54 protein-coding genes are annotated in these 55,155 nt (G+C 64.2%); 24 read left to right on the forward strand and 30 right to left on the reverse strand.

What is annotated here, in order from left to right; genetic code table 11:
* Positions 1 to 243: 243 nt before the first annotated feature.
* The gene (gmhB, locus tag ABD847_RS02600; RefSeq protein WP_345009754.1) at positions 244 to 804 is read right to left on the reverse strand and encodes a D-glycero-beta-D-manno-heptose 1,7-bisphosphate 7-phosphatase; all 561 of its coding nucleotides are present in this window, start codon (positions 802 to 804) and stop codon (positions 244 to 246) included.
* Positions 805 to 922: 118 nt separating this feature from the next.
* On the opposite strand from gmhB, the gene ABD847_RS02605 reads away from it, so the two are divergent.
* From ABD847_RS02605 to ABD847_RS02615, 3 genes are read left to right on the forward strand one after another with little or no spacing between them, the layout of a single operon-like run.
* Complete coding sequence (locus ABD847_RS02605; RefSeq protein ID WP_345009756.1) at positions 923 to 3,088, forward strand: tRNA(Met) cytidine acetyltransferase TmcA; 2,166 nt, start codon at positions 923 to 925, stop codon at positions 3,086 to 3,088.
* Positions 3,089 to 3,144: 56 nt separating this feature from the next.
* Positions 3,145 to 3,864: a response regulator gene (locus ABD847_RS02610; protein ID WP_345009757.1), complete on the forward strand. Its 720-nt coding sequence runs from the start codon at positions 3,145 to 3,147 to the stop codon at positions 3,862 to 3,864.
* A complete protein-coding gene (locus tag ABD847_RS02615) occupies positions 3,857 to 5,227 on the forward strand; it encodes an ATP-binding protein (protein ID WP_345009760.1) in 1,371 nt (456 codons plus the stop codon). Before ABD847_RS02610 ends, ABD847_RS02615 begins: the two co-directional genes overlap by 8 nt.
* Positions 5,228 to 5,507: 280 nt before the next feature.
* Here ABD847_RS02615 and ABD847_RS02620 read toward each other — a convergent pair whose 3' ends face one another.
* Complete coding sequence (locus tag ABD847_RS02620; RefSeq protein WP_345009762.1) at positions 5,508 to 7,196, reverse strand: alpha-amylase family glycosyl hydrolase; 1,689 nt, start codon at positions 7,194 to 7,196, stop codon at positions 5,508 to 5,510.
* A 218-nt stretch (positions 7,197 to 7,414) separates the two neighbouring features.
* On the opposite strand from ABD847_RS02620, the gene ABD847_RS02625 reads away from it, so the two are divergent.
* Positions 7,415 to 8,683, forward strand: coding sequence for an O-acetylhomoserine aminocarboxypropyltransferase/cysteine synthase family protein (locus tag ABD847_RS02625; RefSeq protein ID WP_345009764.1), 1,269 nt, complete (start codon positions 7,415 to 7,417; stop codon positions 8,681 to 8,683).
* Between the two features lie 53 nt (positions 8,684 to 8,736).
* Here the strand turns inward: ABD847_RS02625 and ABD847_RS02630 are convergent, their stop codons facing one another.
* On the reverse strand, positions 8,737 to 9,765 hold the full coding sequence (locus ABD847_RS02630; protein WP_345009766.1) for a glycosyltransferase family 9 protein: 1,029 nt from the start codon (positions 9,763 to 9,765) through the stop codon (positions 8,737 to 8,739).
* Positions 9,766 to 9,873: 108 nt separating this feature from the next.
* Between ABD847_RS02630 and coaD the strand changes: the two genes are divergently transcribed.
* A complete protein-coding gene (coaD, locus tag ABD847_RS02635; protein ID WP_345009767.1) occupies positions 9,874 to 10,368 on the forward strand; it encodes a pantetheine-phosphate adenylyltransferase in 495 nt (164 codons plus the stop codon).
* Here coaD and mutM read toward each other — a convergent pair.
* The 5 genes from mutM to radC all read right to left on the reverse strand — a co-directional run bounded on the left by mutM (position 10,365) and on the right by radC (position 12,960).
* A complete protein-coding gene (gene mutM, locus ABD847_RS02640) occupies positions 10,365 to 11,177 on the reverse strand; it encodes a bifunctional DNA-formamidopyrimidine glycosylase/DNA-(apurinic or apyrimidinic site) lyase (protein WP_345009769.1) in 813 nt (270 codons plus the stop codon). The two genes, coaD and mutM, sit on opposite strands and share 4 nt — an antisense overlap.
* Positions 11,177 to 11,638: a hypothetical protein gene (locus ABD847_RS02645; RefSeq protein WP_345009771.1), complete on the reverse strand. Its 462-nt coding sequence runs from the start codon at positions 11,636 to 11,638 to the stop codon at positions 11,177 to 11,179. The genes mutM and ABD847_RS02645 overlap by 1 nt, the downstream gene beginning before the upstream one ends.
* 90 nt (positions 11,639 to 11,728) lie before the next feature.
* Positions 11,729 to 11,899 carry a 50S ribosomal protein L33 gene (rpmG, locus tag ABD847_RS02650; RefSeq protein WP_345009773.1) on the reverse strand — a complete coding sequence of 57 codons (171 nt, stop codon included), beginning with the start codon at positions 11,897 to 11,899 and terminating at the stop codon, positions 11,729 to 11,731.
* A gap of 11 nt (positions 11,900 to 11,910) precedes the next feature.
* Positions 11,911 to 12,147: a 50S ribosomal protein L28 gene (rpmB, locus tag ABD847_RS02655; protein ID WP_345009774.1), complete on the reverse strand. Its 237-nt coding sequence runs from the start codon at positions 12,145 to 12,147 to the stop codon at positions 11,911 to 11,913.
* A gap of 138 nt (positions 12,148 to 12,285) precedes the next feature.
* Positions 12,286 to 12,960, reverse strand: coding sequence for a RadC family protein (gene radC, locus ABD847_RS02660; RefSeq protein ID WP_345009775.1), 675 nt, complete (start codon positions 12,958 to 12,960; stop codon positions 12,286 to 12,288).
* Positions 12,961 to 13,146: 186 nt separating this feature from the next.
* Between radC and coaBC the strand changes: the two genes are divergently transcribed.
* The 4 genes from coaBC to ABD847_RS02680 are packed head-to-tail and all read left to right on the forward strand — an operon-like array spanning position 13,147 to position 16,271.
* Positions 13,147 to 14,352, forward strand: coding sequence for a bifunctional phosphopantothenoylcysteine decarboxylase/phosphopantothenate--cysteine ligase CoaBC (gene coaBC, locus ABD847_RS02665; protein ID WP_345009778.1), 1,206 nt, complete (start codon positions 13,147 to 13,149; stop codon positions 14,350 to 14,352).
* The gene (gene dut / locus ABD847_RS02670) at positions 14,339 to 14,794 is read left to right on the forward strand and encodes a dUTP diphosphatase (RefSeq protein WP_345009780.1); all 456 of its coding nucleotides are present in this window, start codon (positions 14,339 to 14,341) and stop codon (positions 14,792 to 14,794) included. The genes coaBC and dut overlap by 14 nt, the downstream gene beginning before the upstream one ends.
* A gap of 28 nt (positions 14,795 to 14,822) precedes the next feature.
* Positions 14,823 to 15,419, forward strand: a complete 597-nt coding sequence (slmA, locus tag ABD847_RS02675; protein WP_345009782.1) for a nucleoid occlusion factor SlmA — start codon at positions 14,823 to 14,825, stop codon at positions 15,417 to 15,419.
* A gap of 24 nt (positions 15,420 to 15,443) precedes the next feature.
* Positions 15,444 to 16,271, forward strand: a complete 828-nt coding sequence (locus ABD847_RS02680; RefSeq protein WP_345009784.1) for a mechanosensitive ion channel domain-containing protein — start codon at positions 15,444 to 15,446, stop codon at positions 16,269 to 16,271.
* Positions 16,272 to 16,362: 91 nt separating this feature from the next.
* Here ABD847_RS02680 and ABD847_RS02685 read toward each other — a convergent pair whose 3' ends face one another.
* Positions 16,363 to 16,497, reverse strand: coding sequence for a hypothetical protein (locus ABD847_RS02685; protein ID WP_345009787.1), 135 nt, complete (start codon positions 16,495 to 16,497; stop codon positions 16,363 to 16,365).
* Here ABD847_RS02685 and nadN point away from each other — a divergent pair.
* On the forward strand, positions 16,487 to 18,376 hold the full coding sequence (nadN, locus tag ABD847_RS02690; protein WP_345009789.1) for an NAD nucleotidase: 1,890 nt from the start codon (positions 16,487 to 16,489) through the stop codon (positions 18,374 to 18,376). The genes ABD847_RS02685 and nadN overlap by 11 nt on opposite strands.
* 53 nt (positions 18,377 to 18,429) lie before the next feature.
* On the opposite strand, the gene ABD847_RS02695 is transcribed toward nadN, so the two are convergent.
* The 8 genes from ABD847_RS02695 to rph form a co-directional block, all read right to left on the reverse strand.
* Entirely contained in the window at positions 18,430 to 19,095 is a 666-nt protein-coding gene (locus ABD847_RS02695; protein ID WP_345009791.1) for a hypothetical protein, read from the reverse strand.
* 19 nt (positions 19,096 to 19,114) lie between these two features.
* A complete protein-coding gene (locus tag ABD847_RS02700; RefSeq protein WP_345009793.1) occupies positions 19,115 to 20,119 on the reverse strand; it encodes a 5'/3'-nucleotidase SurE in 1,005 nt (334 codons plus the stop codon).
* Between the two features lie 101 nt (positions 20,120 to 20,220).
* Positions 20,221 to 21,423 carry a hypothetical protein gene (locus ABD847_RS02705; protein WP_345009795.1) on the reverse strand — a complete coding sequence of 401 codons (1,203 nt, stop codon included), beginning with the start codon at positions 21,421 to 21,423 and terminating at the stop codon, positions 20,221 to 20,223.
* Positions 21,420 to 22,256 (reverse strand): hypothetical protein, encoded by an 837-nt coding sequence (locus ABD847_RS02710; RefSeq protein WP_345009797.1) that lies wholly within the window; start codon positions 22,254 to 22,256, stop codon positions 21,420 to 21,422. The genes ABD847_RS02705 and ABD847_RS02710 overlap by 4 nt, the downstream gene beginning before the upstream one ends.
* Before the next feature lie 146 nt (positions 22,257 to 22,402).
* Positions 22,403 to 24,178: a hypothetical protein gene (locus ABD847_RS02715; protein WP_345009799.1), complete on the reverse strand. Its 1,776-nt coding sequence runs from the start codon at positions 24,176 to 24,178 to the stop codon at positions 22,403 to 22,405.
* 90 nt (positions 24,179 to 24,268) lie between these two features.
* Positions 24,269 to 25,018, reverse strand: coding sequence for a sugar nucleotide-binding protein (locus ABD847_RS02720; RefSeq protein WP_345009801.1), 750 nt, complete (start codon positions 25,016 to 25,018; stop codon positions 24,269 to 24,271).
* A 9-nt stretch (positions 25,019 to 25,027) separates the two neighbouring features.
* The gene (gene pyrE, locus ABD847_RS02725; protein WP_345009802.1) at positions 25,028 to 25,675 is read right to left on the reverse strand and encodes an orotate phosphoribosyltransferase; all 648 of its coding nucleotides are present in this window, start codon (positions 25,673 to 25,675) and stop codon (positions 25,028 to 25,030) included.
* Between the two features lie 72 nt (positions 25,676 to 25,747).
* The gene (gene rph / locus ABD847_RS02730) at positions 25,748 to 26,470 is read right to left on the reverse strand and encodes a ribonuclease PH (protein WP_345009803.1); all 723 of its coding nucleotides are present in this window, start codon (positions 26,468 to 26,470) and stop codon (positions 25,748 to 25,750) included.
* A gap of 137 nt (positions 26,471 to 26,607) precedes the next feature.
* Here rph and ABD847_RS02735 point away from each other — a divergent pair, with 137 nt between their 5' ends.
* Positions 26,608 to 27,468, forward strand: coding sequence for a YicC/YloC family endoribonuclease (locus tag ABD847_RS02735; protein WP_345009805.1), 861 nt, complete (start codon positions 26,608 to 26,610; stop codon positions 27,466 to 27,468).
* An 80-nt stretch (positions 27,469 to 27,548) separates the two neighbouring features.
* Here ABD847_RS02735 and ABD847_RS02740 read toward each other — a convergent pair whose 3' ends face one another.
* Entirely contained in the window at positions 27,549 to 28,316 is a 768-nt protein-coding gene (locus ABD847_RS02740) for a glycosyltransferase family 2 protein (protein ID WP_345009807.1), read from the reverse strand.
* Positions 28,313 to 29,371, reverse strand: coding sequence for a glycosyltransferase family 9 protein (locus ABD847_RS02745; RefSeq protein WP_345009810.1), 1,059 nt, complete (start codon positions 29,369 to 29,371; stop codon positions 28,313 to 28,315). Before ABD847_RS02745 ends, ABD847_RS02740 begins: the two co-directional genes overlap by 4 nt.
* Before the next feature lie 92 nt (positions 29,372 to 29,463).
* Between ABD847_RS02745 and ABD847_RS02750 the strand changes: the two genes are divergently transcribed.
* Positions 29,464 to 30,183 carry a 3-deoxy-D-manno-octulosonic acid kinase gene (locus ABD847_RS02750; protein ID WP_345009812.1) on the forward strand — a complete coding sequence of 240 codons (720 nt, stop codon included), beginning with the start codon at positions 29,464 to 29,466 and terminating at the stop codon, positions 30,181 to 30,183.
* Here the strand turns inward: ABD847_RS02750 and waaA are convergent.
* The 6 genes from waaA to rfaD all read right to left on the reverse strand — a co-directional run bounded on the left by waaA (position 30,162) and on the right by rfaD (position 37,071).
* A complete protein-coding gene (gene waaA / locus ABD847_RS02755; RefSeq protein WP_345009814.1) occupies positions 30,162 to 31,448 on the reverse strand; it encodes a lipid IV(A) 3-deoxy-D-manno-octulosonic acid transferase in 1,287 nt (428 codons plus the stop codon). The two genes, ABD847_RS02750 and waaA, sit on opposite strands and share 22 nt — an antisense overlap.
* Positions 31,445 to 32,773 carry a 3-deoxy-D-manno-octulosonic acid transferase gene (locus tag ABD847_RS02760; RefSeq protein ID WP_345009816.1) on the reverse strand — a complete coding sequence of 443 codons (1,329 nt, stop codon included), beginning with the start codon at positions 32,771 to 32,773 and terminating at the stop codon, positions 31,445 to 31,447. The genes waaA and ABD847_RS02760 overlap by 4 nt, the downstream gene beginning before the upstream one ends.
* Complete coding sequence (gene waaF, locus ABD847_RS02765) at positions 32,770 to 33,822, reverse strand: lipopolysaccharide heptosyltransferase II (protein WP_345009818.1); 1,053 nt, start codon at positions 33,820 to 33,822, stop codon at positions 32,770 to 32,772. Before waaF ends, ABD847_RS02760 begins: the two co-directional genes overlap by 4 nt.
* A complete protein-coding gene (locus ABD847_RS02770) occupies positions 33,819 to 34,934 on the reverse strand; it encodes a glycosyltransferase family 9 protein (protein WP_345009820.1) in 1,116 nt (371 codons plus the stop codon). Before ABD847_RS02770 ends, waaF begins: the two co-directional genes overlap by 4 nt.
* Positions 34,934 to 36,004, reverse strand: a complete 1,071-nt coding sequence (locus tag ABD847_RS02775) for a polysaccharide pyruvyl transferase family protein (protein ID WP_345009822.1) — start codon at positions 36,002 to 36,004, stop codon at positions 34,934 to 34,936. Before ABD847_RS02775 ends, ABD847_RS02770 begins: the two co-directional genes overlap by 1 nt.
* Positions 36,005 to 36,111: 107 nt before the next feature.
* Positions 36,112 to 37,071, reverse strand: a complete 960-nt coding sequence (gene rfaD, locus ABD847_RS02780; RefSeq protein ID WP_345009824.1) for an ADP-glyceromanno-heptose 6-epimerase — start codon at positions 37,069 to 37,071, stop codon at positions 36,112 to 36,114.
* A gap of 170 nt (positions 37,072 to 37,241) precedes the next feature.
* Here rfaD and ABD847_RS02785 point away from each other — a divergent pair, with 170 nt between their 5' ends.
* Positions 37,242 to 37,889, forward strand: coding sequence for a TetR/AcrR family transcriptional regulator (locus ABD847_RS02785; RefSeq protein WP_345009826.1), 648 nt, complete (start codon positions 37,242 to 37,244; stop codon positions 37,887 to 37,889).
* On the opposite strand, the gene ABD847_RS02790 is transcribed toward ABD847_RS02785, so the two are convergent.
* A complete protein-coding gene (locus ABD847_RS02790) occupies positions 37,886 to 38,893 on the reverse strand; it encodes a substrate-binding domain-containing protein (RefSeq protein ID WP_345009828.1) in 1,008 nt (335 codons plus the stop codon). The genes ABD847_RS02785 and ABD847_RS02790 overlap by 4 nt on opposite strands.
* Before the next feature lie 449 nt (positions 38,894 to 39,342).
* On the opposite strand from ABD847_RS02790, the gene ABD847_RS02795 reads away from it, so the two are divergent.
* The 7 genes from ABD847_RS02795 to glpG all read left to right on the forward strand — a co-directional run bounded on the left by ABD847_RS02795 (position 39,343) and on the right by glpG (position 45,466).
* Positions 39,343 to 40,461: a branched-chain amino acid ABC transporter substrate-binding protein gene (locus tag ABD847_RS02795; protein WP_345009830.1), complete on the forward strand. Its 1,119-nt coding sequence runs from the start codon at positions 39,343 to 39,345 to the stop codon at positions 40,459 to 40,461.
* 108 nt (positions 40,462 to 40,569) lie between these two features.
* On the forward strand, positions 40,570 to 41,493 hold the full coding sequence (gene livH, locus ABD847_RS02800; RefSeq protein ID WP_345009832.1) for a high-affinity branched-chain amino acid ABC transporter permease LivH: 924 nt from the start codon (positions 40,570 to 40,572) through the stop codon (positions 41,491 to 41,493).
* On the forward strand, positions 41,490 to 42,746 hold the full coding sequence (locus tag ABD847_RS02805) for a high-affinity branched-chain amino acid ABC transporter permease LivM (RefSeq protein ID WP_425568363.1): 1,257 nt from the start codon (positions 41,490 to 41,492) through the stop codon (positions 42,744 to 42,746). The genes livH and ABD847_RS02805 overlap by 4 nt, the downstream gene beginning before the upstream one ends.
* A complete protein-coding gene (livG, locus tag ABD847_RS02810) occupies positions 42,743 to 43,507 on the forward strand; it encodes a high-affinity branched-chain amino acid ABC transporter ATP-binding protein LivG (protein ID WP_345009834.1) in 765 nt (254 codons plus the stop codon). The genes ABD847_RS02805 and livG overlap by 4 nt, the downstream gene beginning before the upstream one ends.
* A 10-nt stretch (positions 43,508 to 43,517) precedes the next feature.
* Positions 43,518 to 44,219 carry an ABC transporter ATP-binding protein gene (locus ABD847_RS02815; protein ID WP_345009836.1) on the forward strand — a complete coding sequence of 234 codons (702 nt, stop codon included), beginning with the start codon at positions 43,518 to 43,520 and terminating at the stop codon, positions 44,217 to 44,219.
* 93 nt (positions 44,220 to 44,312) lie between these two features.
* Entirely contained in the window at positions 44,313 to 44,630 is a 318-nt protein-coding gene (gene glpE / locus ABD847_RS02820; RefSeq protein ID WP_345009838.1) for a thiosulfate sulfurtransferase GlpE, read from the forward strand.
* On the forward strand, positions 44,627 to 45,466 hold the full coding sequence (glpG, locus tag ABD847_RS02825; RefSeq protein WP_345009840.1) for a rhomboid family intramembrane serine protease GlpG: 840 nt from the start codon (positions 44,627 to 44,629) through the stop codon (positions 45,464 to 45,466). The genes glpE and glpG overlap by 4 nt, the downstream gene beginning before the upstream one ends.
* 63 nt (positions 45,467 to 45,529) lie before the next feature.
* Here the strand turns inward: glpG and ABD847_RS02830 are convergent, their stop codons facing one another.
* Positions 45,530 to 46,066 carry a phosphatase PAP2 family protein gene (locus ABD847_RS02830; RefSeq protein WP_345009842.1) on the reverse strand — a complete coding sequence of 179 codons (537 nt, stop codon included), beginning with the start codon at positions 46,064 to 46,066 and terminating at the stop codon, positions 45,530 to 45,532.
* A gap of 253 nt (positions 46,067 to 46,319) precedes the next feature.
* On the opposite strand from ABD847_RS02830, the gene ABD847_RS02835 reads away from it, so the two are divergent.
* The gene (locus ABD847_RS02835; RefSeq protein ID WP_345009844.1) at positions 46,320 to 47,972 is read left to right on the forward strand and encodes a putative transporter; all 1,653 of its coding nucleotides are present in this window, start codon (positions 46,320 to 46,322) and stop codon (positions 47,970 to 47,972) included.
* Between the two features lie 62 nt (positions 47,973 to 48,034).
* Here ABD847_RS02835 and ABD847_RS02840 read toward each other — a convergent pair whose 3' ends face one another.
* From ABD847_RS02840 to ABD847_RS02850, 3 genes are all read right to left on the reverse strand, one after another.
* Entirely contained in the window at positions 48,035 to 48,847 is an 813-nt protein-coding gene (locus ABD847_RS02840; protein WP_345009846.1) for a formate/nitrite transporter family protein, read from the reverse strand.
* Positions 48,848 to 49,214: 367 nt separating this feature from the next.
* Positions 49,215 to 51,197 carry a methyl-accepting chemotaxis protein gene (locus ABD847_RS02845; RefSeq protein WP_345009849.1) on the reverse strand — a complete coding sequence of 661 codons (1,983 nt, stop codon included), beginning with the start codon at positions 51,195 to 51,197 and terminating at the stop codon, positions 49,215 to 49,217.
* Positions 51,198 to 51,289: 92 nt separating this feature from the next.
* Entirely contained in the window at positions 51,290 to 51,613 is a 324-nt protein-coding gene (locus ABD847_RS02850; RefSeq protein ID WP_345009851.1) for a DUF134 domain-containing protein, read from the reverse strand.
* 287 nt (positions 51,614 to 51,900) lie between these two features.
* On the opposite strand from ABD847_RS02850, the gene gmk reads away from it, so the two are divergent.
* From gmk to spoT, 3 genes are all read left to right on the forward strand, one after another.
* Complete coding sequence (gene gmk, locus ABD847_RS02855; RefSeq protein ID WP_345009853.1) at positions 51,901 to 52,533, forward strand: guanylate kinase; 633 nt, start codon at positions 51,901 to 51,903, stop codon at positions 52,531 to 52,533.
* Positions 52,534 to 52,581: 48 nt separating this feature from the next.
* The gene (gene rpoZ, locus ABD847_RS02860) at positions 52,582 to 52,866 is read left to right on the forward strand and encodes a DNA-directed RNA polymerase subunit omega (protein WP_345009856.1); all 285 of its coding nucleotides are present in this window, start codon (positions 52,582 to 52,584) and stop codon (positions 52,864 to 52,866) included.
* 139 nt (positions 52,867 to 53,005) lie between these two features.
* Positions 53,006 to 55,141 carry a bifunctional GTP diphosphokinase/guanosine-3',5'-bis pyrophosphate 3'-pyrophosphohydrolase gene (spoT, locus tag ABD847_RS02865; RefSeq protein ID WP_345009858.1) on the forward strand — a complete coding sequence of 712 codons (2,136 nt, stop codon included), beginning with the start codon at positions 53,006 to 53,008 and terminating at the stop codon, positions 55,139 to 55,141.
* Positions 55,142 to 55,155 lie beyond the last annotated feature (14 nt).

Genomic DNA, 55,155 nt, shown 5'->3' on the forward strand with positions numbered 1-55,155 from the left:
TCGACCCGGTTTCGCCGGCGTCGTGGGATGCGCATCTTACTCGCTTCCCGCTTTGAGTCAAGCGCTATTTTCGCACCGCTTTCCTCCGCTGCCGGGCTGCGCCCTGACAACGAGGGCGCATTATAGGGACGCCGCGCCGGCTGGCAAGGGATTTTTGGCGATTTTTAGGAAAAAACACTTATAAATCAGTGGGCACAGCCTAACCACCGCTTATTCACAGAGATATCCACAGATTCGAGGTTATTAGTCGCCAAGAGCCGGAATCGCCTTGGCAAAAGCCAGCAAATCCTCGTACACCGCCTCCGCCCGCCCTAAGGCTGACTCGTCCAGTGACTGCCCACTCTTCACCAGGGTAGGATGCCCGACACCTGCCGCCATGGCCGCCTGTATATCTGAGAGCTTATCCCCCACCAAGTAGGAGGCCGCCATGTCCAGCTTAAGATGTTTGGCGGCGTCCAACAGCATGCCGGGTGCGGGCTTGCGGCAATCACATTGCTGCCGGTAGGCTTCTACACTGGCCTCGGGATGGTGCGGGCAATAATAGATACCATCCAGATCCACCTCCCGATCCGCCAGTGACCAATCCATCCACTCGGTGAGCTGCATGAATTGATCCTCGGTGAAGTAGCCACGAGCTATGCCGGACTGGTTGGTCACCACCACCAGGCAGTAGCCTTTCTTCTTCAACAGTTGCAATGCTTCAATGGCACCATCGATAAAATGAAAGTCATCCACCTGGCTGACATAGCCGGTGTCCTGATTGATGACGCCATCCCGATCGAGAAAAATCGCTACTTTTGCCACTGTTATTTCCTATCGCCGTTGAGTTTGCCGCATTATAGGCAAGCCCGATGTGGATGGCTTGTGCTTTACTCCGGCATCGTGGCGGATATCCCGGCTGAGTTCATTGCGTAGGTATGTCATGTCCCTCTCCTCCTCCCCTCGCGCCTGGCTTGAGCGCCTTGCCACCAGCGGCGAACGTCGTCTGTTGTTGCTCACCGGCTCGCACGCCTGGTGTCAGGATCGCCTGACCGAGCTGCTGCCATCGAACACGCTCTGGTTGGGTTCCGGCCCGGCGGCCTTTGCGCCGCAAGCCATGGACAAGCCGGCACACTGGCTGGGACAGGAATATTCCCATGTGGTACTCAATGGCTTTGACGGTTTACACCCGGATGCCCTGGGTGCCGTAGCCGGTGTCGTCCGCGCCGGCGGACTGCTCTGTCTGATGATGCCGCCATTGGCCGATTGGCCAAGCTTTGCCGATCCGGATCTGCGCCGCTTTGTGTCTACGCCCACTGAGACGGTGCGCTGCCAGGGATTTTTTCTGGCCAGGCTGGCAAGGTTGCTGCAGGCTGGATCTGGACTCTGGCGCTGGGATCAAGCCAGCGGCTGGCATACCGATGAGCCCTGGCCTCTGCACCTGGCCCCCTGGTCATGCCACGCGACACTGCAGCCAACCGACGATCAACAGGCCGCCCTGATGGCCCTGCGGCACTGTGCCGCCGGCCATCCCCATAGACCCCTGCTGATTGCGGCGGACCGTGGGCGCGGCAAATCCACCGTACTGGGCCTGGCTGCCGCACAGCTACTGCAACGGCCTGGATATCGTGTCCTGCTAACCGCGCCATCACGCAAGGCGACTGAACAGGTGTTCGTGCAATTGCGCCGTCTGTTGCCCGAGGCGCTCGAGCAGGGCGAGCGAATTGAGTTGGGTAGCAGCCAGCTCACCTTCTATAGTCCCGATGCCCTGCTGGAACAGCAGCCAGAGGCCGATCTGCTGCTGATCGACGAGGCGGCGGCCATTCCCACCCCGCTGCTGCAGGATTTGCTGCGTCATTATTCCCGCGTGGTCTTTGCAACCACGCTACATGGCTACGAAGGCTCGGGGCAAGGCTTTGCCCTGCGCATGCAACCTTATTTGGATAGGTATCATCCCGGTTGGCAGCGCTGTCACCTCAGCCAACCGGTGCGCTGGCATACCGACGACCCCCTCGAGCCACTGCTCAACCGCTTGCTGCTGCTGGGCCATAGCGAGCCCCCACCGGTTCCCAGTGACGATCCCATTGTCTGGCAACACCTATCCCAAACCCAGCTGGCCAACGATGAAGCCCTGTTACGCCAGCTGTTTGGCCTGCTGATCCAGGCCCACTATCAGACCACCCCCAGCGATCTGCGCACCCTGCTGGACAGCCCGGATCTTACCATCCACGGCCTGCGCCAAGGTGCGCAGTGGCTCGGTGTTGCCCTGTTATGCGCGGAGGGGCCTATCGAGCCCGAGTTGGCCCAGACCATTCGCCGCGGCGAGCGCCGTCCACGCGGCCAACTGCTGCCCCAAACCCTGCTGGCCCATGCGGGCATCCAGGAGGCGGCGGATTTTCGCTATGCCCGCATCATGCGCATCGCCATCCACCCCACTTGCCAGCGCCAGGGATTGGGCCAGCAGTTGCTGACCGCCCTCACCGACGACTGCCGGCAACAAGGTTACGATCTGCTGGGCGCCGCTTTCGCCGCCACCCCGGAGCTGCTGCACTTCTGGCGGCGTGCAGGCTGGCAGCCGGTACGCCTCGGCCTATCCCGAGATGCCGCCAGCGGCAGCCACTCCGCCGTGCTGTTGCAGCCCTTGTCCGCCGCGGCCAGCCAGGTGCTGCCTGACTGGCGTCAGCGCTTCCAGCAGCAGCTACCCCAGTGGCTGGGAGGACCCTTGCGGGATCTGCCGCCACAGCTGGTGCTGGCATTACTTGACCAAGCGAATGACAGGCGCCCGCTGCAGCCCTGGGAGTGGCAGGATGTGATCGACTGCGCCCATGGCCATCGCTCGTTGGACCATGCCCTGCCCAGCCTGCAGCGCTGGCTCGATTGCCGGCGTGAGGATTGGCAACGCCTGCCTCAGCAGGAGCAGCTCCTGTTGGTGGGTCGATTTTGGCAATACCAGAGCTGGTCAGCCCTGGGGCGCCTAAGCCAGCTTCCCGGACAGAAAGCCCTGCAACAGGCCATACGCAGCAGTCTGCGCAAGGCCGGAGTACCGGAGCGCCTCACCGAGGATTTTTTGTCACAAAGCGTGCCAGTCAGACCGGCTGACACAGTTTGACACACCTTGGCCACCGCGCTTTTTTATACTCAGGCCATCCGTTCAGTGAGGAACCTATGGAACCAAGCTTGCCCCATATCCTGGTGGTGGATGATCATGCCGACATCCGCGATCTGTTGAAGCGATTTCTTGAAACCCACGGTTTCCGGGTGACCTGTGCCCGGGATGGCAAGGAGATGAAGCGCCAGCTGGAGAGTGGCAGCTACCAACTGATGGTGCTGGATCTGATGTTGCCCGGTGAAGATGGCCTCTCGCTGTGCCGCGGCGTGCGCGCCACCTCCAACCTGCCCATCGTCATGCTGACTGCCATGGGTGAGGAGATGGACAAGATCATCGGCCTGGAGATGGGCGCCGACGACTATCTGGCCAAGCCCTTCAACCCCCGTGAGCTGCTGGCGCGGATCCGGGCCGTGCTGCGCCGCACCCAGGGCCAGGAGATGGCCGAGCCCCAGGCGACCCAGCAACTGCATTTTGCCCACTGGACCCTGGATCAGGCCCGTCGGGAACTGGTGGATGAGAACGGCGTGACCATCAGCCTCTCCACCGCCGAATTTGACCTGCTCAAGGTGTTCGTCGAGCGCCCCCAACGGGTGCTGAGCCGGGATCAGCTGCTGGATCTGGCCCGCGGTCGGGAGGCCCAGGCCTTCGACCGGGCCATTGATACCCTGGTGAGCCGGCTGCGCCGCAAGCTGGAGCGGGATCCCAAGAATCCGGAACTGATCAAGACCATTTGGGGCGGCGGCTACCTGTTTGCCGCCGAGGTGCAGCATGATTAGTCGCTGGCTGCCGCGCCACATCAGCACCCAGCTGCTGCTCATCACCCTATGCGGCCTGGTGCTGGTGCAGCTGCTGAGCCTGCAGGTCTATCGCCTGGAGCGCAGCGATACCCTGAGCCTGGTGAGCAGCCGACATGCCATGCTGCAGCTGGCCGCCGTGGTGAACCTGCTGAACACGGCGCCCCCCGGACAGAGCGAGCAAATCCTGCGCGCCAGTCGCAGCGAAACCCTGATGCTGCGCCTCAAGACGACGGCCTGGACACCGCCCCAGCGGGATCCTCTGTTCGAAGCCAGACTCACCCGTCTGCTGGATGTCCCCACCGACATCCGCATCAGTGCCGAGCTGCTGGATCCCTCCCAACTGCCACCGCCACCGGACGGACATGCCCCCTGGATGGAGCGCGGGCGCGGTCGCATGATGGCGCTGCGGGACGCCCGCCTGTACGGCAGCATCCAGCTGGCCAATGGCCAGTGGCTGCTGTTCAGCACCTTCCAGGATAAGGAACCGCCCGCCTGGTCGCCCCGTCACCTGCTCAGCCTCATGTTGGTGGGAGGGCTGATAGGACTGCTGCTCATCTGGCTCATCCGCCGCATCACCCGTCCCCTAAAGCAACTGGCCCGTCAAGCCGAGCAGTTTGGTCGAGGTGAGCGCCTGCCCCCGTTGACCGAATCTGGCCCAGACGAGGTCAGGGAGACCCTGGCCGCCTTCAACCGGATGCAATCCCGGCTCGATCGCTTCGTCCAGGATCGCACTCAGATGCTGGCCGCCATCTCCCACGATCTGCGCACCCCTCTCACCAGCCTGCAGCTGCGCTGCGAATTCTTGCCCGAAGGGGAAGACAGGCAGCGCATGCTGCAGACCCTGGGACAGATGGAGCAGATGATCCGGGCCACCCTGCACTTTGCCCAGGAGGATCAGCAGCAGACGCCCCGTCGGGACGTGGATCTGGTCAGCCTGCTGCACAGTCTGTGTGACGATTATGAGGATGCCGGCCAGGCGGTCAGCTGTCAGACGGAAGGCAAGCTGGTGTATACCTGCCATCCGGAGAGCCTGCGGCGAGCGGTGCAAAACCTGGTGGACAACGCCCTCAAGTATGCCGGCAGCGCCGAAGTGCGTCTGGCCAGCAGCGATCGCAGTATACAAATCCGGGTACAAGACGATGGTCCCGGCATCCCGGAGGATCAGCTGGAACAGGTGTTCAAGCCATTCGTGCGGGGCGATACGGCTCGCAACACCGAAGACGGCAGTATGGGATTGGGGCTGTCCATCGCCCGCACCCTGGTGCATCAGCACGGCGGCGAGTTGCAATTGCGCAATCGCGCCGAGGGCGGTCTGGAGGCCTGTCTGCATCTCCCGCGCTGATCCGTCTGCGAACAAAAAAAAAGCGCGGCCGCATGGCCGCGCTTTTGATCTTATTTGGCGTTGTTCAAGCTGTCCTGCCTCATGACCACAGCGGGAAAGGGCCATGGCGCAGGGGGCCCGGCATCATAGTCGGGGTCAGCAAAACCAGACCGTGACAGGCTTCCCAAAAACACTGGCTAAACAATCAATTACATGAGTATAAAGCCAAAAAGGAGAGCCGCCTCACAGGGGTAAAAACAAAGGCCCGCCAAAAAGCGGGCCTTTAGCCAAGGCGTTGGACTTAGTTGATCTGGTAGAAGACGCCGCTGTAGGCCGGTACCGTGATGGTGTAGTTACCATCGCTGGTGCTGATGCTGTCGCTGCTGTCCAGCAGGTTATCCAGGGTGCCGCTCGCATCCAGTACCGAGGCGCTCAGGGTCACCACCGCATCCTTGGCTTGGGTATTCAGCAGATACAGGATCTGGTCACCGCCATTGCCCTTGCGGGCAACAAAGACATTGTCATCGTCCGAGATGCGGGTCAGGGTGCCCTGGGCCAAGGCCGGGTGAGCGTCCCGCAGATCCATCAAGGACTTCAGGTAGGCCTTCAGATCGCTTTGATTGGAAGAGAGGGTGTCACCGGTGACACCAGGCACCTTGCCATCGGTGCGGGCCACGTGGTCATCACACAGCCCTTGGCTGGCGCAGTTGGTGGTCACCTGGGCGGCAAAACCATCCAGCTGATCGCCGATCTCTTCGCCGTAATAGAAGGTCATGGGGCCGGAGGTGGCGGCCATGAAGCTGAAGGTAGCCTTGTGGCGCAGCCAGTATTCGTCGCCACTGCCGCGACCGGTGCGTTGCAGTAGATCGCCAAGTCGCGGAATGTCATGGTTACCGATAAACAGGTTCGGCATGGCAAAGTCCGGATAGGCAGAACCATCGTTCCAGCTGGCGTACAATGCGGAAGCATTGCCATTGCTGCTGGCACTGGTCTCAGAGCCGATTGCCTGCATCAGACCATAGTGCAGCGGGAAATCAAACGCCGACTGCAAGCCTGGGTTGGAGGCGGTACCATACACCTTGCTGACAAAGTTGTTTTGATTGCCGTCCCATACCTCGCCCACCATGTAACCCAGGGTGCCCCAGGTCTCACCGTTGGCCTTGCGATCCGCAGCAGCCGTCTCCACAGTGTCACGAATCTCTTCCCAGGCACTGATAGGCACCTGATAGGCCTGATCCAGACGCCAACCGTCGATACCAAACTCGGTCACATAATAACCGGCTACCGCTTTGAAGAAGGCCAAGGTATCCGGATCGGAATAATCAAAACAGATGGTGGTGTCGCTCTCGACACAGGTATCGTGGGCATTAGCCACCGAGGTGGCTGTCACAGGTGCCGCCAGGCCACTCAGGCTGGCCGGCACATTGTCCATGGTCACACCGATGCCACTGGCATGGCCAAAAACCCCGTCCAGGAACACATACAGGCCCTTGGTGTGGGCCGCATCCACCAGCTCCTTGAGCTTGGCGTTGTCACCGAACATGGGATCCACGGTGAAATAGTCACAAGCGTAGTAGCCGGAGGCCTCCAGCTTGGCATCGTTGCTCTGCCCCTTGCAGGAGTTGAAGATCGGGGTCAGCCAGATGGCATTGACACCCGTGCTCTTGATGTAGTCCAGGCTGTCGATGATGCCCTGCAGGTCACCCTTGTGCTCGGACGGACCATAGCCGGTGTTGTAGTTGATGCTGTCGTCGCCGTTGACATAGGCCTCCACCATGATCTGATACATGCGCAGATCACAGGCGGCCACGTCAGCCCCCTGGTTACAGGTCATACGGCTGTCGGCGGTATGGGCACTGCTGCTGATAGTCACGGTATAGGTGCTGTCATCAACGGGGGGTTTCTCGTCACCGCCACCACCACCACAGGCGGTCAGCGCCAACGCCATTGCCACAGAAATCGCCGAACGGCGCCAAAAATGCTGGTTCATTCACTTACCCTTATGCGTTATTTCCTTCGTTGGCGGCCATGATACGGACTGCGCCCCCCATCAAGCCGTGATCCTTTTCTCACTAACATTCATGGTAAATGCATGACAGCGTTTTCTTTTTTCAGCCTGGTTCGGAATGACACCAACACCTCACTTTACATCCCAGACCCGCCGGCATAGATTGGCCGTCTATCCATCCAAAGCACAAGGACGAGACGATGAAAGACGCCACCCTGGCCCTGCATCACGGCTTTCAGAATGACCCTACCACCAAGGCCGTGGCCGTGCCCATCTACCAGACCGTCGCCTACGAGTTCGACAATGCCCAGCACGGCGCCGATCTGTTCAACCTGGCGGTGCCCGGCAACATCTACACCCGTATCATGAACCCGACCAACGACGTGCTGGAGCAACGGCTGGCCGCATTGGAAGGGGGCCTCGCCGCCCTGGTGGTCTCCGCCGGCAGCGCCGCCATCAACTATGCCATCCAGACCCTGGCGCAAGCCGGCGACAACATAGTCTCCACCCCCCAGCTGTACGGCGGCACCTACACCCTGTTCGCCCACATGCTGCCCAGCTTCGGCGTCGAGGTGCGCTTCGCCAAGGATGACTCGCCCGCAGCCATCGCTGAGCTCATCGACGACAAGACCAAGGCGGTGTACTGCGAGAGCATCGGCAACCCGGCAGGCAACATAGTCGACATCCAGGGGCTGGCGGATGTGGCCCACGCCCGGGGTGTGCCCCTGATGGTGGACAACACGGTCGCCACCCCCATACTGTGCAAGCCCATCGCCTTCGGTGCCGATATCGTGGTGCACTCCATCACCAAGTACGTAGGCGGCCATGGCAACTCCTTGGGCGGCGTCATCGTCGACTCCGGCAAGTTCGACTGGGCGGCCAATGCCACGCGCTTCCCCTGCCTGAACCGACCCGAACCCTCCTACCATGGGGTGGTCTACACCGAGACCTTCGGCCCGGCCGCCTTCATCGCCCGCGCCCGCACCGTGCCGCTGCGCAACACCGGAGCCGCCCTCTCCCCCATGAACGCCTTCTTGCTGCTGCAGGGGCTCGAAACCCTGGCGCTGCGCATGGAGCGCCACACCGAGAACGCCCTCAAGGTGGCTCACTACCTGCAAGATCACCCCAAGGTGGCCTGGGTCAGCTACGCCGGCCTGCCGGATCACCCGCACCATGCCCTGGCGCAGAAATACATGGGCGGTCTGCCGTCGGCCATTCTCTCCTTCGGTCTCAAGGACGGCTATGACGCCGGGGTGCGCTTCTATGACGCCCTCAAGATCTTCAAGCGGCTGGTGAACATCGGCGACGCCAAGTCCCTGGCCTGCCACCCGGCCTCCACTACCCACCGCCAGCTCACCGAGGCGGAGCAGGCCAAGGCCGGGGTCAAGCCGGAGATGATCCGTCTGTCCATCGGCATCGAAGCCATCGAGGATCTGCTGGCGGATCTGGATCAGGCCCTCAACGCCTGAGCCCAGTACTCGGCGCACGGAAAAACCAACGGCACCCTAGGGTGCCGTTGTTGTCAGTGGGTCTGCCATCCCTGCCACCAGGGCAGTATCTGGGCGATGGCGGCGTCTATGTCCACCCGGGACATGTCCTCCTCTCCGGCCTGGGGCGGGGTGAAGCTTAAATGCCGCCCCTCGCTGTTGAGGGGGCGCCAGCGCAGCGGAGTGGCGGAGCGACGCATGGGGAAGAAACCGACGGTGGGCACATCCAGGGCCGAGCAGATGTGCAAGGGACCCGTGCTGCCGGCCAAGAACAGATCGGCACAGGCCAGCACCTGGCAAAACCGGGTGAGCCCATCCACGGAATGGTAGATCACCGCCTGGCCACCCTGGCGCTGCACCAGCGCCTGCAGCTGTGCCGCCTTGGCCTCCTCGCCGGGGCCGGCCGTCAACACACAGGGAGCAGAGCCGACGGCCTGCAGCCCCAGGATCAACCGGGCATATTGGTCCAGCGACAGGTTGTTGGCGGAGCCGCCGCTCCCGGCGTGCACCATCAACCAGGGCTGCTGGGCCGGGATCCCCAGGGCCGCCGCCGTCTCCGCCCGCACCCGTGCCAGGGTAGCGGCATCAAAGCGCAGATAGGGCGGTTGCGGCTCCACCGGGGTCAGCCCCTGCTCCCTCAGATAGTGACGGATCAGATCCAGGTTGTACTGGTATTCCGGCTTGGCAGAGCGGGAGCGGCGTTGCCGTACCCTGTGGTTGTAGAGCAGCTGGGCCCACTTGGTGGCCGGCGCCAGCCGGTAAGGGATCCCCGCCCGCCACAACGACCAGGCCACCCGCCCGGTAGAAAACAGACTGATGGCCGCATCGAATCGTGCCGCCTTGATGGTCGCCAGCAGCGCCTGTTGCTGCGCCGAGTCAGCCTGCTTGCCGGGATCCAGGATCACCTCGTCAATCCAGGGGCACAGGCGCGCCAGCTCGGCGGTGTAGGCCGGCACCAGGGCGGTGACATGGCAATCCTGGGAGGCCTTCAGCATGGCGAAGCTGGGCCAGGCCAACATGAAGTCGCCAATCTTGTCGTTGCGGATCACCAGTAGTCGTTGCATGCCATCTCCCATCGTTGAAGCTGCCTATTCTTGCCAAAGCCCCTGCCAATCTCAAGGGCAGGCCCTATAATCCGAAGCTCGCCCATTCGTGATTGCGCAGGAGCTTGCATGCAGACCAGGGTCGTATTTCCCGGAACCTTCGATCCCATCACCCTGGGCCACCTGGATCTGGTGGCTCGGGCCGCCCGCCTGTTTGACGAGGTGATAGTGGCGGTGGCCATGAGCCCGGGCAAACGCCCCTTGTTCCAGCTGGACGAACGGGTGGCCCTGGCCCAGGCGGCCTGCCGGCCCTTTGCCAACGTGCGGGTGGAGGGGTTTAGCGGTCTGCTGGTGGATTTTGCCCGCCAGGTGCAGGCCAATGTGCTGGTGCGCGGGGTGCGCACCACCATGGATTTCGAATACGAAGCCCAGCTGGCCGCCATGTACCGCCGCCTGTTACCCCAGCTGGAGATCCTCTTCCTGCCGCCGGCGGAAGAACACGCCTTCGTGGCCTCGAGCCTGATCCGGGAGATCGCCTTGCACGGTGGCGAGGTGGATCAGTTTGTGCCGCCCGAGGTGGCCCGCGCCATTCGCCTCAAGCTCACCCCTTCCAGCCAACACTAACGCTGACACAGGGGGCAGAACACGGTACTGCGCTGCCCCAGGCGGATCTCTTCCAGCGGATGACCACAGGCCAGGCAACCCTGGCCTGCCCGACCGTACACCTGCAGCTGCTGGGCAAAGTAGCCCGGCTTGCCATCGGCCTTGGTGAAATCCTTCAGGGTGGTGCCCCCCTGGCCGATGGCCCGGGTCAGCACCGCCTTGATCTCCGCCACCAGCACCTCGGCCTCGCTGGCGCTCAGGCTGCCGGCCGGACGCCTGGGGTCGATGTGGGCGGCGAACAGCGCCTCGTTGGCGTAGATGTTGCCCACCCCCACCACCAGGTGATTGTCCATCAGCCAGGGCTTGATGGGCCCCTTGCGGCCACGGCTGCGCATGAGCAGATACTCGGCGGTGAAGGCGTCGGTGAGGGGCTCGGGGCCCAGCTTGGCCAGCAGGGGGTGGCGGGCCGGATCCTCCGGCGTCCACAGCAGGGCGCCGAAGCGCCGCGGATCATGCAGGCGCAGCAACTGGCCGCTGCCCAGCTCGATATCCACGTGATCGTGCTTCATCACAGGAGCGCCGAGCGGCAGCACCCGCAAATTGCCGGACATGCCCAGGTGCAGGATGGCGGTGCCCAACTCGGTCTCCAGCAGCAGGTACTTGGCGCGGCGGCGCACCGAGAGGATGGTGCAGCCCACCAGTTGCTGGATGTCGCTGGGCACGGGCCAGCGCAGGCGCGACTCCCGCACCCGCACCGCCGTGATGGTCTGGCCCGCCAGATGGGGGGCGATACCCTGACGGGTGACTTCGACCTCGGGCAACTCAGGCATCAGTGACCTCCGCTGAGCAGGCTACGGTACTGCGCCTGACTGAGGCTCAGCAGCTGGCCGCGCCAGTTCACCACCGCATACTGGCCCTGATCCTGGTACAGCTGCAGGCTGACGGGTTCCGCCACCCCGGCCAGCCAGACGGTCAGCGGCTGGCTGGCACCCCGCACCGCCATCTCGGCCGGCGGCAGCTGCCAGCTCAGCCATTGATTGAGCACCGCCTCCAGCCCGGCGCCATCCAGCCCCAGATCCGGCACCGCCCGCCAGCTCTGCCCCAACCGCTCGATGCGCCAGGCCGGCGCCGCCCAGGTCAGCACCACGGCGCCGGTGGGCAGCAGGCCATCGGTCACCGGCACCGGATCCGTACCGGTGAGCCGCTCGTCGCTCAGCCGCAGCACCACTATCATCACCAGCACCACCAGTATGATGACGTTGTTCCAGCCTTTCTTGGTCAGTCGCTTCATGCTCTTCTCCCCTGCTGGGCGCAGTGTAGCCCGAGCGGCGGGCATAAAAAAACCCGGTACGAGACCGGGCTTTTTTCAAGGGGCGATCAATTACTTGATCTTGCCTTCCTTGTAGATCACATGCTGACGAACCACGGGATCAAACTTCTTGATCTCCATCTTTTCGGGCATGGTGCGCTTGTTCTTGGTAGTGGTGTAGAAGTGACCAGTACCAGCGCTGGAGTTCAAGCGAATCTTTTCGCGTCCACCTTTAGCAGCCATGAGCTATCTCCTTACACTACTTCGCCGCGGGCGCGCAGATCTACCAGAACTGCTTCGATCCCCAGCTTGTCGATGATGCGCATGCCCTTGGTGGAAACACGCAGCTTGACGAAACGCTTCTCGCCTTCAACCCAGAAACGGTGAGTTTGCAGGTTCGGCAGGAAACGACGACGGGTCGCGTTCTTGGCGTGGGAACGGTTGTTACCCACTGCCGGACGCTTACCGGTTACTTGGCACACTCTAGACATGTCAGTCTCTCCAAAATCTTACTTCTAATTGCTCGAGCATTTCTTAGCCCCGCTGGCCTGTTGCGGGGCCATATAGAAGGCGGCATTTTATACAGCATCGCTCGGCAAAGATCAAGCTAAAGCCTGACCGTGATCGACTCACAGCCAACCACGCTCGGCAAAAGATACTGTTTCACCGTCACCGATGACCAGATGATCCAGCACCCGGACATCGATGAGGCCCAGGGCCGCGCTCAAACGCGCCGTCAGGGCGCGGTCGGCCCGGCTCGGTTCCGCCACACCGGACGGGTGATTATGACAGAGGATGACGGCGGCTGCATGATGTTTTAGCGCGCTGCGCACCACCTCGCGGGGATAGACACTGGCGGCATCCAGGGTGCCGACAAACAGCTCGAGAAACTTCACCACCCTGTGCTGGTTGTCCAGCAGCAGCAGGGCAAACACCTCCTGAGGGCGATCCCGCAGCTGGGCCTGCAGGTAACGGCGGGTGGCCTGGGGGCTGGTGAGCACATCATCCCGCTGCAGCGTCTCGGCCAGATGACGGCGGCTCATCTCCAGCACCGCCTGCAGTTGGACGAACTTGGCCGTTCCCAGACCGTGGGCCTGGCAGAACTGCTGCTCATCGGCCGCCAGCAGGGCCCGCAGGCTGCCGAACTGGGCCAGCAGCTGCCGGGCCAGGGTCACCGCATCGCAGCCGGCCACCCCGGTGCGCAGGAAGATGGCCAACAGCTCGGCATCGCTCAAGGCGCCCGGCCCCTTGGCCAACAATTTCTCCCGGGGGCGCTCCCCCGCCGGCCAATCTCGTATGCTCACAGTGCACTCCCTTGCCCATCCCGAAGCAAAGTTAGCAAGCCGTACTCCTCCGCCCCCCTGTCAGGCCTGACAGGCGACAAACCCCAGATGACAGAAAAATGAAGTGTGACAAGCCAGTCTGCTCCAGCGAATAGCCTGTGTTATCTTAGCCCGTCCTCTTCATCCAAAAACGGAATCACGCTACCCATGGGACTGGCTAATAAACGCATTCTGCTGGGAGTCAGCGGCGGGATCGCCGCCTACAAGAGCGCCGAGCTGGTGCGCCGACTCAAGGATGCCGGCGCCGAAGTGCGAGTGGTCATGACCGACGCCGCCCGGGCCTTCATCACCCCCCTCACCCTGCAGGCGGTCTCCGGCCACGCCATTCCACAAGGCGTATTGGATCCGGCCAGCGAGCTGGGCATGAACCACATCGAGCTGGCCAAGTGGGCGGATCTGGTGCTGCTGGCGCCCGCTACCGCCAACCTCATCGCCCGGCTGGCCGCCGGCATGGGGGATGAGCTGCTCACCACCCTCTGCCTGGCCACCCCGGCCCCGGTGGCGGTGGCGCCGGCCATGAACCAGCAGATGTACCTGCATCCCGCCACCCAGGAGAACCTGCAGACCCTGGCGCGGCGCGGCGCTCACATCTGGGGGCCGGATGCCGGCGTCCAGGCCTGTGGCGACGTGGGCCCGGGCCGCATGCTGGATCCCCTGGTGCTGGTGGATCACTGCATTCGCTTCTTCACCCCGCCCCGGTCGGATCTCAAGCTGCTGATCACCGCCGGTCCCACCCGGGAGGCGCTGGATCCGGTGCGCTTCATCAGCAACCACAGCTCCGGCAAGATGGGCTTCGCCCTGGCGGCGGCCGCCGCCGAGCTGGGGGCCCAGGTGACCCTGGTAAGTGGCCCTGTTGCTCTGCCGACCCCGCCCGGCGTCAGCCGCATCGACGTGGAGAGCGGCCTGCAGATGCATGAGGCGGTGATGCGCCTGGCGCCCGAGCAGCAGATCGTCATCGGCTGCGCCGCCGTGGCCGATTACCGGGCCGCCGAGGTGGCACCTCAAAAGATCAAGAAGACGGCCGATAAGGATCAACTGACCCTGTGCCTGGTGAAGAACCCGGACATCATCGCCGAGGTCGCGGCCCTGTCCCCTCGGCCCTTCGTGGTGGGCTTTGCCGCCGAGACCGAACAGGTCGCCGAGCACGCCCAGGACAAGCTGCGGCGCAAGGGGCTGGACATGATAGCCGCCAACGACGTTTCCCGTCCGGAGCAGGGCTTTAACAGCGACCACAATGCCCTGACGGTATTCTGGCCCGGCGGCAGCCAAACCCTGCCGCTGGCCACCAAAACCGAGGTGGCCCGCCACCTGATCGCCCTGATAATAAAGAAGTCACAACATGAAGCAGATTGAACTCAAGATACTCGACCCCCGCCTCGGCAAGAACTTCCCGCTGCCGGCCTATGCCACCCCGGGTTCCGCCGGCCTGGACCTGCGCGCCTGCCTGGACGAGGAGCTGACCCTGCAGCCGGGCCAGACCAGCCTGATCCCGACCGGGCTGGCCATCCACATCGCCGATCCCAAGCTGTGCGCCACCATACTGCCGCGCTCCGGCCTGGGGCATAAGCACGGTATCGTGCTGGGCAACTTGGTGGGGCTCATCGACTCTGACTACCAGGGCCAGCTGATGGTTTCCATGTGGAATCGCAGCCAGGAACCCTTCGAGATCCAGCCCGGTGATCGCATCGCCCAGCTGGTGTTCCTGCCGGTAGTGCAGGCCAGCTTCAGCATAGTCGCTGAGTTTGAAGGCTCAGAGCGGGGTGAGGGCGGCTTCGGCTCCTCCGGCCGCCAATAAGCGTCAGCAGTCAAGGGAAGTTACCGTCATGACGACAGCGCACAACAGCCCCAACCGGCGTGAACAGATACTGCAGGCCCTGGCTCTGATGCTGGAGCACCAGCATGGCCAGCGCATTACCACCAAGAGCCTGGCGGCGGAGGTGGGGGTCTCGGAGGCCGCCCTCTACCGCCACTTCCCCAGCAAGGCGCGGATCTTCGAGGGACTCATCGACTTCATCGAAGAGACCCTGCTCTCCCGGGTCAACCTGATACTGCAGGAGGAGAAGGAGACCCTGATGCGCTGCCAGCGGTTGCTGCAGCTGCTGCTCACCTTCGCCGAGCGCAACCCGGGCATCACCCGCATCCTCACCGGCGATGCCCTGCAGGGCGAGCATGAACGGCTGCGGGTGCGCATCACCCACATGTTTGACAAGCTGGAGAGCCAGCTCAAGCAGATACTGCGGGAGAAGCGGCTGCGGGAAGGTCAGGGCTTCGAGGTGGACGAGACCCAACTGGCCAACCTGCTGCTGGCCTACGTGGAAGGCCGCCTGAGCCAGTTTGTGCGCAGTCAGTTTCAAAAGAAGCCCATGGACAACTTCGACACCCAGTGGCAGTTTATCCACAATCAGCTGCTCCAGAGCTGAGACATTGCATTTAAAGGAGAAACCATGGAAACCGAGATCCTCACCGACGCCACCCACTGGCTCGCCAGCAATCAAGGGCTGTTCATCGAGTACGCCGTGAACATCGCCGCTGCCCTGATCACCCTGGTGGTGGGCTGGTTTGTCGCCAATCTGTTCAGCCACGGCCTGGTACGGGTGATGAACAACCGCCGGGTCGACGTCACCATCACCGGCTTCATCGGCAATCTGGTGAAGTACACCATTCTGGCCTTCGTGGTGATCGCCGCCCTCAGCCGCATCGGGGTACAGACTGCCTCCTTCGTCGCCATCATAGGTGCCGCCGGTCTGGCCGTCGGCTTGGCGCTGCAAGGCTCCCTGTCCAACTTCGCCGCCGGGGTGCTGCTCATCATCTTCCGCCCCCTGAAGGCCGGTGAGTACGTGGAAGTGGCCGGTACCGCCGGCAGCGTCACCCAGGTACAGATCTTCACGACCGTGCTGACCACCCCGGACAACAAGGTGGTGGTGGTGCCCAACGCCAATGTGTTGAACGGCAATATCGTCAACTACTCCCGCATGGCCACCCGCCGGGTGGACATGACCTTCGGCATCGGTTACGGCGCCGACCTGCACCAGGCCAAGCAGATCCTCGAAGGCCTGCTGGCCGCCGACAGCCGCATCTTGAAGGATCCGGCCTGGACCATCGCCGTGGGCACCCTCAACAGCTCCTCCGTGGATCTGGTGGTGCGTCCCTGGGTCAACACCGCCGACTACTGGGGGGTGTTCTTCGATCTGCAGGAGAAGGTGAAGCTGGCCTTCGACCAAGCCGGCATCGAGATCCCCTTCCCGCAGATGACGGTGCATCAGGGGCAGTAAGTCGCCCTCACTGCCGCCGGACCATAAAAAACCGCCTAGCCTGGCGGTTTTTTTTTCGCCGAAATCCGGCGTAGGCTTGAGGCTGGCCGGGTCACTGGATGACCCCATGAGGAAGGTTAAGCAATGCCATGATGACGTCACATTTGAGGCTCAGGCTCTGGCTGTGCGGGTGCGTCTGCTGCACCTGTCTTGCCATCACGGAGCGGATATCCCCTATGTCAGCCATGTCTTTTTCTTTACCGACGCGTTTTCAATCGATCCTGCGCCCCTCGTTGGCCCTGCTGGCGGCAGGCGGCACCCTCTGCCTGCTGGCCGGCTGCAATGACGATGACACCCAGGCCGCTGCCAGCCAGACGCCCTTCACCCTCAACCTACTGCATATCAACGACCATCACTCCCACCTGGCGCCGGCCACCAGCACCCTGACCCTGAATGGCACCGCCACCCAGGTGGAGATGGGCGGCTTTCCCCGCGTCACCGCCCTGGCCAAGCAGCTGGCCGCGACGCAGGCCCATCCCCTGCTGTTGCATGCCGGGGACGCCATCACAGGGGACCTCTACTACACCCTGTTCCAGGGTGAGGCCGACGCGGCGCTGATGAACAGCCTCTGTTTCGATGCCATGGTGGCGGGTAATCATGAATTTGACAGCGGTGATGCCGGCTTCAGAACCTTCATCGATTACCTGCACAATGGTGATTGCCAGACCCCGGTGCTGGCCGCCAACGTGGTGCCGGAGGCGGGTGTCTCCCCCCTCTATCCGGAGAGCGGCAGCCTGCTGCAACCCTATGTCATCAAGGCATATGGCGACGAGCGGGTCGGCATCATAGGTATCGCCACCGGGCTCAAGACCCAGAGCTCTTCCAGCCCGGACGCCAGCACCCAGTTTCTGGACGAAGCCAGCACGGCCCAGCAGTACATAGACGCACTACAGGCCGAGGGGGTGAACAAGATAGTGCTGCTGAGTCACTACGGTTACGGCGAAGACATGGCGATGGCGGCCAAGCTGACCGGGGTGGATGTCATCATAGACGGCGACTCTCACAGCCTGCTGGGCGAGGGTTTCAGCGAGCTGGGTCTCAACCCGGCAGGCCCCTACCCCACCGAGACTCAGGATGCCGACGGCAACAAAGTCTGCCTGGCCCAGGCCTGGCAGTACGCCGATGTGCTGGGGGAGCTGAATGTCACCTTTGATGGCCAGGGTGTGGTGCAAGGCTGCAGCGGCACCCCGCACCTGCTGCTGGGGGACAGCTTCAAGCAGAAGGACGCCGAAGGTAACTATGTGGCCCTGACGGGTGACGCCCTCACCGCCCTCACCACCTGGGTGAACGACCATCCGCTGCTGGCCATAGTCCCCCCGGATCCCGCCGCCCAGACCCTGCTCACCGACTATGCCGGCCAGGTGGACGCCTTGAAGGCGGATGTCATCGGTCAGGCCAACGAAGACCTCTGCCTCTCACGCATCCCGGGGGACAGCCGCAGCGCCCTCTGCGACAGTGCGGCCACCCGGGCCCACGGCGCCGACATCAGCAACCTGGTGGCCCAGGCCTTCTTGGCCATGAGCAAGGATGCCCAAATCGCCATCCAGAACGCCGGCGGTGTCCGCACCGATGTGGCGGCGGGTGACATCAGTATCGGCACCGCCTACACCCTGCTGCCCTTTGCAAACACCCTCACCAACCTCGACATGACGGGTGCCGAGATCCGCCAGGTGCTCAACCAGGCGGTGGACTACGCCTTCAACCCGGATGGCTCTACCGGCTCCTATCCCTACGCCGCCGGCCTGCGCTTCGATGTGGATCGCTCCCGGGCCGAGGGGGCGCGGCTGTTCAACATAGAAACCCGGGTCAAGGGCAGCGGGGAGTGGGTCGCCTTGGACGACAGCGCCCGCTACCAGGTGGTGACTAACTCCTTCACCGCCCAGGGCAAGGACAACTACCTGACCTTCGGCACCGTCAGCGCCGATGGCCGGGCGGTGGACACCTACCTGGACTATGCCCAGTCCTTCGTCGATTACGTCAAGGCCCAGGGCAGTCTGAGCAAGCCGGCCGAGGAAGACTACTCCACCCAGCACTTCTACGACGCCGACGGCGTACTGCAGCAATAACCACGGGCGCCCTGGGGCGCCCGTTTTTTTGCCGAACTGGATCACCCGGCCACTCACTCGGCCAGACGTACCCAATAGCCCCCCAGAGGCGAGCCCGGCAGCAGCACCTGCTGCACATCGTGCTGGCTGGATCCGACGCTGTCGCTTAGCAGCAGCCCCAGACTGTCGCTGCTGCCGCAGCTGTCGGCCAGCGCCGTCAACACCAGCAGAGCGCCGCTGCCCTGCAGCTGGCCACCCAGCACGCACTCCCCCAGCTGACCGCTCAGGGTGCCGTCTGAGGCCAGACTCAGGCTACCCAGCTGGCTGCCATGCACCAGCTGGTAACTGCCTGCCAGCGACTCCACCGTCACGGCATCCGGACTGGTTGGCCCGCTCAGGCTCAGCGCCAGTGTGTCCCGATTGCAGGTAAAGCCGCCCGCTTGTGCCAGACAGCGACTGCCATCGGCAAAGCTCAGCCCATCCTCCACCACCTCGCCGCTCTGGCTGCTGGCCTGATCCCGGTCGTCATATTGGGTCAACAGGGCACCCTGTACCGTCACCGCCAGCTGCCAGCGCAGCGCCTGGTTGTCCACCACGGCGCCCCCGCTGTACAGGCCGGCGTTGGTGCTGAGGTAGGCCTGCCGGGCACTGTTCTCCCCGCTCTGGTTGTCATCGTCCGAACAGGCCGTCAGGCCCAGCAACAGGCCGCCGGCCACCAGGGGCAGGCACCATGCCATCATCTGTTTCATCCTGATCCCCTTATTCGGCCAGGGAGGCCAGCTTTGCCCGGGTCACGGCGTCCTTGGACTGGCTGCCCTGCACGTTGGCCTGGATGGTGCTGATGGTGATGTAGCCCTGCCCCAGCAGCACCCCCTCGCTATTGGCGTTGTCATCGGCCACCAGGCCGTCGTTGACGAAGGTGACCCCGGCCTTGCCGGCATACTGCTGCTGGGCCATGGCGTAGGCGGCCTCGAAGCTGGTGGCATAGCCGGCAGCCAGCAGCGCCTGGGCCACATAGCCCATGGTGGTGCTGTCGGTGGAGAGATCGGCGGCAAACTTGACGTCATAACCGCCGGCGTTCCAGCCCACCTGGGCGAAGCGATACCCCGCCACATTACTCATGTCTTCCGGGGTGTTGACGTTGAGGCCGGTGAAGGCCGGCAGCAAGGGCTCGCCACTGGCTCGGCTGGCGTCCAGCTTGGCCACCAGTTTCACCACCTCGTCGGCCACCTTGGCGGCGTTGTCGGCGTCCGAGGTGGCGGCGCTCACCGCCACCGCCGGCACGCCCCGGGCGATGGCGACGTTGGCCGCCCCCAGGGTGCCGGAGTTGTTGGTCATGTAGCCCAGGTTATTGCCCTCGTTGGGGCCGGAGATCAGCAGATCCGGTGCGCTGCCCCAGATCTCGGGCGCCAGCACATCGATGCCGTACAGGGCCGCCATCACCGGGGTGCCCTCGACGAAGTTCTTGAACGCCACACTGGTGTCGGTGTCGCCGACGCAGGCCTGTTGTTCGTCAACCTTGCTGCGATCCACGCTGACGCTCTTCATGAAGTTGATGGCGCCGCCCTTGCCGCTCTGGCCAGTACAGGGCGCCGAGAGGATGACGTTGTGGCCGGCGGCCTGCAGCTTGCTGAACAGCACCTGGATGTTCTCCGTGCTCCAGCTGTCGTCGTTGGTCAGCAGAATATTGAGGGCGCTGGCCGACTGGCTGTAGGCCGCCAGAGCCAGGGTGGTGGCCAGCAGGCTGGCGCGGGTGATTGCCATGATTGTCTCTCCATCGAGTGATATGAACGAACGATGGGCAGACTGGCGAGGGCAGATGACAGCCGGGTGAATTAAACCTCTGCGCCGTTTTATAGATATCTCTAAGTGCCTATCTCGTTGATAAGCAAGGATTCATCCAGGATTCCGCCGATCTGCTCCGCCGGGATCAGCAGGCCGTGACAATAGCGGGCGGTGGCGCCATCCCGGGTGCTGTCGAACAGATAGGGCTCGGCCAGGGGCCCCAGGGCCTGGCGCAACTCATCCCGGATCCGGTTGCGGTTCTGATCCAGCGTCTTGCTCCTGAGCCCCTGGGCCTCCAGCTCGGCGATGGCCTTGCCATGGCCGCCGTGCTGGCGCATCAGGGCCGCCAGGGCCTGGCCCTGGGCCCGATCTGGCCTATGGCTGGCGGGGTTTACGTAGCCCGGCAGACCGGCGCGCCGGCGCTGGGCATACCAGTAGAAGTAGAGCAGCGGCGTGCGGGAGAGCCGCAACGGCAGCCCGTGAATGACCACCTGACGAGCGGCCAGATCGAAGTGCAGCTGCGGCGGGTGGCACGCCACCGCCAGGGCCGTCTCCGCCGCAAGGCCTTGCCGCAGGGCCAGGGCCAGCCAATCCCGCCCGCTCGCATCCAGCCCGGGCCAGTCGGCATGGGCCAGCCAATCCAGCGCCGCCTCAAGGGAGCAGGCGGCGGCCGCAGCAAAGTCCTGGGCCTGTTGCAGACGCGCCGGATCCGCCTGCAGGCTGGCCGCCAGCTGGGGTGCCTTGGCCGGACTCACCCCCTGACGCGCCAGCTTGTGCCGCCACTGCCAGCGGCGCCAGCGCCGGGGGCTGGGCAGCAGTATGCCGGCCAGGCTCAGCAGGCCTCCCATCAAGAGGCTGGTGAGTGCCACCCCGGACGGCGATGGCACAAGCTGCAGTTGCCAATGGGCACACAGCCGTTGGCCATCCAGGGGCCAGCAGGCACCGCGCCAGAATGGCGGTGCTTCGCCACCAACCGGCGAGCCGGCCTCCCCCGCCTGTTCCAGTGCCAGCTCAGTAAGCTGCGGCGGCGCGAACAGCCAACCGGGGCCGTCACGGGGTGTCAGCGTCATCTGCGCCAAGCGCAGCGTGCTGCGCTCCAGGCTGGTCTGCCGATCCTGGCTGTTGACCAAGCTGGCGGCCACCTTGGGCGGCAATTCGGCCATCAGCTGCTGATGCCATTGCCACTGGATTCGCCCCCAGCCCAATGCCAGCAGCAACAGGGCGCAGAGCAGACTCCAGGCCAGCAGGCGCAACCCGACCCGCCAGGGCCACCCCCGCCTCATGAGCCACACTCCGCACCCGCCCAGGGCGTGCTGGTCACCGCCTGCACCAGGGGCCGGTAGAGATCCAGCGCCCGGGCCAGCGGGCAGGCCAGCGCCGCCGGTACCCGACGGCTCAGGTACCAGTTACCGATGGGCAGATCGTCGGCTATGGTCAGCTGCTGATTGGTCGGCCAGTCCTTCAGTTGGGGATAGGTACTCACCGCCGGGATCAGATCCAGCTCGCCGGCCAGAAAGTCCGCCAGCAGGGCCTGACGGCTGGTGTAGAAGTGCAATTGGGCGGGTGAAGCTGGCAGCTGGTGCTGGGCCAGCTGCTTCATGGGCCACTGATGACCGGACTGGCTCTGGCTGTCCGCCAGCAGGCCGATGCGCAGATCGGCGAAGAAGGCCGGGGTCAGGGCCGGATCCCGCCTATGACTGTACCAGGCCACCCGGTAGCTGGGCATGGGTCGCAGCAGGCGGTAGAGATCCTCGGCCCGGGCCAGCCGTCCCTCCAGCACCCGCTGGCGATCCCACAAGAGATCGAACTGCTGCCGCAGCAGGGTATCGGTATCCAGCTGCTCCCGGGGGCGCCACGAGACGCTCACCCGGCCGTAACCGCTGCCCACCAGGGTCTGCTGGCACAACTGGGAGGCCAGGGCCTCGGCCAGCACATCGGTCGGCTGATAGATACGCAGCTCGTCATGGCCACCGCCACGCACCTGGCACTGGGTTTCATCCAATGCCGGCCAGGTGGCCTGCAGCGCGGCGGGACGGCTCAACCAGGCGGCCAGCAGCAAGGCCAGCATCGCCAACAGCAGACAACGGGTGAAGGTGAGGTAGACGGCGCCGGACATAAGGCCTCCATGCCTTTGGGCCGACCAGCCTATGACAGCGAGATGACGAAACCGTGACAACCCCGCCGTAACCGTCCGCCACAGGCACAAAAAAATGCCGCCCACCTGGGTGGACGGCACGGCTCACTGGGAAGGTGAGGGTTCGGTTAGCCTTTGGGCACCTGCATGTCGGCGCTGACCACCACGCCGTCGCGAGCCAGATCCAGCCGGCTGTCCAGGGTCACACCCCGCAGCTGCTCGAACTGCTGCAGCAGCTGGGCCTGTTCGGCCTTGGCCTGGGCGTCTTCCGGCACCTCGTCCAGCGCCTTGTCCAGCACATCGGCCAGCAGGCCGTAATCCAGGTGCATCTGGTACAGGCCATTGCCGGTGAGCGGCTGCTGACCGATCGCGGCGGCCCGGGCGGCGCCGGCCTCCCCGCTATACAGGGCCAGATGCTGACCGTAGCGGGCCAGCTTGACCCCTTGCGGCAACGGGAACATCGGCGGCAGCGGCAGATCCACGCTCTGCCCCTCGGCGGGCAGCGGCAGTTGGGCCAGCTGGGGATCCAGCATGCCCAGCATGCCCCACAGCTGTTCTGGCTTGCTGGCACTGACATGGGCGGTGAAGGAGAGGGCCTCTATCTTGGGCAGCTCGCTCTGGGGATCCTCGGCCCCCAGCTTGAGATCCTGCAGCTCGACGCCAATGCCCTGCAGCCCCTGGATCATGCCGGTCATCATGCCCAGCATGGCGGGATTGCTCTGCTTGAGATCCTGCTGCAGCGCCACCAGGGGCTCACAGCTGAAGCTGGCCTGGGTGGCTCGGCCCCACAGCTGGCTCAGCACAGGCGCCAGGGCATCCACGTTGAGACCCAGGTTGACCGCCAGCAGCCCCTTGGCGTCCTTGGGCACGAAGCCCTGCAGCTTCTGCAGCTCGGTCATGGCGGCGGCATCGGTGGACTCCAGCTTGCCGGCGGTGCCCAGACTCAGACCGGCAGCGCTGCGCTCCAGCTTGGTGTAGCCGAACAGGGTGCGGGGCCACAGGGCCGCCATGCCTTCCAGATCCTGCTGACAGCCCTGGCTGCGCCAGGGCGCCAGTTCCTGGCTGGCCTGGCCGTGGCTGAGCTTGTCCACCAGCTGGGCCAGGGGCGAGTCGGCGCGGGTGATGCCCTGCACCAGCCCCAGATGGTTGAGGTAGCCCAGGGCGAAGGGCTCGAAGCCGTGCTGCTTGACGAGCTGGGGCAGCAGATCGCTGTCCGCCAGGCTGTGAGCCGGCTTCACCAGTCCCAGGGCGGGCTTGAGGCCCTGCTCCACCGGGATCAGATCGCCGGTGTCCAGGGTCAGCACCGCAAAGCCGGCCTGCTTGGCCAGCACCAGAGCCAGCGGAAACTCGCCGTCGGCGGCGAAGGGATAGCTGCGATAGCTGACACCGTCCAGTGCAGCGGTCTCACCCTTGGCCTGGAAGCGGGCCTCGGCGGCCTGGATGAAGCGATCGAAGGCCGCCTCGTCCGCCAGCTTGACCCGCAGCACCGGCAGGGCGCCCACGGTATAGAAGGCCTGATCCACCTTGTCCCCCAGCCCCAGGGCGGCGGGTGCCTGCTCGCCCCGCTGCAGGGCGGTGGCAAACTCACCATACAGGCCCAGCAGCATGCGCAGGCCGGCATCGGCGGACTGGCCTTCGCCGTCCAGCTCCTTGGCCAGCTTATCCAGCTCGCTCTGCAGCTGGGCCGGCTCCGGGATCAGCCCCTGCCAGCGGGTCTGCAACACGGCAAAGTTATCCTGCCAGCTGGCCGGCTCCAGGGCGCCGGAGAAGATCAGGGTGTCCGTCGGCACATAGCTCAGGCTCGACTCCCCGCCGCCAACCGCGGACTGCTGTTGCAGGTAATAGCCACCCCCGGCGGCCGCCACGGCGGCGATCACCAGACCGGCAATGATTCCCTTATTCATCCCTTGCTTCCTTATGGTTTGGCCCTTGGCCCGTCAAAAAGGGCCATGATGGACCGCGTAACGGTTACAAACAAGTCCGATTAGTGACAGTTATCGCGCCGCCAGACGCGCACTCAGGGGCGGCAGCCAGGCCTCGGAGCCCAGCAGGCGCTGATCGTGCCGATACTCGTCGGTGACCCGGATCTGCCAGGATCGGGCGAAGTGCTGCGCCAGCGCCTGAACCAGGGTATCGAATCCCCAGGCGCAGACCGCATTGCTGTCCAGATGATGGATCCCCTGGGCCCGCGCCTGGAGCAGTTGCCACAGCCCGGCGGCGGTATCCGCCATGAAGGAGCAGGCGGGGATCCAGAGGCGGCTGGCCGCCACCTCGCCCCGGCTGGCCTGCCACTCATCCAGCGCCGCCAGCATGTTGTTGCCCCTGGCTTCCGCGTCGATCTGCCAGCCGATGCGGGCGATGCAGGCCGCCGGATTGGTAGCCTGGATCCCCTGCTCACAGCGGATCTTGTAGCGACCGTAGTCATCCTGGGCGTTGGGCGTATCCTGCCGCTGGTGAGGGCCGTCGGGGACGGCGTCAAACACCATGGCCGTGCTGGTGAACAGCAGCGGTATCTGCCGCACCCTGGCCTCCCGGGCCAGAAACGCGGCCCAGGCCTCGCTGCCCATGGCCAGATGGGCGATGGCATCGGGCCGCAGGCGATCCAGCATCTGCCGTCCCGCGGTCTCGTCCGTCGGGTCCACCAGCTCCCGTCGCCAGGGCAGCACCTGCCCCCCTTCGGCGACCACCCGCCGTGCCAGATGGGGCGCTAGGGTGCCATTCAGCCCGCTGATCAGTACCCGCATGGCGGCGCCTTAACCGGCGATGCCGTACTGCTGGCGATAGGCGCGCACCTGCTCCAGCAGACCGGCCAGATCCGGCTGCTCCTCCAGGTAGCTCACCAGATCCCCCAGGCTGATGATGGAGATGACCTTGGCCTGATAGTCCCGCTCCACCTCCTGGATGGCGGACAGCTCACCCTTGCCCTTCTCCTGCCGGTCCAGGGCGATCAGCACCCCGGCCAGGCTGGCGCCGTTGGCCTGGATCAGATCCATGGACTCGCGGATGGCGGTGCCGGCGGTGATGACGTCATCCACCAGCATGATGCGGCCGGCCAGCGGGCTACCCACCAGGTTGCCGCCCTCGCCGTGATCCTTGGCTTCCTTGCGGTTGAAGCACCAGGGCACATCCCGGTCGTACACCTCGGCCAGCTGCACCGCGGTGGCGGAGGCGATGGGGATCCCCTTGTAGGCCGGGCCGAACAGCACATCGAAGTCGATGCCGGCATCCATCAGGGCGGCGGCATAGAAGCGGCCCAGGCGGGCCAGATCCCGACCGGAGTTGAACAGGCCGGCATTGAAGAAATAGGGGCTCTTGCGGCCGGACTTCAGGGTAAAGTCGCCAAACTTGAGCACCTGCTTCTCCAGGGCAAACTCGATAAAGTCACGCTGATAGGCTTTCATGGTCTCTCCTCGGATAAACAAAACAGGCACATAAAAAACGCGGCCAACGCCGCGTCTGTCAACAGATCCAGCTCAGACCGCCAGGGCCTGACGCTGCAGGGCAAACAGGGTCTCTAGCCCCTGCTCCGCCATGTCCAGCAGCTGGTTGAGTTCGTCGCGGCTGAAGGGCTCGCCCTCGGCGGTGCCCTGCACCTCGATGAGCTTGCCGCCTTCCATCATCACCACGTTCATGTCGGTCTCGGCGGCGGAGTCCTCTTCATACTCCAGATCGCACACCGGCATGTTGGCGACGATGCCCACGGACAGGGCCGCCACCATGCCCTTGAGGGGCTCCTGCTTGGGCTTGAGCATCCCCTGCTGGCGCATCCAGTTCAGGGCATCGGCCAGGGCCACACAGGCGCCTGTGATGGCGGCGGTGCGGGTGCCGCCGTCGGCCTGGATGACGTCACAGTCCACCGTGATGGTGTACTCCCCCAGGGCCTTCAGATCGATGGCCGCCCGCAGGGAACGGCCGATCAGCCGCTGGATTTCCAGGGTGCGGCCCCCCTGCTTGCCGGAGGCGGCCTCGCGGTTCATCCGCGAGTGGGTGGAGCGGGGCAGCATGCCGTATTCGGCGGTGACCCAGCCCTGGCCCTTGCCCTTCAGGAAGCGGGGCACCCCTTCCACCACGCTGGCGTTGCACAGCACCTTGGTGTTGCCAAACTCCACCAGCACAGAGCCTTCGGCGTGGCAGGTGTAATGACGGGTGAGGGTGACAGGGCGAACCTGCTGTGGCGTTCTTCCGCTCGGGCGCATGACAATTCCAGACTATCGATTCAAGTGGCCGCCAGTATACGTCAAAGGCGGTCACATTTCATGGCCGCGGCTCGGCTGACGCCAGGGTCCGCCTTGGGTATACTGGCCACTCCTTAAGCCAGAACAGAAGAAGCCCTATGATCCATAGCATGACCGCCTACGCCCGCCGTGAATTCAAGGGCGACTGGGGCACCGCCGTCTGGGAGATCCGCTCGGTCAACCAGCGCTATCTGGAAACCTATCTGCGCCTGCCGGAACAATTCCGCGGCCTGGAACCCCTGCTGCGCGAGCGCTTCCGCGCCAGCCTGGAGCGGGGCAAGGTGGAATGCGGCCTGCGCTTCGAAGGCCCCACCGACCAGGCCCAGCTGCATGTCAACGAGGCCCTGGCCGAACAGCTGATCGACAGCGCCCTCTGGGTCATAGACCGCGCCGGCCAAGGCCAGCTCAACCCGCTGGACGTGCTGCGCTGGCCCGGCGTCATGGCCGCCCAGGAGCAGGACATGGACGCCCTCACCCAGACCCTGCTGTCCGGCTTCGATCAGGTGCTGCAGGAGTTCATCGTCGCCCGCCAGTCCGAGGGCGAGAAGCTCAAGGCGCTGATCGAACAGCGGCTGGAAGGCATCCAGGTGGAAGTGGCCAAGGTGCGGGAGCAGATGCCCGCGGTCATCGCCTGGCAACGCCAACGCCTGCTGGACAAGCTGGCCGACGCCAACATAGAGCTGGAGTCCGGCCGCCTGGAGCAGGAGCTGCTGCTGATGGCCCAGCGCATCGATGTGGCCGAAGAGCTGGACCGCCTCGAGACCCACATCGGCGAGACCCACAAGATCCTGAAAAAAGGCGGCGCCTGCGGCCGTCGACTGGACTTCATGATGCAGGAGTTCAACCGCGAGTCGAACACGCTGGCCTCCAAGTCCATCAACGCCGAGGTCACCCAGTCCGCGGTGGAGCTCAAGGTGCTGATCGAGCAGATGCGCGAGCAAATTCAGAACATCGAATAAGCCGGTTTCTCGCCGCCGCCGATGGCATAAAAAACGCCCCGCACTGCGGGGCGTTTTTTCTTCCGTCGCAGACCACTCTGTCACTCCGGCCGGGAGGGCTGGCTGCGCAGCCAGAGATCGGCGTATTTGACGAAGGTGGAGTGGGCGGAGAGCAGGCTGATCAGCAGGCCGGCGCGGCCATCCAGGAAGCCGGCCTTGAGCAGGTACATGCGGGCGAAGCAGCCCAGGGCATGACCGAAGCCGGCCAGCAGGCTGGTGCGCTTGCCCCGGGCGGCGCGGCCATCGGCCCAGGCCTTGGCGTAGCGGGCCGACTTGCTCAGGTAGTGCTCCAGATCCCGGTAGGGATAGTGCAGCAGATCCCCGTCCAGGGGCTGCACCCGCATGTCAGCGCTCACTTCCACCTTCTCGTGCACCAGGGCGTCGTTGTAGCGGGTGAGGCCGGTGGGATAGAGGCGCAGCACCCGGTCCGGGTACCAGCCGCAGTGACGGATATGCCGGCCGAACAGCCAGTTCAGCCGCGGCACGCTGTAGACGGTACGGCCCACCGGCTGGGCCACCACGGCCTCTATGCTGGCCCGCAGCGCCGGCGTCACCCGCTCGTCGGCATCCAGCCAGAGGCACCAGTCGGAGCGGACCCTCGCCTGGGCCAGCTGGCGCTGGCGACCGTAGCCGGGCCATACCGGCTCCACGGCATACTGGGCACCGAATTCGGCGGCGATGGCGGCGGTACTATCCGTGCTGCCGGAGTCGAGGATGACGATCTCGTCCACCCAATCCCGCACGCTGGCCAGACAGGCGGCCAGGTTGGCCTCTTCGTTGTGCACGATCAGGACGGCGGCCAGGCTCATTGGGCTTCTCCTTTGGGTTGCGCCAGCAGGCGATCGCAGGCGGCCAGCACGGCGTCCACCGGCAGCTGGCTCATGGCATCAGGATCCTTGAGGCGGCTGCGCCAGGGCAGCTCGGCCAGCGGCCGGCCGGTCTGGGCCTCGATCAGGGGTTGGTAAACGCTCACCACCTCCCCCAGGTTGCGATAGGGCCCGGTGCGAGCGGGATTGTGGTGGGCATAGAGCCCCAGGGCCGGGGTGCCGGCGGCGGTGGCCATGTGCAACGGGCCGGAGTCGGGGCCGGCCACCAGGCGGGCCCGGGCGATGAGCGCCTGCAGCTGCTTGAGACGGGTCTGCCCGACGAGGTTGACGAGGGGCGCCGGGCAGGCCGCCTGGATGGCCTCGGCCAGCGCCTTCTCCCGCGGCGCGGGACCGCCGCACAACACCACCTGCAGCCCCCGCGCCACCGCATGCTCGGCCAGGGCGGCATAGCCGGCCACGGTCCAGTCCTTGTACGCCTTGCTGGACGCGGGACACAGCAGCAGGGTGGGCTGCTCTCCCAGGGTGCGGGCCGCCCAGTCGGCATCGGACTGGCTGACCGGAATGTGCCAGCCGGGGGTCAGATCCGTCACCCCCAGCTCGGCGGCGAAGGCCAGGAAGCCATCCAGCACGTGGGGGCTGGCCGGTGACGGCACCTTGTGGTTGGTAAACAGCCACTGACCGTCGGAGGCCCGCGCCCGGTCGAAGCCGAGCCGGTAGCGGGCACGGATGCCGAGGCTCAGCAGGCTGGCCCGCAGGGCCGATTGCAGGTGCAACAGGGCATCGAAGCGCTGGCCGGCCAGCTGGCGCCAGACCTGACGATAACCGGCCCAGCCGGCGCCCTTGTCGAAGGGGATCACGGTGACGCCGGGCAGATCCCCCAGCAGCTGGGCCTCCACCTTGCCCATGATCCAGGTGATGCGGGTGCTGGGCCACTGGCGCTGGAGCGCCTGCACCAGGGCGACGGCATGGCAGCAATCACCGATGGCCGACAGGCGCAGCAGGCACAAGGAAGCGGGAGGAGATGAAAACAGGGCCATGGCGGGTCAGGTCAGACAGGAAGGTGCACGCATTATGCAAAGTCATCGGCGGATTGTAAAATGAGCCCCTTTGCAGCCCAGAGAACGCCACCATGTCTCTTCTCGTTCAACGGCAGGGCCAGAGCCTGTGCTGGTTTGATACCGACTTCTTTGCCCAGCCCGACGCCAGGGTGTTTACCCCCGCCTACTGGCAACAGGGGGACAGGGTGGATGGCCAGTCCCTGGGGCGGGGAGTCACCTGGTTTGTGCACACGGAACGCCACGCCCTGGTGCTGCGCCACTATTGGCGCGGGGGGCTGGTGGGCCGCTGGATCCGCGACCGCTTCCTCTATCTGGGGGCGGCCCGCAGCCGGGCCATGGCGGAGTTCAGCCTGTTGCGCCAGCTGGCCTTGGCCGGGGTGGCGGTGCCTCGCCCCGCGGCCGCCAGGCTGGTGCGCCATGGTCTCACCTATCGGGCCGACATACTGGTGGAGCGCATCGCCGGGGCGCGGGATCTGGTGGCGCTGCTGCAGGAGCGCCCCCTGGGGGCCAAGGAGTGGCGCCAGGTCGGCACCGCCATCGCCCGCCTGCACGAGGCCGGCGGCTATCACAGCGATCTCAACAGCCACAATCTGCTGCTGGATGAGGGGGGCAAGGTCTGGATCATCGATCTGGACAAGGGCGGCCTGCGCCGCCCCGGTGCCTGGCAACAGGCCAACCTGGCCCGTCTGCTGCGCTCCCTGCGCAAGGAGGCCGCCCGCCTGACCCCCTTCCACTGGCAGGAGACCGACTGGGCCGACCTGCTGGCCGGCTACACGGTCGCCTCGGCCTGAAGCCGGGTCAGCAGCGGCGCCAGATGCCCCAGGGTGCGGGCGAGCGCCCCCTGGTTGGCAGCCACCACATCGAAGGCGGCGGTGCCCATGGCCTGGCGGGCCGCCTCATCCTGCCATAGCGCCAGCACCAGGGCCGGCAGGGCCGAGGCCTCCTCCACTATCTGGGCGCCGCCACAGTCCACCAGCTGACGGGTGATGTCCTGAAAGTTGAAGTAGTGGGGGCCGATAAGACAGGGCTTGCCCAATGCCGCCGGCTCCAGCAGGTTGTGCCCGCCCACCGGCACCAGGCTGCCCCCCATGAAGGCCACGTCCGCCAGCTGCAACAGCAGGGGCATCTCCCCCATGGTGTCCCCCAGGTAGATTTGGGTATTGGGCGCTATGTCCTCCCCCAGGCTGCGCCGGGCGAGAGCGAAGCCCTCACGCTGACACAGCGCCGCCACCGCATCGAAGCGCTGGGGATGGCGCGGCACCAGCACCAGCAGGGCATCCGGTCTGTGTTGCAACAGGGTGGCAAAGGCCGCCAGCAGGGGCTCGTCCTCCCCCTGGTGGGTGCTGGCGGCGATCAGCACGGGCCGGCCGCCCAGCCCTTGGTGCAGGGCCTGGCCCTGGGCCACCAGGGCCTCGTCCAGCTGGATATCGAACTTGAGGGAGCCGGTGACCGCCAGGCGCCCCTCGTCGATCCCCAGGCGGGCAAAGCGCGCGGCATCATCCCGGTACTGGCACAGCAGGGGGTTGATCACCCGGGTCAGGCGGGCAAACAGCCGGCCAAAGCGCTGATAGCCCTGGCAGGAGCGCTCCGACAGCCGGGCATTGAGCACCGCCACCGGCACGCCCCGCCGCTCGCAGGCTGCCAGCCAGTTGGGCCACAGCTCCGTCTCCATGATCAGCAGGCCGCAGGGCCGGGTGCGCCGCAGGAAACGGGCCACGGCCCCCGGGTAGTCCAGGGGGGCATAGCGGTGGGTCACCAGATCCCCCAGCCGCGCCACCTGATCCGCGCCGGTGCGGGTGGTGGTGGTCACCAGCAGGGGCAACTGCGGATACTGCTGACGCAGGGCGCGGATGAGCGGCATGGCGGCGATGGACTCGCCGACGCTCACCGTATGGATCCACAGCGGTCGCGGCCCTGTCGCCGGCGGCACCCAACCCAGGTGTTCGGGCCAGCGGCTACCAAAGCCTGGCTTGCCCTGGCGGGGCCGATAGAGCAGCCAGAGCACCAGGGGGCTCAGCAGGTAGATGAGCAGGCAGTAGAGCCAACGGATCATCATGGCTGGGTATCCGCCTGGCTGGCCCATTGCGCCTGCCAACGGCTGACCTGCTCGAGGGTCTGGCTGCGGTAGTCCGCCTGATAGGAGAACTTGCGACTGTCGGTGGCGGCCACCAGGTTCACCAGCAGGCAGAAGGCGGCGCTGAGCCAGAAGGCCCGGGGGCCCCAGCCTGGCCGCTGCTGCAGCCGATCATCCAGGTACAGCAGCAGGGGAAACAGGGCGAAGGGGAACACCATGATCAGGTGCCAGTAGCTGAAGACGATGGGCGAGAGCACGGCGCTCACCACCACGGCCATCAGCGCCGCCAGGGCATACAGGGCCAACCACAACCGGTCCGTCACCGGCGGCTGATCGGCCGCCGGCCGCCGCCATTGCCCCTTGAGCCCCTGCCAGGTGAAGCGGTGGGCCAGCAGCACCAGTACGGCGCTGGCGGTGCCCACCCCGTAGATCAGGGCCTTCCAGCCATAGTTCAGCACCAGGCGCAGCCACTCCCAGTGGCTCACCCAGGCGAAATCGCCGCCATTGACCAGCTTGTTGGAGAACAGCCAGGTGCCGTAGCGCAACCAGTAGCTGATGGCCTTGAGCACCGGATAGACATGCACGCCACCCCAGCCGATGTAGCGGGCCCGGGCCTCGGGATCCGTGTTCTGTGCTATCTCCGGTGCCGACAGCAGGGTCTGCAGATAGGGCAGCAGGGAGAGCAGCAGCAGCCCCAGGGCCAGCAGCAGCCCCCAGGGGTTGAGGTGCAGCAGCCGGCGGTAGAAGAGCACCAGGCTGATCACCGCCAGCAGCGGCCAGGAGTAGTGCAGCTGCATCGCCAGACCGATGGACAGCAGGTGCAGGGCGCTGTACAGCAGGCTGGGCCGCTGCCGCAGCTGGTAGGCGCTCCAGCAGTGCAGGGCGGCAAACAGGCACAGGTAGGCCGGGTTATACAGCAGGCTGTCATACAGGAACCAGGGGTTCAGCCAGAAGAGCACCAGCAGGATGAAGCGGCCCCGGGTGCCCAGGATGCCGTCCACCACCCGATCCAGCAGCAGGTAGCTGACCAGGCGCAGCAACAGCAGCAGGGCCATGGGGGCATAGGGTGAGTCCCACAGCAGCAGCGGCAGACCAATCAGGTAAGCAGAGAGGGAGCCGGGCACGTTGCCCACGGCGCTGGCGGCATTGCCATAGCTGAGCCAGGTGCCCTGATAGGCCCCCAGATAGCCCTTGTAGAGCATCTGGGTCTGATCCCCGGTGAGTATCTGGTGATCGGCATAGTAGAGGGCCAGCAGCAGGCCCAGCAGCCAACCGGCGTAGAACAAGACAGATTGGGCGCGGCTCACGGCGTCACGGTCTCCTGAGTGGGTTGCAGCAGTTGGCTAAGGGCCCGCCAGACCTGTTCCGGCGCCAGTTCGGTCAGGCAGCGCAGGTGCCCCAGGGGGCAGTGCCGTTTGAAGCAGGGGCGACAGCCGATGTCGGTATGCACCACGGCCACCCGCTCCCCCAGGGGCGGGGTGTAGAGGGTGGAGGTGGAGCCATACACGGCCACCAGTGGCGTCCCCACCGCGGCGCTGATGTGCATCAGCCCCGAGTCGTTGCTCACCACGGCCTGACAGGCGGCCAGCAGATCCATGGCCTCGTTGAGCTTGGTGCGCCCCGCCAGCGTCTGGCAGTGGAGCAGCGCCTCGGGGGGCAAGCCCTGGCGGATCTCGGCGGCAGCTGCCTCATCCTTGGCGGAACCAAACAGCCACACCTGGCCACCCTGGGCGATCCAGCGGCTCGCCAGGGCCGCATAATGTTCTGCCGGCCACCGCTTGGCCGGACCGAATTCGGCCCCCGGGCAAAGGCCCAGCACGGGGCGCGTCAGACTCAGGTTCAGCCGATCCACCAATTGCTGTTGCTGCAGCGCATCCACCTGCAGCCGCGGACGTGGAATGGCCGGCAGGGCGGCCGGGCCGGTCATGGCAGCCTTGCTGAAGGCCAGGGACAGGTAACGCTGCACCATCATGGGAAACAGCCGCTTGTCCGGCCGCAGATCGTTGAGCAGGCCGTAACGGCTCTCCCCCTTCCAGCCGGTGCGCCGGGGAATGCCGGCAAACCAGGGGATCAGGGCCGACTTGAGCGAGTTGGGCAGCACCAGGGCCCAGTCATAGCCTTCGGCCTTGAGGGCGCGCCCCAGCCGCCAGCGCTCGCGCAGCTTGAATTCGCCGTGGCCCAGGGGCATGGCGATGGCCTTGTCCACCTCCACCATCCGCGCCAGCAGCGGCAGGCACCAGGCCGGCGCCATCACATGGAGCTGGGCCTCGGGGTGCTGCTGTTTGAGGGCCTGATACAGGCTGTTGGACATCACCATGTCGCCGACCCAGGCCGGGCCTATGACCAGAATTTTCATGCTGTCTGTTTTCCTGCAAACGGAAGAACCTGAGTCTGCCACCACTGGGGCAGGCGCTGTGCCAACTCGGGCCACGCCAGGGCATTGATGGTCTGCGGCTGCACCGGTTGGGCGATAAAGACCTCGGCGCGGGCATGGCGCGGCCCCCAATCCGCCAGATTCTCGGCATCCGGGTTATAGAGGCCAAATACCGGCTTATCCAGACCGACGGCGATGTGCACAGTGGCGGTATCCACGGAGATCAGGGCATCGGCCCGGGCGATGAGGGCAATGGTGTCGGCGATGTGCTCGCTCTGCGGGTAGTAGGTCACCCGGCTATCGCCCCTGGCGTGGCACAAGGCGGCCACCCCTTGGCGATCCATGGGAGCATAGAGCAGACAGACGGTCACCTCGGGCAGCTCACGGGCCACTATGTCCAGCAAGCGATTGAGACTCTCGTCCGTCAGCCGACGCGCCCCACCATGGCCATAGGCATTGATGGCCAACACAGGCCCCTGGGTCGGCCACCAGGCCTCGACGGCTTGCTCGTGACGGGGCAGACGGGGGATCTGGTAGCCGGGCATGGGCGGCTTAGCCCCCAGGCGTTCGGCCAGCAGCCAGAACTTGTCGGCGAAATGACGCCCCTGGCAGAGGGCACCCAATTTCATATCCACCCGGGCCACCCCATCATCCAGCCCCGCCACATGCTGGGATTTGACCCGGCTGAGGAAGAAGAGATCCTTCATCTTCAACTGCTTGGCAAAGTGAACCAGGCACTCCACCTCCCCCAGCTGCGTTGCCAGTCGGGCCAGTTCCAGGTAGCCGGCACGTTTGGCGCAGGGGTAAACCCGATCGGCGCCGAAGTGCTCTTTGAAGAGCCAAGCCATGGCCGGCGTGGTGATCACCTCAATCTGAACATCGGGACGACTGGCCTTGAGTGCCGCAAAGAACCAGGAGGAGACGATGGCATCCCCCAACTTGGCATCCCAGCGCACCAGTACGATGCGCCCAGGCCGCCCTTGGGTGGGAGAAGGGGGACGATCGAAGCACCAAAGGCCCAGCTGGCGCCTCGCCAGATCCCGGCCCCGCTGCAGCGGAGCCGTGAGTCGTTTGAGCCAGCGCCGCAATGACATCAGAGACCGGCCGCCGCGAACAGATCCAGGTAGCGGGTTTGCGTCGCCGCCTTGTGCTCCAGCAAGGCTTGGCTGAAGCGGCCAATGTCTGCCAGACGTTCATCGATCAGTTGCTCCAGTTCCGCCAGGGGGGCCCCTACCGGCACCATGGCCGCCTGGAAGCCCTTGACGGTGACGGCGCGGGGGTCATGGGCAATCATGATGCCAGGGATACCCTGGGAGGCGCTGATGCCGATGCCGTGCACCCGGTGGCCTATGACCAGATCGTAGCGGCCAAAGATCTCCAGGTAATCCTTGGAGTCGAAGGAGTAGCGCAGGGTCTGGCCCGGGAAGTCCTGCGGGAAGGGCGACAGCTCATCTATGTAGTGGGCAACGAACTCAATCTCGTAACTATCCCCGTAGCGCGCCAGTATGTGGCGATAGATCTGCATCAGATAATCGTGAGTGTGCTCAGAAACATTGTTGCAGGCCACCGCCGACTTGGTGCCATAGATGAGGCCGATGCGTTTGACTTCCTTGACCTGCTGCTGGGTCGGGCTGGAGAAGAGGGCCGGGCACGGCAGCTGATGCACCGGCAGGGGCTGCAGGCTCTCCTTGGTATCTGTATCACGGCAGGTGATCAGCTTGGCAGCCTTGAATACCGCCTGCTCATCGGCGGTGAAATGCCGATCGTCAAAGGTGAACTTGCCGCTGGTGCCCAACCCCATAAACAGGGTCGGCAACTGGTATTCCCGGATGGAGCGATACAGCTTGGTCATGCGCAGACCACGCCACTCCGGCGAGCCGGCAAACACCACCATGTCGGCATAGTCCATCGGCAACCGATCCTTCACCGAGTTATCCAGGAACTTCTCCAGAAAGTCCTTGCCCAGCAGGTTGTCAATCCGCTTGATCCAGTCATGGCGACGAGCGCGCCGGATCTGGGGATTGCGGTTGTAGATGATGGGGTTGAACTCCCCCACGGCATGACGCAACAGGTTCATGCTACCCATCAGGATGAACTCATCCCCGGGGTTCCACTGACGGGTGGTGGAAAACACTATGTTCATGGGCTTGTTTGGCTTGGTCATGGGCTGCAATTCTGTATCAGTTAAAGACGCTGACGGGCTCATGCAACTGAGCCCGGGTTAAGGTACTGGTCAAGCTTATGTGCCCCGCCCGCAGACAGGGCTGGGCATCACGCCTTGCCGTTGAGCCAGGCCATGTATTCCGCCACCCCTTCGGCCACGGTGCGGAACTGCACATCACAGCCGGCGGCCCGCAACTGGGTCAAGTCCGCCTGGGTGAAGCTCTGATAGCGGCCCTTGAGGTGATCCGGGAAGGGGATGAACTCCACCTGGCCCCGACCATGGTGCTCAATCACGGCGTTGGCCACGTTGAGGAAGGGCTCGGCCCGGCCGGTGCCGCAGTTGTAGATGCCGCTCTTGCCGCGATGTTGCCAGAACCAGAGGGCCACCTTGCAGACATCCTCCACGTAGACGAAGTCGCGGGTCTGACCGCCATCGGGGAAACCGTCACAGCCTTCGAACAGCTTGGGATTCTCGCCGGCCTTCATCTGGTTGTTGAGGTGAAAGGCCACGCTGGCCATGCTGCCCTTGTGCTGCTCCCGCGGACCATAGACGTTGAAGTACTTGAGGCCGACGATCTGGGTGTTGGTCTGCGGCAGGATGCGGCGCACGTACTCGTCAAACAGGAACTTGGAGTAACCGTAGACATTCAGCGGCTGCTCGAACTGGCGATCCTCGATGAAGTTGTCGTTGCGGCCGCCATAGGTGGCGGCGGAGGAGGCATAGATCAGCGGAATGCCGCGCTCCAGGCAGAAATAGAGCAGGTCCTTGGAGTACTCGTAGTTCACCTCCATGACGAACTTGCCGTTCCATTCGGTGGTGGCGGAGCAGGCACCCTGGTGGAAAATCACCTCGATCTCGTCCCACTCCTCGAAGGGGTCGCCGGAGACGACACGGGCGATGAACTCGTCCTTGTCCAGGTAGTCGGCGATGTCCAGATCCACCAGGTTGGCAAACTTGGTGCCATCGGTGAGATCGTCCACCACCACTATGTCCTTACGACCTTGTTGGTTGAGCAGTTTGACCAGATTGCTGCCGATAAAACCGGCACCGCCAGTGACGATGATCATAGTGTTGAAGCCTCGCGTAGGGGGCCGCCCGCAGGCGGTCAAGGGGGATGGGCCGCGTGCCGGCCGCTTCAATTTAGTGGCCGAAAGTGTATCACAGTTACAGGGTGAACATATCCCGCGAGGCAGGGCCGACTAACTGTGGTATACAGGCAGCGAAAGGAGGAGCAAGCATGCGCATAAAAACCAGGGATAGAATCGTGCTGGCGGCAGTGGAACTGTTCAACCGGGATGGGGAACAGAACGTCACCACCAACCACATTGCGGCCCACCTGGGCATCAGCCCAGGCAACCTCTACTACCACTTTCGCAACAAGGAAGATGTCATCCGGGCCATCTTCGGCCTGTATGCCGAGGATCTGGCCAGCCACATGGCGCCACCGTCACCTGACGAGGGGGATAGCCTGCGCACCAGCATCCGCTATCTGGATGGTGTGCTGCACATCATGTGGCGCTATCGCTTCATCTACGAAAACCTGCCGGATCTGCTGGGGCGGGATGCCCAGTTGCGGGAGGACTACAAGCAGGTGCAACGGCTGGTGTTCAACACCCTGCAGGACCACCTGCGGGGCTTGCAGGCGGCGAGCATCCTGCTGGCGGATGAGCAACAGCTGGCCATGTTGTCCCATCTGTTCAAGCAGCTGGCGATGTTCTGGATCCCCTATCAGCTCACCCTGCATCCCCAGGAACCCATCACCCAGCGCCGGCTACGCGGCCTGATCCCCCAGCTGCTGTTTCTGTTCCGGCCCTATATCGCCCAGCCCCATCTGGCGGAGCTGGATGAGATAGGTCGCTATTTTTCCCAGCAGGACGCCACTTAGCGGCGCGGCGCGGCTACCGACTGACGCACCACCAGCTCCGGCTTGACGGTGAGGGACTCGGTGGCCAGCTCCTTGTTGCGGATCCGGGCCATCAGCAGTTCCACCGCCGTCTTGCCCAGCTCGGCCTTGGGGTGGTTGATGGTGGTCAAGGGCGGGCTGGTGAAGCGCGCCAGCTCCGTATCGTCGTAGCCCATGATGGACAGGTCATCCGGCACCTTGACGCCGGCCAGGTGAGCGGCACACAGGGCCCCCATGGCCATGGGATCGTCAAAGGCGAACACGGCGGTGGGTCGCTGGGGCAGCGCCAAGATCTGCTGCATGGCGTCGAAACCGCTCTGGCTTTCGTAATCCCCCTCGAAGATGAGGTCGTCAGCCAGACTCAGATCCAGTTCGGCCAGGGCATCCCGCACGCCATCCAGCCGCAGCTGAGTGGTGGCCTTGTGCAGCTGGCCACTGATGCAGGCGATGTGGCGGTGGCCCATCTGCAGCAGATAACGTGCCGCCAGATAGGCACCATTGCGGGCGTTGTCGTTGATGACGTTGGCAAAGTCGCTGCTGCCACCCCAGTCCATCACCACCTGGGGCACATGCTGATAGCTACGCATCAGCTCCTGGATGGCCTCATCCAGATCGGTACACATCACCAGCAGGCCATCCACCCGCTTCTCCATCAGCATGCGCAGATAGTGGCGCTGGCGTTCAAACTGGTTCTCGGTATTGCACAGGATCAGGCTGTAACCCTGGCTGAAGGCATAGTCTTCCACCCCCTTGACCACTTCGGCAAAGAAGGGATTGGTGCTGGCGGTGACCAACAGGCCCAGGGTGCGGGTACGGTTGACCTTGAGGCTGCGAGCCACCGAGTTGGGCGCATAGTTGAGGGCGCTGACGGCTTCGAGCACGTTGCGGGTGGCCTCCTCGCTGACGCGGCGGGTATGATTGAGCACATGGGAGACGGTGGAGATGGAGACTCCGGCCCGGGCCGCTACGTCTTTAATGGTTGCCATCGCAGTTCAACTCTCTAGCCATTCAAGAAAAGTCGCTAAATCTAGCAGAAAACCCTCCGCCTTTCCGAGAGTTCCTTCTCAGCTTTCTCATTCGCTGGCCCAACCGCCCCCTTGGGGATGAAACTTCGCCAGCGGTGCCAATTGAAGGTGTTTTCCTCCGACCTTAGGGTGGCGATAAAATCAACGCCGCCACAGGATAAAACACCAGCTTTAGTTGATTTTGTTTTATAAAAATCCGACCAAGATCGGTTTTTGTTGGTTTTATCAACTGACTTTGTCGCGAATGTCAGTGACATAACAAGCTAAGAATATGAAAAATAAGAGAAAATTTTTATCCTTCGCTCTTGTTTGCCATCGTCGCCGATGATAGAAAAAACTCCATCCCACGCGCTGGGGCAGGATCCGCCTGTCAGCCGTGAGGAAACACTATAAATATAGAGGGAAGAGACATGAGTAAATGGACAAAGCAAACCCTGGGGGCCGCAGTGGCCTTCGCCCTGGTTGGTCTGGCCGCCCAAGCCCAGGCCGCCGACACCATCAAGATCGCCATCGCCGGCCCGCAGACCGGCCCGGTTGCCCAATACGGTGACATGGAGTTCATCGGCGGCTTCATGGCGGCCGAGCAGTTCAACAAGGCGGGCGGCATCGCTGGCAAGCAGGTGGAAGCCATCGCCTACGATGACGCCTGTGATCCCAAGCAAGCCGTGGCCGTGGCCAACAAGATCGTCAACGACGGTATCAAGTTCGTGGTGGGCCACCTGTGCTCCGACAGCACACTGCCCTCCTCCGACGTCTATGAAGACGAAGGCATCCTGATGATCACCCCCGCCTCCACCAGCCCCAAGGTGACCGAGCGCGGCTATAACCTGACCATGCGCACCATTGGTCTGGACAGCGACCAGGGCCCCACCGCCGCCGCCTACATCATCGATCAGGTGAAGCCCAAGGCCGTGGCCGTGCTGCACGACAAGAAGCAATACGGTGAAGGCATCGCCACCAGCGTGGAAAAGAAGCTGAAGGAAGCCGGCGTCAAGGTGGTGGCCTTCGAAGGGATCACCGCCGGTGACAAGGACTTCTCCGCCCTGATCGCCAAGCTGCAGAAGCTGAATGTGGACTTCGTCTACTACGGCGGCTACCACCCGGAACTGGGTCTGCTGCTGCGTCAGTCCGCAGAGAAGGGCTTCAAGGCCACCTACATGGGCCCGGAAGGCGTGGGTAACAAGGACATCTCCGCCATCGCCGGCCCGGCCTCCGAAGGCCTGCTGGTGACCCTGCCCAAGAAGTACGATCTGGATCCGGCCAACGCCGATCTGGTCGCCGCCTTCAAGGCCAAGAACCAGGACTCCTCCGGCCCGTTCGTCTGGACCACCTATGCCGCCATGCAGGCCCTGAAGGCTGGTATCGAGCAGGCCGGTGAAGATCCGGAAGCCGTGGCAACCGCCCTGCGCGCCAAGCCGGTGGACACCGTCATGGGCCCGCTGCAATGGAGCGCCACCGGTGACCTGAAGGGCTTCGAGTTCGGTGTGTTCAAGTGGCACGCCGACGGCTCCTCCACCCAGCTCAAGTAACCATCACAGAGGCATTAGCCTAAAGGGGCGGCATGGACCGCCCCTTTGCTATATCGCCGGTGTCCATCCGGGCACGGCCCCATTAAGGGCCAACAGGAATACAAGTGTATGTCTGAACACCTTTTTTACTTTATCCAGCAGCTGTTCAATGGCCTGACCATTGGCAGCACCTATGCGTTGATCGCCATCGGCTACACCATGGTCTATGGCATCATCGGCATGATTAACTTCGCCCATGGCGAGGTCTACATGATCGGCTCCTACGTGGCCTTCATGGTGATGGCGGCCCTGATGATGATGGGCATCGACAGCAGCGTGCTGCTGATGGGCTCGGCCTTCATCGCCAGTATCGTCATCACCAGCACCTATGGCTGGACCATAGAGCGGGTGGCCTACCGGCCGCTGCGGGGTGGCAATCGCCTGATCCCCCTGATCTCCGCCATCGGTATGTCCATCTTCCTGCAGAACCTGGTGCGGCTGGAGCAGGGCTCCCGGGACGTGGCCATCCCCGCCCTGGTCTCCGGCGGCTGGCAGTTTGGCGTGGATAACTTCAGCGCCAGCCTCTCCTACATGCAGCTCATCATCTTCGTGGTGACCTTCGTGAGCATGACGGGCCTGACCCTGTTCATCTCCCGTTCTCGCATGGGCCGCGCCTGTCGCGCCTGTGCCGAGGACATCAAGATGGCCAACCTGCTGGGTATCGACACCAATGCCGTCATCGCCATCACCTTCGTCATCGGTGCCGCCCTGGCGGCGGTGGCGGGCGTGCTGCTGGGCATGTACTACGGCGTCATCAACCCCACCATCGGCTTCATGGCCGGCCTCAAGGCCTTCATCGCCGCCGTGCTGGGAGGCATAGGTTCCATACCCGGCGCCGTGCTGGGGGGCCTGCTGCTGGGGGTGACCGAGGCCATGACCGCCGGTTACCTGAGTACCGAGTACAAGGATGTGGTCTCCTTCGGCCTGCTGATCTTCATCCTGCTGTTCATGCCCACGGGGATCCTGGGGCGTCCTGAGGTGGAGAAGGTATGATGACCAGTCTCAAGCGTGCTTTGATCGCCAGCGGGGTTTTCCTGCTGCTGGCCCTCTGGCTGTTCGGCTTCCGCCTGCAGGCGGAGGGCATCAAGCTGGTGGTGGTGAGCCAAATGGACAATGCCTGGCCCTGGCTCATCGGTGGCGTGGCCCTGGTGTTCTTCTTCCAGCTGTTCCGGGTGCATATCACCACCCACAAGGAGAAGGTGAAGGCCGGTCTGCCGGAGTGGCGCCTGCCGAGCCAGGACAAGAACCCCTGGCTGTATCGCGGCCTGGCCATCCTGGTGCTGATCGCCGCCGTGGCGGGCCCCTTCCTGGTCTCCCGCAGCGTGGTGGACCTGGCCACCCTGACCCTGATCTACATCATGCTGGGCCTGGGCCTCAACGTGGTGGTGGGCCTGGCAGGTCTGCTGGATCTGGGTTACGTGGGCTTCTACGCCGTGGGTGCCTACACCTACGCCCTGCTCAACAGCTACTTTGGCCTCTCCTTCTGGGAGTGTCTGCCCATCGCCGGCGGCATGGCGGCCCTGTTCGGTTTCCTGCTGGGCTTCCCGGTGCTGCGGTTGCGGGGCGATTACCTGGCCATCGTCACCCTGGGCTTTGGCGAGATCATCCGCATCCTGCTGAACAACCTCACCAGCCTGACCGGCGGCCCCAACGGCATCGCCAACATACCCAAGCCAACCCTGTTCGGCCTGGAGTTTGCGCGCCGGGCCAAGGAGCCGGGTAACGAGGCGTTCCACACCTTCTTCGGCATCAGCTACAACGCCGACCACAAGGTGATCTTCCTCTACCTGATGGCCCTGCTGCTGGTGCTGTTCACCCTGTTCATCATCAACCGCCTGCTGCGCATGCCCCTGGGCCGCGCCTGGGAAGCCCTGCGGGAAGACGAGATCGCCTGTCGCTCTTTGGGTCTGAACCCGACCGTGATCAAGCTGACCGCCTTCACCATAGGTGCCGGCTTCGCCGGTTTTGCCGGCAGCTTCTTCGCCGCGCGCCAGGGCTTCATCAGCCCCGAGTCCTTCGTGTTCATCGAGTCGGCCATCATACTGGCCATCGTAGTGCTCGGTGGCATGGGTTCCCAGATTGGGGTGGTGCTGGCCGCCATCATCATGACGGTGCTGCCGGAGATGGCCCGTGAGTTCAACGAGTACCGGATGGTGATGTTCGGTCTGCTGATGGTGTTCATGATGGTGTGGCGGCCCCAAGGCCTGCTGCCCATGAGCCGTCCCCATCTGGAGTTGCGTAAATGACCAAATTGCTTGAAGTCTCCGGCCTGACTATGCGCTTTGGCGGCCTGCTGGCGGTCAATGGCGTGGCGCTGGAGCTGAATGAGAAAGAGATCGTCTCCATTATCGGTCCCAACGGGGCGGGCAAGACCACCGTCTTCAACTGCCTGACCGGCTTCTATCGTCCCACCGAGGGGCAGATACTGCTGCAAGGCGAGCCCATCCAGGGCCTGCCGGGCCATCAGATCGCCCGCAAGGGGGTGGTGCGCACCTTCCAGCATGTCCGCCTGTTCAAGGAGATGACGGTGCTGGAAAACCTGCTGATCGCCCAGCATCGCCACCTGAACACCAACTTCCTGGCCGGCCTGTTGAAGACCCCGGGCTTTCGCCGGGCCGAACGCCAGGCCATGGAGCGGGCCGCCTTCTGGCTGGACAAGGTGGGGTTGACTGAGCTGGCCAACCGCGCCGCCGGCAACCTGGCCTACGGTCAGCAGCGCCACCTGGAGATCGCCCGCTGCATGTGCACCCAGCCGAAGATACTGATGCTGGATGAGCCGGCCGCCGGCCTCAACCCCAAGGAAACCGAAGAGCTCAACCGGCTCATCGGCGATCTGTGCCGTGACCATGGGGTCTCTGTGCTGCTGATCGAGCACGACATGAAGCTGGTGATGGACATCTCCGACCGCATCTACGTGGTCAATCAGGGCACGCCCCTGGCCAAGGGCACGCCGGAGCAGATCCGCACCAATCCGGATGTCATCAAGGCCTATCTGGGCGAGTCATAAGGGAGCCGACATGTTAGAAGTTAAAAACGTCTCCACCTTCTACGGCAAGATCCAGGCCTTGAATGAGGTGAGCATCGAGATCAAGCAGGGGGAAATTGTCACCCTGATCGGCGCCAACGGCGCTGGCAAGAGCACACTGCTGATGACCATCTGCGGCGAGCCCAAGCCCGCCAGCGGCCAGATCCTGTTTGAGGGGGAGGACATCACCCAGTTCTCCACCGCCCGCATCATGCGCGGTGACATCGCCATAGTGCCGGAAGGACGGCGCATCTTCAGCCGCCTGACGGTGGAAGAGAACCTGAGCATGGGCGCCTTCTTCGTGGACAAGGCGGAGGCCGAGCGACTCAAGGCCGAGGTGTTCGAGCTGTTCCCCCGCCTGAAGGAACGGGTGCATCAGCGGGCCGGCACCATGTCCGGCGGCGAGCAGCAGATGCTGGCCATCGGCCGGGCGCTGATGAGCAAGCCGCGGCTGCTGTTCCTGGACGAGCCCTCCCTGGGGCTGGCGCCCATCGTCATCCAGCAGATTTTCGACATCATAGAGCGGCTGCGGGAGAAGGGCATGACCATCTTCCTCGTCGAGCAGAACGCCAACCAGGCCCTGCGCCTGGCGGATCGCGGCTATGTGCTGGAGAACGGTCGCATCGTGCTGCAGGACACCGGGGCCAACCTGCTGGCCAACGACGGGGTACGCAACGCCTACCTGGGCGGCTAACTCCTTGTCACGAGATCCCGTCTGGCCCTTGCCAGGCGGGATCTTTTTTTTAACAATCCCAGCTTCACTTCTCGTCGCCCTTGCGAGGCCACCATGTCCCAGTTTCAACGCATCTCCACCGAACAGGCCCACACCCTGCTGCAGCAAAGCCACTGCCGCCTGGTGGACATCCGGGATCCTGCCTCCTTCGCCCAGGGCCACGCCCCCGGCGCCTTCCCCCTCAACCAGGAGAGCCTGGGGCGCTTCCTGGCCGAGGTGAGCTTCGACACCCCGGTCTTGGTGATGTGCTATCACGGCCACAGCAGCCAGGGGGCGGCGCAATACCTGGTGGGCCAGGGCTACGAGCAGGTCTACAGCGTGGACGGCGGCTTCGCCGACTGGGGCCTGCGTTTCGAGGTGGAGCGCTCATGAAGCAACTGCTGGTAGTGGAGGATGCCCGCCTGGCCCAGAGCCTGGCGGACTACCTGGCCAGCCGGGGCATTCCCTGCGAACTGACCGAGTCTGAGCTCGGCATCTCGGTCTGGCTGGTGGATGACAGCCGCACCACGGAGGCGGAGCAGGAGGTGAAGCGCTTCATCAAGGAGCCCCATCATCCCCGTTATGCCGAGGCGGCCTGGAGCAGCGAGCGCCCCCAAACCCGGGTGGATTATTCGGCGGGCCAGCACCAGTTGCTGGCGGAGCTGCTGCTGCAGGCGGGCCCGGTCACCCTGCTGGTGGCCCTGGCCTGTGTGGCGGTATTCCTACTGAGCTACATAGGCCTGCCCATGTTTGCCCTGCTGGGCTTTCACACCAGCGTCGAGCAGCTCACCAGCTGGCAGATCTGGCGCTTCCTCACTCCCACCCTGCTGCACTTCTCCGTGCTGCACCTGGTGTTCAACCTGATGTGGTGGTGGTATCTGGGGGGGCGCATCGAGCGCCGGCTGGGCTCCGGCAAGCTGCTGGTGCTGTTTTTGGTGACGGGCTGTGTGCCCAACCTGCTGCAGGCGGTGCTGGTGGGGCCGGATTTTGGCGGCCTCTCCGGCGTGGCCTACGGCCTGCTGGCCTACCTGTGGATCCTGCCCCGACGCCAGGGCTGGGCCGAGCAGCCGGTGAGCAACGGCCTGCTGGGCTTCATGCTGATCTGGCTGGTGCTGGGCTTCTTCCACCTGTTCGGCCCCAGCATGGCCAACATGGCTCACCTGGGGGGCCTGGCCATCGGCCTGCTACAGGGCTGGCTGGACAGCCGCAAGCCGCTGCCGCGCCACTGACCGAACCCAAGCGGCGAGGGCGTTCAGCTGCCGGGCCCTGAACCAACCCGGCGTGCAAGGCCCCTAGAAACTGCCATCCAGCCGCAGACCGTACTGCTTGCCGTCGGTCCAGGGGGTGAGCTGCCAGGCCGGATCCGCCTCCACCCACAGGTAGCTGAAGCCCACGCCGATGGCCGCCCCGGCCAGCACATCGCTCCAGTGGTGATCCCGGTTAGGGATACGGCTGTAGCCGGTCCAGGCGGCCAGCAGGTAGGCCGGCGCCCCCAGCTGCCAACCGTAACGCCGCTGGATGAAGGAGGCCGAGCTGAAGGCGCTGGCGGCGTGGCCACTGGGGAAGGCGTCGTCTCCGCTGCCGTTGGGCCGCTCCCGCTGGACGCCCTGCTTGAGGGCCCAGGTGGTGGCCGCCGTGCTGCCAAAGGCCAGACCAAACTGTTTGAGCCCCTGCCAATCCTGTTCATATCCCGCCAGCCCGGCGGCGGCCGCCGGCATGGCGTACTTGAGCACGTCACCGCTGCTTTGCGTGAAACCGGCCTGACTGGTCCCAGTGACCAGCCCCAACCCCAGCGCGAGCAAGCCGCGCGTCCATGATGATGTGTGCATAACGATCCTTATTCTGCGCAGAGCGAATAGCCGAGAGAAAAGACGAGGCGGCAGTGTAACAGGCCAACCTTAGGCCAGGCTTATGCGTCGCCGGCTTTCCCATGCCCATCACGCCAGTGTGCTGCCACAGATTGGGGCATTTGTCGTCAAGGTCACTTAACCACATGACAAATGGGCGTATTGATAAGGGGTGCTTCATTTGCGTATCGAGTAGGGCGGTATCCCCGCCAAAACGAACACGACAGGAGTCACCATGAGCGATATCGCCTTGACCGTCAGCATACTGTCCCTGATCGCCGTCCTGGGGTTATGGATCGGCAACTGGCGGATCTACGGGGTGGGGCTGGGCATCGGCGGCGTGCTGTTCGGCGGCCTGCTGGTGGGCCACTTCACCCATCAGTACCAACTGGAGATGAACGAGGCCACCCTGCACTTCGTGCAGGAGTTCGGCCTCATACTGTTCGTCTACACCATCGGCATCCAGGTGGGGCCGGGCTTCTTCGCCTCCCTGCGCCGTTCCGGCCTCAAGTTGAATGGCTTCGCCGCCCTGATAGTGCTGCTGGGTTGCGGGGTGGCCGTGGTCATCCACAAGCTGTTTGATGTGCCGCTGCCGGCCATCCTGGGCATCTTCTCCGGCGCCGTCACCAATACCCCCTCCCTGGGAGCCGGTCAGCAGATCCTCGGCGAGTTGGGCGCCCCCACCGGCAACATGGGGCTGGGCTACGCGGTGGCCTACCCCTTCGGCATCTGCGGCATCCTGCTGACCATGTGGCTGACCCGGCTGTTCTTCCGCATTCAGGTGGACACGGAGGCCACCGCCTTCGAGATGCAGGCCGGCCAGACCAAGGAGAGCCTGCAGACCCTCAACGTCTGCCTGCGCAACCACAACCTGGTGGGCCTGCCCCTCAAGGAGATCCCCAACCTGGACGATGGCGCCGTCATCTGCTCACGGCTCAAGCGCGGCGAGGAGCTGATGGTGCCGCGGCCGGAGACCACTCTGGAGGAGGGCGATCTGCTGCACCTGGTGGGCAACAAGGCGGCGCTGCACAAGGCCATGCTGGTGATCGGCGAGACGGTGGAGACCTCCCTCTCCACCCGGGGCACGGATCTGCGGGTGATGCGAGTGGTGGTGACCAACGAACAGGTGCTGGGCAAGCACCTGCGGGAGTTCCGCCTCAAGGAGCGCTACGACGTGGTGGTTTCCCGCCTCAACCGCGCCGGGGTCGAGCTGGTACCCACGGACCGCTCCACCCTGCAGTTTGGTGACATCCTCAACCTGGTGGGCACCCCGGACGCCATCGAGGCGGTGGCCAACCTGGTGGGCAACGCCCAGCACAAGCTGCTGCAGGTGCAGATGCTGCCGGTGTTTATCGGCATCGGCCTGGGGGTGCTGCTGGGCTCGGTGCCCTTCTACCTGCCGGGCTTTCCCGCCGCCCTCAAGCTGGGACTGGCCGGCGGCCCCCTGGTGGTGGCGCTGATCCTGGCGCGGATCGGCAGCATAGGCCGGCTCTACTGGTTCATGCCCCCCAGTGCCAACCTGGCGCTGCGGGAGTTGGGCATAGTGCTGTTCCTGGCGGTGGTGGGACTCAAGTCCGGCGGCAACTTCCTGCACACCCTGACCGATGGCGAGGGGCTGCACTGGATGGGCTACGGCGTGCTCATCACCCTGCTCCCGCTGCTGAGCGTGGCCCTGCTGGCCCGGGCCGTCGGCAAACTCAACTACCTCAGTCTGTGCGGCCTGCTGGCCGGCTCCATGACGGATCCCCCCGCCCTGGCCTTTGCCAACGCCCTGCATCCCACCAGCGATGCCTCGGCCCTCTCCTACGCCACCGTCTACCCCCTGGTGATGTTCCTGCGCATCATCACGCCGCAGCTGATGGCCCTGCTGCTCTGGGTCAGCGGCTAATCCGGCTCCCACGATCGCCATGCAAAAGGCCCGGCAACTTGCCGGGCCTTTGTCTGTCTCCCTTACACCAGGGCGCGCTTGGGTGCGGTGCGCAGGTGGGTGCTGTAGAGGGTCAGACCGGTGAAGGCCAGGCCGCCCACCAGGTTGCCCAGCGCCGTGGGGATCTCGTTCCAGATCATGTAATCCATGATGGAGAAGTCACCGCCCATGATCATGGCCGAGGGGAACAGGAACATGTTCACCACCGAATGCTCGAAGGCCATGGCGAAGAACAGCATGATGGGCATCCACATGGCGATCACCTTGCCAGAGACCGAGGTGGAGATCATGGCCCCCACCACGCCCATGGAGACCATCCAGTTGCACAGCATGCCGCGCAGGAAGATGGTCAGCCAGCCGGCGGCGCCGTATTGGGCATACCCCAGGGTGCGGGCCTCGCCGATGCCGGCGATCTTCTGCCCCACGGCGCCAGGATCGGTGGAGAAGCCATAGGTGAACACCACCGCCATCATGAGTGCCACCGTCAGGGCTCCGGCGAAGTTGCCGACAAACACCAGCCCCCAGTTGCGCAGCACCCCCTTTAGGGTCACACCCGGCCGCTTGTCCAGCCAGGCCAGGGGGGAGAGCACAAAGACGCCGGTGAGCAGGTCAAAGCCCATCAGATAGAGCATGGAGAAGCCCACCGGGAACAGCAGGGCACCGATAAGCGGCGAGCCGGTCTGCACCGCCATGGTAATGGCGAACACGGCCGCCAAGGCCAGAATGGCACCGGCCATGTAGGCGCGGATCAGGGTGTCGCGGGTGGACATGAAGATTTTGGACTCTCCAGCGTCTACCATCTTTTTCACAAAGTCGGATGGAATCAAATAGGCCATGGTCGTTCCCTCATAGGTTGCAGATCGGAGTGCAGGCCATTGCCGCTCCTTGTTTCCCTGACTGCCTGTGCGCCGGACAAAAAAAAGGCGCCTCACTCGCCACGCAATGCGCTTGGAGTGATGGACGCCATTATCCACGGGGTGACAGTTTGTCAGGGCCGGCACTGGCCCGCGTGTTTGCTCAACGTTGTTCGCTCAGGATGCAAGCTCACACCAACTCATCAATACAAATCATGTGCCAGAAATACACTTTTCATGAATTGCTTATTAATCTGTCACTTAGAAAAAACAAACCGCCAGAGAGCATGAAGCCGCCTGGCGGTTGGTGCCTTGTCTCGGCGCATCCTGCCCCATCTTGACGCACGGGTTAGTGCCCCAGGGCAAACACCGCCAGCTCGCTGCGCAAACGATCGGCCGCCTGTGCCAGCTGGTTCATGCGCTGGTGGCTGTCCCCCACCGCCTGCTGGGTGGCATCGGCCAAGCCAGCCACCTGCTCCACCTGCTGATTGATGTCCTGGGCCACCGAGGTCTGTTCCTCGGCGGCGGTGGCGATCTGTTCCACCAGGCCATTGATCCGATCCAGCAGCTCGAACAACCGGGCCATCTCCTGATCGGCCAGGGCAATCTGGGAGGCCGTCTGCTCCGTGGTCTCGTGGCTGCGGGACATGCTCACCGTCACCTGATGGGCGCTGCCCTGCAGCGTCTGTATCATGGTGCGGATCTCGCCGGTGGCGGTCTGGGTCTTCTGGGCCAGCTGGCGCACCTCGTCCGCCACCACGGCAAAGCCGCGGCCCTGCTCGCCGGCCCGGGCCGCCTCGATGGCCGCGTTCAGGGCCAGCAGATTGGTCTGATCGGCGATGCTGGTGATGGTGTCCACTATGGTGCCGATCAGCTGGCTCTCCCGCGCCAGCTGATCCACCGCTTCGTGGGCCTCGCCGATCTGACCGGTGAGGGCATTGACCGCCTGATACGCCTCGTCGTTGAGCCGGCGGTTCTCTTCCCCCTGCTGACGGGCATCCCGACTGAACTGCGCCACCTCCTGGGTGTGACGGGCCACCTCCAGGCTGGTCTGGGCCATTTCGGTCATGGCGGTGGCGATCATGTCGGCGTACTGGTGAGTCTGATTGGCCTGCTGATGGGCCTGCTGGCTCATGCCGCCCACCTCTGATGAAATCTGGGAAGAACTCTCCGCCTGCAGCCGCACCTGACCCAGCAGCAAGGAAAACTGGCTCAGCAGGCGGTTCACCGCCTGGGCGATATGGGCCAGCTCGTCTCGACCCCGCTCATCCAGCCGCAGGCTCAGATCGTTGCTTTCGGTGGCCCTGGCCAGCAGTTTCTCGATGGCCCACACCCGCCGGCTGATGAAGCGCACCAGTACCCAGCAAGCCCACAGCAAGGCCAGGGAAGAGATCACGGCCGCCAGACTGAACAGGCGATAGAGCCAGGTCTGCCGCTGTAGCAGGCGATCCATCTGACCGATGAGATCCTGACGCACCCCGTCGCCCAGCGCCTTGAGTCCACCAATCCGCTCGGTGGCGGCGGCAAACCACTGGGCCGGAGTGACCTTGGGCCAGTCGGCTTCCGGTTTGCCCTGCACGTCGCTCACCCAGGCTTCCAGTTGTTGCCATTGGGGTTGCTGGCGTTGAGCGCTCAGGGTCTGCCACAGGGCCGGGCTGGCCAGATGGTGCAACAGATCCCATTGCCGAGATTCATCGAACCGGTAGCCCTGCAACTGATCCCGCTGGGCCGGATTGATGGCCCCCTTGGCCAGCAGACCGTTCACCAGGCCCCGCACCTGGCCCGCCCGCTCCTTGAGGGTCAATAGGGCCACCAGGGCGGAGGCCTGCTGACGCAGCTCGGCCGAGGCGATGCCGCTGTTGAGCAGCGAGATGGCGTCCAGGGCCGCCTGATTGGCCGCCGAGTAGAAGGCAAAGGCACCCTGGCCCTGCAGGCTGTCGATCCGCTGGCGCTGCTGGGCCAGGCCACCGAGCTTGTCCAGCACCTCCTGACTGACCGCCTGTAACTCTTGGCTTTGGCGGTTGAGGGCAGTGAGCTTGGTCAAGCGCTCGTCCACCAACTGACGTTGGGCCAGAACCTTATCGGTACCCTGTTGGCCACCGCTGGCCAGCCAGCCGGCGGTCAGGCCCCGCTCCACCGCCAGTTGATGAGCCACCTCATCCAGGGTGGCGATGGCGTCCACCCGCCGCTGGGAGACCGCCAGCTGCTGGGCCTCCTCACGGATATCCACAATCAGGAATACTCCCACCGAGATGGCATACAGGGAGGGACATAGGATCAGAACCGAGAGCAGTGTGGTCAGGCGCACACGGCGCAACCAGGTTGCGAGCATGGGCATCTCCTTGGCGTAAATGAGGACAGAAACAACCTCAAGAATAGACGCCAAGCAGATTGATGCAGACAGATGTCAGATTTAAAACGGACTCAGACGGATGGCTTTTCAGTGGCCGCCGGTGGCGCTGCGCCGGCATCCTCGCCATGCAGGGCCAGGGCGGCCCCTTCCACCAGACAATAGGCCACCTTGCGACGGGCCCCCTTCACCAGGTTGGCGAAGGTCTGACGGGAGATCCCCATCACCTTGGCCGCCTCCTGCTGCTGCAGGCCCTGCAGATCCGCCAATCTCAAGGCCTCGAATTCGTCCTCTGCCAGCTGCAGCTGGGTCAGCCGATGGCTGGGAATGCCATTGGGCTTGAACAGAGAGAAGGGCGCGCGGGCCTGGATACAGCGGGCGATCTTGGGTCTGGGCATGGCAAATTCACATCAGGGGAGCAGGAAACCAGGCACAGCATACCCTGCCGCCCTCTTTCCCGATATATCAAACAGAAATAACCATATGGCGCCCCGTCCTGAAACAGGATGAAATAGCCGGGCGTGGAGGGGCACTTCCGCAACAAGCAACAGCTTGAACGTTTGCCGGGTCGTGACCCGGCTTTTTTTTTGTATTTTTCATCTGCTATTCTCTGCCGCCTACCCCGGTCATTAATCCACTGCGGCCCGCCTCTGGCGGACGGCGGTCTTCTTTATTAGGTTCGGCTATGGCACAACGTGGCACCCTGTTCATCGTCTCCTCCCCCAGCGGCGCGGGTAAATCCAGCCTGCTGGCGGCCCTGCTCGGCTCCCCCGCCAACGCCGATGGCCGCATGAAGCTGTCGGTCTCCCACACCACCCGCGCCATGCGCCCGGGCGAGGAGAACGGCGTGCACTACCACTTCGTCGATCAGGCCGGCTTCAAGGCACTGATCGCCCGCGACGCTTTCTTCGAGTGGGCCGAGGTGTTCGGCAACTTCTACGGCACCTCCCGTGAGACCATAGAGCAGAGCCTGGCCCAGGGCATCGACATCTTTCTGGACATCGACTGGCAGGGGGCCCGCCAGATCCGGGCCCTGATGCCGGAGGCCCGCTCGCTGTTCATTCTGCCGCCCTCCCTGCCGGTGCTGGAACAGCGGCTGCATGGCCGCGGCCAGGACAGCGCCGAGGTGATTGCCGGCCGCATGGCCAAGGCGGTGGACGAGATGTCCCACTACGACGAATACGACTACCTGTTGGTCAACGATGACTTCGCCACCACCCTGGCTCAGCTGCAGGCGGTGGTACTGGCAGAGCGCACCACCCTGGCCAAGCAGCAAATCCAGCACGCCGAGCTGCTGCGCGCCCTCTTGGCGAAGTAAGCCGGCTCTTGTATACTTTCGAGTCATTTTTTATCACTGGAGTCGTCCATGGCACGCGTAACCGTTGAAGATGCTGTAAAACAAGTGGGCAACCGCTTTGATCTGGTGCTGCTGGCCGCCCGCCGCGCCCGCCAAATCTCTGTCCAGGGTAAAGACCCGCTGGTGGATGAAGAAAACGACAAGCCGACCGTGATCGCCCTGCGCGAAATCGAAGAAGGCCTGATCTCCAACGAGTTCCTGGATGCCCAGGATCGCCAGGACATGCAGGAGCGCGAAGCCAGCGAGCTGGCCGCCATGTCCATCCTGTCCGAAGGTCGTGGCCTGACCCTCTGATCCTGACCGGATCCCGCAAGACGGCACCCCAGGGTGCCGTTTTTGCAGGCGTTTACAAGCGTCCCATTTCGCCGCACACTCAGCCGTAGCAGTCCAGCCCAAGCCCGGGACGGCCCATCGCCCCGCATCGGAGTCGTATTTGTACCTGTTCGAGAGCCTTAAAGCGCTGATCGCCACCTATCTGCCCGCCGACCAGGTCGCCCGGGTGGAACAGGCCTATGTGGTGGCCCGCGATGCCCATGAGGGCCAGAGCCGCTCCAGCGGCGAGCCCTACATCACCCACCCGGTGGCCGTGACCCGCATCCTCGCAGAGATGCATCTGGATCATGAGACCCTGACCGCCGCCCTGCTGCACGATGTCATCGAGGATACCCCGGTGACCAAGGAGCAGCTGGCGGAGCAGTTCGGTGAGGCGGTGGCAGAGCTGGTGGCGGGCGTCTCCAAGCTGGACAAGCTCAAGTTCCGCGACCACAAGGAAGCCCAGGTCGAAAACTTCCGCAAGATGGTGATGGCCATGGTGCAGGACATCCGCGTCATCCTCATCAAGCTGGCGGATCGCACCCACAACATGCGCACCCTGGGTTCGTTACGGCCGGACAAGCGCCGGCGCATCGCCCGGGAGACCCTGGAGATCTTCGCCCCCATCGCCAACCGGCTGGGCATCCACAGCATCAAGACCGAGCTGGAAGAGCTGGGCTTCGAGGCCCTCTATCCCATGCGCTCCCGGGTGCTGCGGGAGTCGGTCAAGCGGGCCCGGGGCAACCGCAAGCAGATCATCAACGCCATCCATGACGAGATCCGCGGCCGCCTGCAGGAGGCCCACATCCCGGTGGAGGTGAAGGGGCGGGAGAAGAACCTCTACTCCATCTACATCAAGATGAAGAAGAAGGAGCTGCAGTTCCACGAGGTGATGGACATCTACGCCTTCCGGGTCATAGTGCAGGACATAGACACCTGCTACCGGGTGCTGGGGCAGATGCACAGCCTGTACAAGCCGCGTCCCGGTCGCTTCAAGGATTACATCGCCATCCCCAAGACCAACGGCTACCAGTCGCTGCACACCTCCCTGGTGGGCCCCCACGGGGTGCCGGTGGAGGTGCAGATCCGCACCGAGTACATGGATCAGATGGCGGACAAGGGGGTGGCGGCCCATTGGGCCTACAAGCAGGACGGCGACACCTCGGGCACCACGGCCCAGGTGCGGGCCCAGCGCTGGATGCGCAGCCTGCTGGAGCTGCAGCAAAGCGCCGGCAACTCCTTCGAATTCATCGAAAGCGTCAAGACCGACCTGTTCCCCGACGAGATCTACGTCTTCACCCCGGAGGGCCGCATCCTGGAGCTGCCCACCGGTGCCACCCCGGTGGACTTCGCCTACGCGGTGCACACCGACATAGGCCACGCCTGTGTCGGCGCCCGGGTGGATCGGCAGCCCTACCCCTTGAGCCGCGCCCTGACCTCCGGCCAGACGGTGGAGATCATCACGGCCCCCGGCGCCCGACCCAACGCCGCCTGGCTCAACTTCATCGTCACCTCCAAGGCCCGCACCAAGATCCGCCAGTTCCTCAAGAACCTGCGCACCGAGGAGTCGGTGGTGCTGGGCCGCCGTCTGCTCTCCCACGCCCTGGGCAGCAAGCGGCTCGAAGAGGTGGCACCGGAAAACCTGAAGAAGGTGCTGGAGGATACCCGCCACGACAGCCTGGAAGGCCTGCTGGCGGACATCGGCCTGGGCAATGCCATGAGCGTGGTGATCGCCCGCCGCCTGCTGGGCAAGGTGGACGAGCTGAACACCGAGACGCCGCCCCAGTCGACCCCGCCCCCCAACCTGCGCAAGATGGCCATCCGTGGTGCCGACGGCATGCTGGTGACCTTCGCCAACTGCTGCCGCCCCATCCCGGGCGACCCCATCATAGCCCACATCAGCCCCGGCAAAGGGCTGGTGGTGCACCAGGAGACCTGCCGCAACATCCGCAACTATGGCCGGGAGCCGGACAAGTACCTGCCGGTGCAATGGGATACCGAGGTGGCCTACGAGCAGGAGTTCCGCACCGGCATCCAGATCGAGGTGGTGAACCATCAGGGGGTGCTGGCCCAGTTGGCCAACACCATAGCTGCCACCGGCGCCAACATCCACAGCATCAGCACCGAGGAGAAGGACGCCCGCGTCTATCAGGTGAATCTGCTGATCACCAGCAAGAACCGCGTCCACCTGGCCAACATCATGCGCAAGATCCGGGTCATGCCGGATGTGCTGCGGGTCAGCCGCAGCCGCCACTAGAACTAAGGGAAATC

Origin of the sequence: Pseudaeromonas paramecii (assembly GCF_039540575.1) — a bacterium.
GTDB lineage: Bacteria > Pseudomonadota > Gammaproteobacteria > Enterobacterales > Aeromonadaceae > Pseudaeromonas > Pseudaeromonas paramecii.

Excerpts from the sequence above, each read along its gene's own strand:
- ABD847_RS02715 (WP_345009799.1), bottom strand. The coding sequence starts at position 24,178 with ATGAATAAGGGAATCATTGCCGGTCTGGTGATCGCCGCCGTGGCGGCC.
- glpE (WP_345009838.1), top strand. The coding sequence starts at position 44,313 with ATGTCCCAGTTTCAACGCATCTCCACCGAACAGGCCCACACCCTGCTG.
- ABD847_RS02605 (WP_345009756.1), top strand. The coding sequence starts at position 923 with ATGTCCCTCTCCTCCTCCCCTCGCGCCTGGCTTGAGCGCCTTGCCACC.
- ABD847_RS02835 (WP_345009844.1), top strand. The coding sequence starts at position 46,320 with ATGAGCGATATCGCCTTGACCGTCAGCATACTGTCCCTGATCGCCGTC.
- ABD847_RS02630 (WP_345009766.1), bottom strand. The coding sequence starts at position 9,765 with ATGCAACGACTACTGGTGATCCGCAACGACAAGATTGGCGACTTCATG.
- ABD847_RS02705 (WP_345009795.1), bottom strand. The coding sequence starts at position 21,423 with ATGAGGCGGGGGTGGCCCTGGCGGGTCGGGTTGCGCCTGCTGGCCTGG.
- ABD847_RS02750 (WP_345009812.1), top strand. The coding sequence starts at position 29,464 with ATGTCTCTTCTCGTTCAACGGCAGGGCCAGAGCCTGTGCTGGTTTGAT.
- ABD847_RS02840 (WP_345009846.1), bottom strand. The coding sequence starts at position 48,847 with ATGGCCTATTTGATTCCATCCGACTTTGTGAAAAAGATGGTAGACGCT.
- livH (WP_345009832.1), top strand. The coding sequence starts at position 40,570 with ATGTCTGAACACCTTTTTTACTTTATCCAGCAGCTGTTCAATGGCCTG.
- ABD847_RS02700 (WP_345009793.1), bottom strand. The coding sequence starts at position 20,119 with ATGGCAATCACCCGCGCCAGCCTGCTGGCCACCACCCTGGCTCTGGCG.
- ABD847_RS02625 (WP_345009764.1), top strand. The coding sequence starts at position 7,415 with ATGAAAGACGCCACCCTGGCCCTGCATCACGGCTTTCAGAATGACCCT.
- rpmG (WP_345009773.1), bottom strand. The coding sequence starts at position 11,899 with ATGGCTGCTAAAGGTGGACGCGAAAAGATTCGCTTGAACTCCAGCGCT.
- coaBC (WP_345009778.1), top strand. The coding sequence starts at position 13,147 with ATGGGACTGGCTAATAAACGCATTCTGCTGGGAGTCAGCGGCGGGATC.
- ABD847_RS02785 (WP_345009826.1), top strand. The coding sequence starts at position 37,242 with ATGCGCATAAAAACCAGGGATAGAATCGTGCTGGCGGCAGTGGAACTG.
- glpG (WP_345009840.1), top strand. The coding sequence starts at position 44,627 with ATGAAGCAACTGCTGGTAGTGGAGGATGCCCGCCTGGCCCAGAGCCTG.
- gmk (WP_345009853.1), top strand. The coding sequence starts at position 51,901 with ATGGCACAACGTGGCACCCTGTTCATCGTCTCCTCCCCCAGCGGCGCG.
- dut (WP_345009780.1), top strand. The coding sequence starts at position 14,339 with ATGAAGCAGATTGAACTCAAGATACTCGACCCCCGCCTCGGCAAGAAC.
- waaA (WP_345009814.1), bottom strand. The coding sequence starts at position 31,448 with ATGATGATCCGTTGGCTCTACTGCCTGCTCATCTACCTGCTGAGCCCC.
- ABD847_RS02775 (WP_345009822.1), bottom strand. The coding sequence starts at position 36,004 with ATGACCAAGCCAAACAAGCCCATGAACATAGTGTTTTCCACCACCCGT.
- rpmB (WP_345009774.1), bottom strand. The coding sequence starts at position 12,147 with ATGTCTAGAGTGTGCCAAGTAACCGGTAAGCGTCCGGCAGTGGGTAAC.
- slmA (WP_345009782.1), top strand. The coding sequence starts at position 14,823 with ATGACGACAGCGCACAACAGCCCCAACCGGCGTGAACAGATACTGCAG.
- ABD847_RS02740 (WP_345009807.1), bottom strand. The coding sequence starts at position 28,316 with ATGAGCCTGGCCGCCGTCCTGATCGTGCACAACGAAGAGGCCAACCTG.
- ABD847_RS02610 (WP_345009757.1), top strand. The coding sequence starts at position 3,145 with ATGGAACCAAGCTTGCCCCATATCCTGGTGGTGGATGATCATGCCGAC.
- ABD847_RS02620 (WP_345009762.1), bottom strand. The coding sequence starts at position 7,196 with ATGAACCAGCATTTTTGGCGCCGTTCGGCGATTTCTGTGGCAATGGCG.
- rph (WP_345009803.1), bottom strand. The coding sequence starts at position 26,470 with ATGCGCCCGAGCGGAAGAACGCCACAGCAGGTTCGCCCTGTCACCCTC.
- ABD847_RS02615 (WP_345009760.1), top strand. The coding sequence starts at position 3,857 with ATGATTAGTCGCTGGCTGCCGCGCCACATCAGCACCCAGCTGCTGCTC.
- waaF (WP_345009818.1), bottom strand. The coding sequence starts at position 33,822 with ATGAAAATTCTGGTCATAGGCCCGGCCTGGGTCGGCGACATGGTGATG.
- ABD847_RS02815 (WP_345009836.1), top strand. The coding sequence starts at position 43,518 with ATGTTAGAAGTTAAAAACGTCTCCACCTTCTACGGCAAGATCCAGGCC.
- ABD847_RS02805 (WP_425568363.1), top strand. The coding sequence starts at position 41,490 with ATGATGACCAGTCTCAAGCGTGCTTTGATCGCCAGCGGGGTTTTCCTG.
- ABD847_RS02770 (WP_345009820.1), bottom strand. The coding sequence starts at position 34,934 with ATGTCATTGCGGCGCTGGCTCAAACGACTCACGGCTCCGCTGCAGCGG.
- ABD847_RS02830 (WP_345009842.1), bottom strand. The coding sequence starts at position 46,066 with ATGCACACATCATCATGGACGCGCGGCTTGCTCGCGCTGGGGTTGGGG.
- ABD847_RS02710 (WP_345009797.1), bottom strand. The coding sequence starts at position 22,256 with ATGTCCGGCGCCGTCTACCTCACCTTCACCCGTTGTCTGCTGTTGGCG.
- ABD847_RS02720 (WP_345009801.1), bottom strand. The coding sequence starts at position 25,018 with ATGCGGGTACTGATCAGCGGGCTGAATGGCACCCTAGCGCCCCATCTG.
- pyrE (WP_345009802.1), bottom strand. The coding sequence starts at position 25,675 with ATGAAAGCCTATCAGCGTGACTTTATCGAGTTTGCCCTGGAGAAGCAG.
- coaD (WP_345009767.1), top strand. The coding sequence starts at position 9,874 with ATGCAGACCAGGGTCGTATTTCCCGGAACCTTCGATCCCATCACCCTG.
- livG (WP_345009834.1), top strand. The coding sequence starts at position 42,743 with ATGACCAAATTGCTTGAAGTCTCCGGCCTGACTATGCGCTTTGGCGGC.
- rfaD (WP_345009824.1), bottom strand. The coding sequence starts at position 37,071 with ATGATCATCGTCACTGGCGGTGCCGGTTTTATCGGCAGCAATCTGGTC.
- ABD847_RS02680 (WP_345009784.1), top strand. The coding sequence starts at position 15,444 with ATGGAAACCGAGATCCTCACCGACGCCACCCACTGGCTCGCCAGCAAT.
- ABD847_RS02695 (WP_345009791.1), bottom strand. The coding sequence starts at position 19,095 with ATGATGGCATGGTGCCTGCCCCTGGTGGCCGGCGGCCTGTTGCTGGGC.
- mutM (WP_345009769.1), bottom strand. The coding sequence starts at position 11,177 with ATGCCTGAGTTGCCCGAGGTCGAAGTCACCCGTCAGGGTATCGCCCCC.
- ABD847_RS02845 (WP_345009849.1), bottom strand. The coding sequence starts at position 51,197 with ATGCTCGCAACCTGGTTGCGCCGTGTGCGCCTGACCACACTGCTCTCG.
- nadN (WP_345009789.1), top strand. The coding sequence starts at position 16,487 with ATGTCAGCCATGTCTTTTTCTTTACCGACGCGTTTTCAATCGATCCTG.
- ABD847_RS02685 (WP_345009787.1), bottom strand. The coding sequence starts at position 16,497 with ATGGCTGACATAGGGGATATCCGCTCCGTGATGGCAAGACAGGTGCAG.
- ABD847_RS02790 (WP_345009828.1), bottom strand. The coding sequence starts at position 38,893 with ATGGCAACCATTAAAGACGTAGCGGCCCGGGCCGGAGTCTCCATCTCC.
- ABD847_RS02735 (WP_345009805.1), top strand. The coding sequence starts at position 26,608 with ATGATCCATAGCATGACCGCCTACGCCCGCCGTGAATTCAAGGGCGAC.
- ABD847_RS02795 (WP_345009830.1), top strand. The coding sequence starts at position 39,343 with ATGAGTAAATGGACAAAGCAAACCCTGGGGGCCGCAGTGGCCTTCGCC.
- ABD847_RS02850 (WP_345009851.1), bottom strand. The coding sequence starts at position 51,613 with ATGCCCAGACCCAAGATCGCCCGCTGTATCCAGGCCCGCGCGCCCTTC.
- rpoZ (WP_345009856.1), top strand. The coding sequence starts at position 52,582 with ATGGCACGCGTAACCGTTGAAGATGCTGTAAAACAAGTGGGCAACCGC.
- ABD847_RS02745 (WP_345009810.1), bottom strand. The coding sequence starts at position 29,371 with ATGGCCCTGTTTTCATCTCCTCCCGCTTCCTTGTGCCTGCTGCGCCTG.
- ABD847_RS02645 (WP_345009771.1), bottom strand. The coding sequence starts at position 11,638 with ATGAAGCGACTGACCAAGAAAGGCTGGAACAACGTCATCATACTGGTG.